We start from the raw sequence: 56933 nt of genomic DNA, 5'->3' as shown, positions 1-56933 counted from the left end.
CCGTGCTCAACGACGCGGAGCAGCGCCAGCAGTACGACGCGATCCGTGCCATGGGCTCCGGCGGCGCCCGCTTCGCCTCCGGTCCCGGCGGCGGGGCCGGCGGCTTCGAGGACGTCTTCTCGGCCATGTTCGGCGGCGCGCCGGGCGGCGGGAACGTCCGCTTCGGCGGCCCGGCCGGGCCCGCAGGCCCGGGGGGCGCCAACCCCTCCATGGAGGACATCCTGTCGATGTTCGGCGGGGGCGGCGGCTTCGCCGGCGCCGGCCCGTCGACCGCGCAGCGCACCCCGCCGGCCGGGGCCGATCTCAGCGCGAGGGCGAAGCTCAGCTTCCGCCAGGCCGCCGAGGGCACGGAGCTCACGGTCACCGTGGGCGGTCGAAACGTGACCGCGCGCATCCCCGCAGGGGTGCACGACGGGCAGAAGATCCGCCTGCGCGGCAAGGGACAGCCCAGCATCCACGGCGGGCCCGCCGGGGACCTGCTGCTCACCCTGGAGGTCGCCCCGCACCCGGTGTGGTCGGCCGACGGCGCCAACCTGCGCATTACCGTGCCCGTCTCCTTCGACGAGGCGGTGCTCGGCACCACCCTCGAGGTCCCGCTGTTCGACGGCGGGAGCGTGCGCATGAAGGTGCCCGCGGGGACCCCTTCGGGGCGGACCCTGCGCGCCAAGGGCAAGGGGCTGAAGACCTCCAAGGGGACCGGCGACCTGCTGGTCACTCTCGAGGTCGCGGTCCCGAGCCACGTCGAGGGCAAGGCCCGCGCAGCGGTCGAGGACCTGCGCGCCGCGCTCGCCGACGAGGATCCGCGTCGAGGCCTCACGGAGGCCGCGGCGCGCTGAGCCGGCGGCCCGGCCGCGCCCGCGGCCGGGCCGGACGCCACGCTGGACCAGGAGGTGGAGAGCAGTGGCCGCATCGCATCGGCTGGACGAGAACGCCCCCGTGTTCGTGATCTCCGTGGCCGCGGAGCTGTCGGGCATGCACCCGCAGACCCTGCGCCAGTACGACCGGATGGGGCTGGTCTCCCCGCGGCGCGCCGCCGGCCGCGGCCGGCGCTACAGCCCCCGCGACGTGGTGCGCCTGCGCGAGGTGCAGCGCCTCTCCCAGGAGGAGGGCATCAACCTCGCCGGGATCAAGCGGATCCTCGAGCTGCAGGACCAGGTGCGCGACCTCAGCGACCAGCTCTCCGCCGTCCACGCCGCGGTCGAGAAGCTGGCCGGCACGGACGGCCGGGTCTTCGCCGCCGACAGCAGCGGGCAGGTCAGCGCGCTGCGCCGGGGGCAGCGTCCGCGACGCCCCAGCTCCGGCGGGGCGCTGGTCCTGTGGGGCGACCGCCGCTGACCGTCGCGGCTCCCCCCGCGCGGCGGGGTCAGCCGGCGGCGACCCCGCGGTAGAACTCCCGCCACTGCCGGGCGACGCTCGCCCGGTCGTAGGCGGCGGCTCCGCGCCGGGCCGCATCCCGGGCCTGCTCGCGCACCGGCCCCGGCGCCAGGACGCCCTCGAGCGCCTCCACGAACGGCGCGATCTGCCCGGACTCCGCCTCCACGCGCCGCGCGTAGTCGGCGAGGACCCCCTCGTAGTAGACGAGCTCGCGCACCACCACCGGGGTGTGCGCCGCCATCGCCTCGAGGATCGTCATCGGGAACAGCTCCTCGAAGGACGGCAGGAAGAAGCAGTCGGCGAGGTTGACGTGCAGGTTCATCCGCTCCCGCGGGACCATCCCGAGCAGGCGCACGTTCGCCGGCAGGTCCTCGGCGGCCTCCCGGATGCGGGAGTGCCCGGCCGTGATCCGGCCGAAGGAGAACCCGCCGGCCCACAGGAACTGCACATCGGGCATCGCCCGGGCCACGTCGAGGAAGTCGAAGAAGCCCTTGCGCACCTGCAGCTGCCCGGCGCACAGCACCACCGGGCGCGACGGGTCCAGCCCCAGCTCCTCCCGCAGCGCCGCGACCTGCGCGGCGCCCTCGGGATCGGTCAGCGGGCGGAAGTCCTGCTCGGAGACGAAGTTGGGGATGAACGCGATGCGCTCGGCGTCGAAGCCGTAGTCCTCGGCGAGCTTGCGGATGAACCAGGGGTTCACCGTCACCAGCTGGTCCATCGAACGGTAGAACCGCAGCATGTACGCGTCGAAGACGGCCCGCGCCGGGCGGGGCAGCGTGATCGAGTCGTGGACGGTCTCGGGGATGAAGTGCACGTGGCCGACGGTGCGTCCGCGACGCCGGATCATCGGCACCCGCGCCAGGAACTCCGGGTTGATGGAGTGGAAGTGGTTCACGTCCCCGGCGCGACGGGCACGGTCGACGACGTCGAACTCGTCGCCGAGCTCCGCCGTGATCAGCGCGACCTGCTCGAGGTAGGCGGAGCCGACGCCCTGGCCCTGCACGGAATCGGCCTTGGAGAACGCGTGGATGCTCACGCGGCCGGTGGCGGCGGCCGGGCCGCGGCGGGGGCCGCCGGGGCGGGTCGCGGTCACCACGGCCAGAACCTCGTGAGCAGGGCGGAGACGCCGAGGCCGTAGGCCAGCAGCGTCCAGGGCTTGCCGGCGAAGATGATCAGGGCGTAGGTGCGCCAGCGCATCCGGGTGGTGCCGGCGAGGTAGCACAGCAGGTCATCGGGGGCGACGGGCAGCACGATCGCCACGGCGAAGGCGCGCGAGAAGTGGCCGCTGCGCGTCCACCCCAGGTACTTCTCGACCGTGCGGGGGGAGAACATCCGCTCGATGAGCCCCAGGCCCACCTGCCGGCCTATCGCGAAATTCAGCATGGACCCGGCGCAGATCGCGAGGTAGCTGTACAGGATCCCCTCGACGGGGCCGAACAGCAGCGGCGCCGCGATCACCAGCAGCCCGCCGGGGACGATGGGGAACACCGTCGCGGCGAGGGCGGCGCCGAAGAACACCAGCGGCCCCCACAGACCCAGGGAGTCGATGAAGCTCTGCAGGTGCTCCAGCGAGCGCAGCACCCCCGACTGCATGCCCCACGCCATCAGAGCGGCGCACACCGCCAGCCCGGCCAGCGGCGCGAGGCGGGCGATGATGCGCAGCGGGTCGCGGCGGGCCGAGGCGCTGTGCGCCGGGGCCGATGCGGTCGATGCCTCCGAGGGGGCCGATGCCTCCGACGGGGCCGGCGTCTGCGTGGAGCGCTGCGCGGCGCGCAGCGTGCTGACCCGGCGATCCACCGTCTCCAGGCCCTCGGCCAGGGTGCGGCGGGCGTCTGCGGCCATCGGCGCGACCGTGCTCATGCGCTGACCCCCAGGTCCTCGCCCATCAGGCATGCCGCGGTGAGGGCGGCGCCCATGTACCGGGCATCGGCCCGGCGGGCGACGACCCCGCTGTAGACGTCCAGGACGGAGCGGGCGAAGGCCTCCGCCCCGCAGGTGGTGCGGGCGTGCTCCAGCGCCGCGGCGGCCATCCGCTCGCGCTGCGCGGAGGAGTCGGCGATCGCGGACAGCCCGCGCTCGAAGCCGGCGGAGTCCTCGTAGCAGTACCCGGTCTCGCCCTCGAGGACGACGGCCTCCAGGGACTCGTCGCGGCGGCACAGCAGCGGCAGGCCGCAGGCGAGGGCCTCGATGAAGGTCAGCCCCTGGGTCTCCGAGAGCGACGCGCTGACGAACACGTCGCCGATCCGGTACCAGCGGGCCACCTCCTCGGGGTCGACGACACCGACGAAGCGGACCCGATCGGACACGCCCAGCCGGGCGGCGCGCTCCTCGAGCTCGGCGCGGTAGGGGCCGTCGCCCACCAGCACCAGCACGGCGTCGGGACGGTCGACCGCGGCGACGTGGTCGAGCACCTCGTCGAGGTTCTTCTCCTTGGCCAGGCGGCACACCGACAGCAGCACCGTGTCCTGGGGCGCGATGCCCAGGCTCTCGCGCAGGGAGGCGGCATCGGACCGCTCCGCCGCCGTGCGCGCCGGGCGGAAGCGCTCCAGGTCCAGCCCCGTGGGGACGACGTGCACGGGCCGCTCGACCCGGTAGCCCTCCAGCAGGCGGGCCACCTTCGCTGTCGGCGCGATCACCGCGTCCGTCGAGTGCAGCAGCTTGCGCGAGAAGGTCGCCACGGCCTTGCGGCCCATCGTGCGGCTGGGGGAGTAGTAGTGGGTGTAGTCCTCGTAGATCGTGTGGTACGTGTGCACTAGGGGGACGTCGAGGTCGCGGGCGATCCGCCGCGCCCACACATGGGTGGAGAACTCGCACTGCGAATGGACGACGTCCGGTCCCCAGTCGAGGATCTCCCGCAGCACCCCGCGGTTGGAGAGCATCCCGATGCGGGCCTGGTCGTAGACCAGCGCCGCGGAGACGGAACCGAGCTCGTACACGCCGTCACGTCGCCGCGAGCGCAGGCCGGGGGCGAGCGTCAGGACGCGGACCTCGCAGCCCAGGGACTCGAGCTCGCGGCGCAGCGTGGTCACCGAGGCGACCACGCCGTTGACGACCGGCTCCCACCAGTCGGTCGTCAGGAGGACCTTGAGGGTCGGGGAGGAGGGACGGTGCGTCTCGGACATGGTGCCAGGCTCCCATCGCTCGGGCGCCGAAGGATCCTCCCCAGGGAGGGACCGGGTCCTCCCGAGGGATGATCTCCGGCCCTGCCCCGGGGCTCCGTCGGTGCGGTGACCACAGGTTCGTGCGTGCATGGAACGACACTATGGCGGCAGCGGAACCCCCTGACAGGGGATGCGCCCGGAGCGTTGGTGAGTGTTTCCCCCTGGTGCCCCGGGGCGTCACCTGGTAGAGGGCTACTGGGCCTGATAGGTCGCGGTGAAGGAGGCGGAGGACAGCTGCTGGGTGAAGATCGCGAAGCGCGCCTGGACATGCGGCTGATCGGCGTCCACGCCGAGCTGGGCCACCGGCAGCGCATGCACGGTGAAGATGTACCGGTGCGGCGGGCCCGCCGGGGGCTGCGGGCCGTCGTAGCCGCGTCGGCCGAAGTCGTTGACCGCCTGCTGGAGGCTCGCATCGTCGCGGGCCAGGCCGAGCGGGAGGGAGGTGGCATCGCCCGGGATGTCCCAGGCGATCCAGTGCCAGAACCCCGACCCCGTCGGGGCATCGGGGTCGTAGCACGTCACGGCGAAGGACGCGGTGCCCTCCGGGGCCCCGGTCCAGGAGAGATCCGGAGAGAGGTCCTCCCCGCCCAGCTCCGTCACCAGCTGCTGCGGCGCCACGACCGAGCCCGAGGGCGTCGCGGTCGAGGAGAGGAGGAACCGGGTGTCGGTCGTCACGTCATCGGTGGTCATGGAGCAAGGGTAGGGAGAGTCGCATCCTCTGTCGAGGGTGCCGCACCTAGACTGCACGTCATGTCGAATGCCGCACCCGTGCCCGCCGCACCGCCCGTCCAGCCCGTGATCGTGGGCGGCGACATCGGCGCCTACTCCCTGGCGCGGGCGTTCCACGAGGCCTACGGTGTGCGCTCGATCGTCATCAGCCGGCTGCGCGGCTGGCACGTGGACCGCTCCGCGATCATCGAGAACGTCTCCTGCCCGGATCCCTTCGACCCCGCGCAGCTCGCCCCCGTCCTCGCGCAGGTGGCCGCCGCACACTCCGGCGCGCCGGTGATGCTGCTCGGCTCGGCCGATGCGACCGTCAAGGCGATCATCGCCGTGCGCGACACGATGGGCGCCCTGCCCGGGGGCTGGACCGCGCCGTACGTCGGGATGGACGCCTTCCGCGCCGGCACCGAGAAGCAGAACTTCACGGCCCTGTGCGAGCGCCTGGGCGTGGACCACCCCGCCACCCGCGTCGTCGATCTCGCCCAGGAGGTCGACCCCGACCTCGAGGTCCCCTTCACCTACCCGGTCATCGCCAAGCCGGCCGAGGTCTCGGAGTGGAAGAAGGCGGACTTCGCCGGCAAGTCGAAGGTCCACACCGTCGCCTCCCGCGCCGAGCTGCTGGACCTGCTGCGCCGCATCCGCGAGGCCGGGTACCGCGAGTCGATCATCGTCCAGGACCGCGTCCCCGGCGACGACCAGGCCATGCGGATCCTCACCTGCTACTGCGACGCCGACTCCCGGGTGCGCTTCGCCTCCTACGGGCGCACCCTGCTGGAGGAGCACAGCCCGGGCGCCATCGGCAACCCGGCCGCGATCATCACCGCCGTGGACCCGGACGTCGTCGACCAGGCCCAGCGGCTGGTCCGCGAGCTGGGCTGGACCGGCTACGCCAACTTCGACCTCAAGTACGACCACCGCGACGGGCGCACCAAGTTCTTCGAGCTGAACCCGCGTCTGGGCCGCTCGAACTACTACGTCACCGCCGGCGGGCACAACCCGGTGACCTGGTACGTGCGCGAGCACCTCGGCGAGGGCCTCGGAGCGGCCGGCGAGATCCTCCAGGAGCAGCAGGAGGCGCTGTACACCGTGGTCCCCGTCGCCCTGGTGCGCCGCTACACGACCCTGCCCGATGCCAAGGAGCAGCTGCGCCGCGTCGTCGCCGCCCGCCGCGTGCGCAACCCCCTGCTGTACCCGGGCGTGGAGAAGGACCCGCGCCGCTGGGCGACCATCGCCGCGGCCATGCTCAACTACGTGCGCAAGTTCCATCGCTACTACCGTCCCGAGGACTTCCGGTGAGCGCGGGCCCGGGCGGGCGGATCGCGCCGGAGGACTGGTCCGCGCAGGTCGTGGGCGTGCTCGGCGGGCTGGGCCCGGCGGCGACGAGCGTGTTCCTCGACATCCTCGTCCGGGCCACCGATGCCGCCAGCGACCAGGACCACCTGGATCTGCTCGTCTCCCAGCACTCGACCACCCCGGATCGGACCGCGCGGATCCTCGACCCCGCGGCCCCGGACCCCGGCATCGTCATCGCCCGCGACGCCCGCATGCTCGAGCGGGCCGGGGCCACGCTGCTGGTGATGCCCTGCAACACCGCCCATCACTTCGTGCGCCAGGCCGAGGAGGCCACCACCGCGCCGTTCCTCAGCATCGTGGAGCTCACCGCCGAGGTCGCCGCCCGCCGCGTCGGCGCCCCCGCCTCCGCCGGGGCCGGCGCCTCCGCCGGGGGCGGCGCCGTGGCCCCGGTGGCCGTGTTCGCCACCGAGGGCAACGTGCGCGCCGAGGTGTACCAGCAGGCGCTCGAGCAGGCCGGGGCGCGCGCCTGGATCCCCTCGCGCGACCTCCAGGACCGCGTCAACGCGATCATCTACGACCAGGTCAAGGCCGGGCGCCCGGTGGACATGGAGATGTTCGAGGGCTGCGTCGCCGAGGCGATCGACGGCGGCGCCGGCACCGTGGTGCTGGGCTGCACCGAGCTCAGCGTCGTCTACGACCAGCAGGGCCTGCGCGGCGACCCGCGCCTGACCGACTCCCTCACCGAGCTGGCCACCGCGACCATCCTCGCCGCCGGCAAGCAGGTCAGCCCCGCCTTCCGCCCCGCCTGACCCCGCCCGTGCCCGACCCGGCCTCTGCCTCGGCGCCTCCGCCGCAGGCTCGGCCCGCACCTCGGCGCCGTCCGCCGCACCGCGACATGTCGATCTGCGTCGCGTGAACAGGGGCTCATGCGACGCAGATCGACCTCTGGCGTCTCACGGGGCGTGGCGACCATGCCGAGGTCGCCATGGGGGCGGACCTCGCGCGGTCATGGCTGCCATCCCCGCTCGGCCAGCGCGCGCCGGACGCGGTCCACGGCCTCGCGTGCGCAGTCGTGCATGTGGTCGTTCATGAGGCGGATCTCGGTCCATCCGATGCGCCGGAGGCGTTCGGCACGGTCGATGTCGCGGCGCACCTGTGCCGCGGTGCGATGGTCCGCTCCCTCGTACTCCGCCGCGACCTGCCACTGCGGCCATTGGAGGTCCGGCTCGTGCATCGGCCTGCCGTGCGGACCGATCACCGGGACGTTGAGCAGCGGTTCGGGGATTCCGGCGGCGAGGAGCCTCAGGCGCAGCTCGGTCTCTCGCGGGGAATCGGCGCCCACGCGCACCTGGTCCAGGACACGTGCCGCCCGGACCGCTCCGGGCCGACCCCGGCTCGATGCGACGAGGTGCGCCAGACCCTCGAGAGTGGCCCACGGGCCCGTCCTCCTGTTCTCGGCCCACGGCCGCGGCGACCGCACGAGGTGGTCTCCGATCTGCGTCAGGGCGAGGTCGGAGAGGTGCGCATCGGCGCCGGCCAGATCACGCCACGTCTGGGCGCGCGTCGTGATCCGTACCGGCCCGACCGTCGTGATGCTCGTCGGAGGCAGAGGAGCGAAGCGCGCCCGGGTTCCGGCGCGCCGCAGCCTTCGCGATCCGGGAGGAAGCGTCAGATCCACCGGCGCGTCCTGCTTCTGCAGGACGGATCGCGGCAGCGGAAGCTCCCAGATGCGCGCGGCGCTGAGCCGGGAGACGACAGCATCGGGCCGGTCGTGCTGCAGGGCGGCCGCGATCGCGATCTCGCTCGGCATCGCACCTGCCGGAGCGTAGAGCCCTGGGCCGATGCGCCGGACGTCTTGGCGTCGCAGACGCTCGGGCTGCACGCCCAGGTCGCGCGCCTCGGCGAGGGAGAAGACCCGATCGGCGATCGGAGCGGGCAGAGGGAGAAGCGGATGAGGCATGGGCGCCACCGTGCCAGCGCAGCGCGAACCATCCGCGTCGTCCTCCACATCCCCTTGGTCGCAGTGCCGACGTGGTACTCCTCCCCAGAGTGCTCGGTCGACATGCCCGCGAGGACGGCGCGCGTGCAGGGACCGCCGTCGTGCCGTGGGGACGGCGCACCGCGCAGGGGCCGCCGTCGTGTCGCGAGGACGGCGCGGGTGACGGCGCGCGGAGCGTGCCTCGAGGACGGCGACGGAAGGCCGACGCTGCCGGTGAGCGCACGAGGATTCCGGCGGGATTCGGTGTGGCGGCCGACACGCGGTGCGGTGGGCGACAGGCGGTGCGGTGGCCGACAGGTGGGAGCGGCGAGAAGTCGTTTTCTGTCGCTTGAACAGGGCTTCAAGCGACAGAAAATGACTTCTCGCGGGCTGGAGGGGCTCGCGGGGAGGGCTCGCGGGGCGGGGCGTGCGGGCGCCGAGGCCCGTCGGGCGGGGCGTGCGGGCGCGCCGGGGCCCGGCGGGGTGCGCGGAGGGGAGGGGCGCGTCAGAAGCCGGTGGAGGTGGGGCGGGGGTAGTAGCGCAGGAACTTCTTCACGTGGTTCAGCGCCACCATCCAGGCGTAGCGCTTGGCCCAGGCGCCCTCGGCGGGGTAGGCCCACGGGTTCGCGGTGCCGCGGCGGGCGACGGTGCGCACCCAGCGGCGCTGGGCCGGGTCGGTGACGTAGCGCAGCAGCAGCGGCAGGGGCACCAGCGAGTACAGGATCTCGTCGTAGCGGGTGAGCGGCTCGATCTCGCGGTGCTCGATGCGGTCGGCGACGACCACCCGGGAGACGTTCGCCCCGGCGGCGGTGTTGTAGTGCAGGTTCCGGCCGATCCGCGGGTTGACCTCGAAGAACTTCAGGACCCCGTCGCGCGGGTCCTCCTTGACGTCGAAGTTCGCGAAGCCGCGCCAGCCGGTCGCCTCGAGCATGCGGCGGGCCTGCTCGAGGGCCTCCGGCAGCTCGGTCGTGATCATGGCGGCGGGGCGGCCCAGGGCGTCGGGGGTGTGCTCCTCGAGCAGCACCCTCGCCGAGGTCAGCAGGGTCACCCGCCCCTGCTGGTCGACGTAGGCGGTGATGGAGCACATGGCGGTGTCGTCCCCGGGGATCAGCTCCTGGACGACCAGGCGGCCGCGGTAGCCGGCGCGCGCGATGGTGCGCAGCAGCTCGTCGAGCTCCTCGGGGCTCTGGACGAACCACACCTTCTTCTTCGCGGCGAAGCGCACCGAGGCCATGTCGGCCGTCTTCGCCGCCTTCATGACCAGGGGGAAGGGGATGTCGAAGGTCGGCGGCTGCCAGGCCTCGGCGGCCTCGGCGTCCTCGATGCCGCGCATGTCGACGATCTCGGTGTGCGGGGCGTGCACGCCGTGCGCCTCGCACAGCAGAGCGAACTCCGCCTTGTCCGAGACGCGGTCCAGCGTCTCCGCGTCGAGGATCGGGATCTCGTAGTGGGGCTCGAGGGCCTCGCGGTGGTCGCTGAGCAGCTGCACGACGGAATCGGCGTTGCACAGCAGCAGCTGCGGGCGCACGCCGCCGCGGGAGACGGCGAGGTCCACCAGCGCACCGACCATGTCCGCGTCCCCGGCGGAGGAGCCGAGCTCGACGAGGTCGCAGGCCACCGAACGGCGCATGGGCTCCAGGCCCACCTTCGTCACGATGGTCGCCACGGTCCCGTACTGCTCGTGGAAGGCGCGGGCGAAGGCGTAGATCCCCAGTCCCGAGCCGACCAGGACGAGGTCGAAGTCGGGGGCGGGCGCGGCGGCGGGGGCGGTCTCGGGCATGGCTGGGATCCTATCGACTGCTCGGCGTCCTGCCTCCCAGACGTCCCGGGCCGGTGGGACGTCTGGGGTGCAGGACACAGGGGCTCAGGCCCGGCGCAGCCAGACGGCGGCGTCGGCGGGCACGACTCCCGGGGCGGAGGGGACCGAGGCGATGAGCACCTCGGCGTCCCCGTCCGCCGCCGCGCCCGCGCCGTCCCCGGCGCCGCGGCCGGCGACATCGGCCACCGGGATGTCGGCGCCGGTGGTGTTCACGACCACGCGGATGCCGGCGTGGTCGATCGCCAGCACGCCCTCGGGGACGTCCGCGGCGAAGGTCAGGCCCTCTCCGGGCAGGCCCAGTCGCAGCTCCTTGCGCAGGCGCAGGGCGGCCCGGTACATCTCCAGGGTCGAGGCGGGATCGCCGTCCTGGACATCGGCCGCGAGCTGTCCGAACTCGGCGGGCTGGGGGAGCCAGGACTTCCCGGTGGAGGAGAAGCCGTAGGCCGGGGCCTCGGCCGTCCAGGGCAGCGGCACCCGGCAGCCGTCGCGGCCGGGCACGCCGCCGCGCTTGTGGGCGGGGTCCTCGCGCAGGGCGTCGGGGATGTCGCGGACCTCGGGCAGGCCCAGCTCCTCGCCCTGGTACAGGTAGGCGGAACCGGGCAGGGACAGCATGAGCAGCGACGCGGCGCGGGCGCGGCGCAGCCCGAGCTCGGCATCGGGCACCTCGTCCCGGGCCAGGCCGGAGCCGAAGCGGTGGTCGGGGGCGAACCCGTAGCGGCTGGCGTGGCGGATCACGTCGTGGTTGGAGAGGACCCAGGTGGTGGGCGCGCCCACCGCATCGGCCAGGTCCAGCGGCTTCTCGATGGCGGCGCGCATCGTCTCGACGCCCCAGCGGGCCTGGAGGAACCCGAAGTTGAAGGACTGGTGCGCCTCCTCGGGGCCGATGTACAGCGGCAGGCGCTTCTCGGGGATCCAGGCCTCGAGCACCATCATGCGGTCGCCCTCGTAGGAGTCCAGGATCGGCCGCCACTCGCGGTAGATCTCCAGGACGCCGTCGTTGTCGAAGTAGACGGGGACCTCTCCCTCGGGGATGTCGAGCAGACCCTCGGCGGTGACCGTCGCGTCGGGCAGGCCGTCGGGCTTGACCATGCCGTGGGCGACGTCCACGCGGAAGCCGTCCACGCCGCGGTCCAGCCAGAACCGCAGCACGTCCGCGAACAGCTCGTGGACGGCGGGGTTGTCCCAGTTCCAGTCGGGCTGGGTGCTGTCGAAGATGTGCAGGTACCACTGGCCGGGGCTGCCGTCGGCCTCGGTGATCCGCGTCCAGGCGGGGCCGTGGAAGATCGAGGTCCAGTTGTTCGGGGGCAGCTCGCCGTGCTCGCCCCGGCCGTCGCGGAACATGTACATGTCCCGCTCGGGGGAGCCGGGCCCGGCGGCCAGGGCCCGCTGGAACAGGACGTGCTCGCTCGAGGAGTGGTTCGGGACGATGTCTGCGATCACCTTGATCCCCACCTCGTGGGCGCGGGCGATGAGCTCGTCGGCGTCGGCGAGGGTGCCGAAGCGGGGGTCGACGTCGGTGTAGTCGGCGACGTCGTAGCCGGCGTCGTGCTGTGGCGAGGTGTAGAAGGGCGAGAGCCAGATCGCGTCCACGCCGAGCTGCGCGAGGTAGGGCAGCCCCGCGGTGACGCCGGGCAGGTCGCCCATCCCGTCACCGTTCGAGTCCGCGAAGGAGCGGGGGTACACCTGGTAGACGACGGCGTCGCGCCACCACTGGTCGTGCTGCGGGGACATGCGGGGATGCTTCCTTCCGATGGGGTGCTGCTCGCCCGGCGGGCGAAGGACGGGGAGCCCGGGGGCTCGGACGCGGCGGGCGCGTCAGGTGGGGCGGGACCGACGGGGACGGCGGGGCGGTCGGGAGCGGCGGTCGCGCCGGGGATGCGGGACGGTCAGGATCGTCGGGCGCGCCAGAAGGCCGCGCCGGGGCCGGCGGCCCGGATCGTGAGGAGCGCACCGTCCGCGCTCCCCCCGACGTTCCCCTCGGCGTGGATCTCCTCGAGGCCGATGATCCCGGTCCAGCCTCGCAGATCGAGCTCCACCGGCCCGGGCCGGGAGGCACGGGCGAGGACGACGATCACATCGCCCTCGGGATGGGTGCGCGCGAGGACCAGCAGGTCCTCCTCGACGTGCAGGAGGCCGATGCCGCCCCGCCGCAGGGCGGGCTCGCGCCGGCGCAGGCCCAGCAGGGCCCGGGTCGCCCGCAGCACCTCGGCGTCCACGGGCGCGGAGCCCTCCGATGCCGGGCCGTCGCCGGGCGCGGAGCCGTCGGCGGGCGCGGAGCCGTCGGCGGGCGCGGCGTCGTCGACGGCCGCGATCGCCGCCCAGGGCATGGGCGTGCGGGAATGCTCGCCGGTGCTGCCCTCGGCGCCGATCTCGTCGCCCGCGAAGAGCGTCGGCACGCCCGGCAGGGCCGCGAGGGCCGCCACGGCGACGATCTGCCGCTCCCGGGTGCCGACGACGGTGCGGGTGCGGGGCGTGTCGTGGCTGGAGAGCTGGTTCTGCGAATGCAGCCGGGACGGCCACGGCATGTGCGCGTTGTAGTCCACCAGGGTGCGGGCGATCGCCGGGCCGGGCAGGCGCGGGACGGTGGTGGGCAGGCCCAGCCAGTTCAGGGTCGAGCCGGGCTCGGCCAGCCACGCCCACAGCGGCCGCGTGAAGCCGGTGTAGTTCATGGTGCCGTGCCAGCCGTCCCCGGCCAGGTCCCCGGTGGCGTCGTGGCCGTGCTCGGCCAGCAGCCAGGTCCCCTCGGGCATGGTCCCGCGCAGGGTGCGGGCCACCTCATGGGCGAGGTCGACGTCGTCGTGGCGGCCGGTCATGTTGGCCACGTCGATGCGCCAGCCGTCGGCCCAGACCGGCGGGGCGAGCCAGCGGCCCACCACGCTGTCGGGCCCCTCGAGCATGCGGGCCCGCAGCGCGGGGGAGCGGTGGTCGAGCTTGGGCAGGCTCGGCACCGCGTCCAGCCAGCTGCGGTAGGCGTGGGGGTGCTCGGTGAACAGGTAGAAGCCGGCCTCGACGGAGTCCGCATCGGCCTGGGCGGCGCGGAACCACTCGTGGGTGTCGCCGGTGTGGTTGGTGGTGAGGTCCAGCATCAGCCGCATGCCGCGCGCATGCAGCGCCTGCGACAGCCGCACCAGGGCCTCGTCCCCGCCCAGCAGCGGGTCCACCCGGTCGAAGGTCGCGGCGTCGTAGCGGTGCACGCTGCCGGCGGGGAACACGGGGGTGAGGTAGACGGTGTCCGCCCCGAGGGAGGCGATGTGGTCCAGGCGCTCGATGACGCCGTCCAGGTCGCCGCCGTACAGCTGCCGCCCGGTGATGTCGCCGCGCACGGCGGGCTCCTCGTCCCAGCGCATCGGCACCGCCCAGGCGGGCAGGTCCTGCGGGGCGGGGCGGCCCTCCGCGTCGACGGGGGCGCTCGCCGAGCGGGCGAAGCGATCGGGGAAGACCTGGTAGACGACCGCATCGGCGACCCACGCCGGAGCGGGCGGGTGCACCACCAGGCGGAAGTCCGTCGCATCGGCCACGTCCCAGGGGATCAGCCCGGCGGCGGTCAGCCACGCGTAGGCGGGGACGTCCCCGCCGCCGGGGCCGATGAGGCAGAAGCGGTAGGGGACCACCGGGTTCTCGGCGCGCAGGCGCACCTGCCACCAGGTGCCGGCCCCCGCCTCGGCGGGCGTCGGCTCTTCCGGCGCGGCATCGGCCGATGGCGCATCGGCGGCGGGCAGGGGCCGGGCCTCGCGGGTGCGGATCTCCCCGTCCACGACCGCGCGCAGCGCGACCGCGGTCACCGGGTAGGAGTCCGGGACCCAGACCCGCAGCACCGCCTCCTCGCCGAGGGCGTGCGCGGCCACGGGCACGCACAGCGGCCCGCTGTCGTGATGGGGCCGCCGGGGCAGGGGCGGCAGGGCGAGCTCGCTCATCCCTTCACCGCTCCCGCGGTGGAGCCGCCGACGATGTAGCGCTGCAGGAACTGGTACAGCACGATCACCGGGATCATGATCAGCACCGACCCGGCCGCGAACAGGCCCAGGTTGTTGGAGCGGTCCCCGGCGAGCATGCCGTACAGGCCCACCGCGAGCGTCTTGTTCTCGTCGCTGGTGAGGAAGATCGATCCGAGCAGGAAGTCGCTCATGACCCCGACCAGGCTCAGCAGCAGCGTGGTGGCGAGGATCGGCACCAGGGCCGGCAGCAGGATCCGGCGGAAGACCTGCCAGTGGCTCGCGCCGTCGATGGTGGCCGCCTCGTCCAGCTCCTTGGGCACGGTGTCGAAGAATCCCTTGATCAGCCAGACCTGCCCCAGGGAGCCGCCCAGCATGACGAGGATGTAGCCCGGCAGGGAGTCCAGGCCCAGCACGGGGATCGCCTGGCCGAGGTCCGAGATCATCGTGTAGATCGCGATCATCGACAGGATCGCCGGGAACATCATGATCAGCAGCAGGGCCAGCATGCCGCCGCGGCGGCCGCGGAAGCGCATGCGGCTGAACGCGTAGGAGGCCAGCACGGAGAGGAACACCTGCACGGAGGAGACCACGACGCACACGATGACCGTGTTGAGGTACCAGCGCACGAAGGGGCCGCGGGCTCCGGAGAGCAGGGTCTCGTAGTGCGTGAGGCTCACCTCGCGCGGCACCAGCCCGGAGGAGGACACGGTGCCCAGCGGGTTCAGCGAGGCCGAGACGACGAAGAGGATCGGGAAGACCGCGAAGGCGACGGCGAGGATGCCGACGACGTGGCGCCAGCCGATCTCGCCCATCCAGCGGCTGAACGGGAGGCGACGGGCCTCGGGGGCGGTGCGAGCAGTCTGCACAGACATGGCGGAGTCCTTCCGGGCCTTCAGTTGACGTCCTCGAGGACGTTCGCGAATCGGAACTGGATCGCGGCGAGGACGCCGGTGAGGATGAACAGGGCCACCGAGACCGCCGAGGCGAAGCCGAAGTCCGCTCCGGAGCCGCCGAAGGCGATGCGGTAGACCATCGAGATGAGGATGTCGGTCGCGCCGCGCGTGTACTCGTTGGCGGCGAAGGGGCCGCCGCCGGTGAGCAGCTCGATGGCGTTGAAGTTGTTGAAGTTGAAGGCGAAGGAGGCGACCAGCAGCGGCGAGACGGCCACCAGCAGCAGCGGTGCGATCACCCGGGAGGTGGTCTGCAGGCGGCTCGCGCCGTCGATCCGCGCGGCCTCGGTGAGCTCCTTCGGCACCGACTGCAGGGCGCCGGTGCACACGATGAACATGTACGGGAAGCCCATCCACAGGTTCGTCAGCAGCACGGCGGCCTTGGCGAGGGTGGGATCCCCGAACCAGTTCAGCGAGAGGCCGAGGGTCTGGTTGATCAGCCCGAAGTCGCGGTTGTAGAAGTTCGACCACACCAGCAGCGCGATGAACCCGGGCACCGCGTACGGCATCAGCAGCACGGAGCGGTACAGGCGGCGGCCGCGCAGGCGCTCGTCGTTGAGCACGAGGGCCAGGGCGAAGCCGACCAGGAAGGTCAGCAGCACGCTGCCGGCGGCGAACACGAGGGTCCACACGAAGGCGTCCGCGAACTGCCCGGCGAGCTTGCCGTCGGTGAACAGGCGCTCGTAGTTGGACAGGCCCACGCCCTGCAGCCAGGACTGCGGCATGCGCTCGCCGTCCTCGCTCACGAAGTACTCGGTGTCCCCGATCTTCTGCGGGGTGTAGACGGCGCCCGTCTGCGTGTTGGTGATGGCATCGGCGGCCTCGTCGTACTGGAGCACCTTGGTGCCCTCGAAGGCCTGGTCGATGCCCAGCAGGCGGATCGCGGTGGTCTCGTCGACCTCGACGGCGACCTCCTGCAGCGCGGCGTAGTTCGTGTTGATCTCGTCGGGGGTGAGGATCGCGGAGTCGTCGGCCGCGGTGACGAAGCCGTCGCGGACCGTGACGTCCGAGGCCGGGACCTGCTCGAGGGGGAGCTCCGGGCCGCCGCGGCGGATCTCCCCGCTGGCGGGATCCACCAGGTAGAAGACGTACGGACCCTCCTCGGCGGTGCCCTCGGTGGTGATGGTGAGGTTGTAGCGGGGGGAGTCCGGGGTCTGCTGCACGGAGTTGCCGGTGATCGCCGCGATCGCCTGCTCCTTGGTGCCCCGGCTGCCGTCGCCGAAGTTCGTGAAGGAGTAGCCGACGGTGAGGATGATCGGCGCGATGAGGAAGACGACCAGGAAGAACGTGCCGGGGAAGATGTACTTGCCGGGGATGAAGCGCCGGGTGGAGTAGAGCACGAAGATCGCGGCCGCCGCGGCCAGCACGACCGCCAGCCACAGCCAGGACTGCAGCCCCACGAGCACGGGCGCGATCCAGATCGTCACGGCGAGGACGGCGCCCAGGAACAGCGCCCGGGCGATCAGGGTGGTGGCGGACGTCCTGCGTGCCCGCTGCGCGGGCGCGGTCGTCGAGGTCATGGCGGGGTGCCTTTCGCGGGGGCAGCGGGGCTGCACGGCGGGAGGGCCGCAGGCCGGCCGGGGCGGCAGCGGCGGCGGGATCGGGCGGAGCGCGGGAGGGACGGACCCGCCCCGGGAGCGCAGGCGGGATGGGGACCGGGCGGGATGCGGAGTCCCGCCCGGTCCGTCCCTGCGGGGCGGTGGGCGCTCAGGCCCCGATCTCGCCGGCGATCTGCTCGCCGGCGCTGGTCATGACCTCGGCCGGGTCGGCGCCGCCGACGATGTTCGCCTGGGCCTGGCCCAGCGGCTTCCAGATCGCGGCCATCTCGGGGATGGAGGGCATCGGGTCGGCGCCCTCGGCGAGCTCGGCGATCTGGATCAGCTCCGGGCTGCCGGCGGCGAGCTCGGTCTGCAGCTCGAGGGAGACCGGCGGGAGCTCGTTGACGGCGAACATCTCGCGGGCCACATCGGGCGCGGAGGCGACGTCGGAGAGGAACTGCTGGGCGTAGGCGGGGTTCTTGGCCGCCGCGGCGACGTAGAAGGCGTTCACGCCGGCGAAGGGCTTGGCCGGCTGCATGCCCTCGAAGCCGGGCACCGCGCTCATGGTGAAGTCGATGCCGGCGGCCTTGATGTCCGCGAGCGCCCAGGGGCCGGAGACGAGGTAGGCGGCCTTGCCGTCGGTGAACAGGGAGATCGCGTTGTCGCCGGTGATGGAGGTCTTCAGCACGCCCTGCGCGCCGAGCTCCCCGATCTTGCCGCCCGCGGCGATCGAGCCCTCCTTGCCCACGCCCAGGTCGCTCGGGTCGAGGCCGCCCTCGGCGTCCGTGCCGAACAGGTAGCCGCCCCCGGAGGTGTACAGCGGCTCCATGTGGTAGGCGTCGCCCTCCTCGCCCACGGGCAGGGAGAGCACGTTCTCGGCCCCGCCGGCCTGCCCGGCGCTGACGAGCTCCTCGATCGACGCGGGGGAGGGGGCGTCGGTGAGGGCGTTGTTCGCGAACAGCACGAGCGTCTCGACGGCGTAGGGGACGCCGTAGGTCTGGCCGTCCAGCTGCACGGCGCTGAGGCCGATGGGGGCGATCTTGTCGGCAGCGTCCGCGGGCAGCTGCACCGGGGTGATGGAGGCGTTCTGGACCAGGTTGCCGATCCAGTCGTGCGCGCCGACGAGGACGTCGGGGCCGTTGCCGGCCTGGTTGGCGGTGACGAAGTTGGTCTGGAGGTCGTTGGCCACGGACTGCACGGCGACCGTGATCCCCTGGGCCTCGCCCCAGGCCGCGGCGGGCGCCTGGAGGGACTCGGCCTTCTTCTCATCGGCCCAGATGACGAGCTGGGCGTCGGCGCGCTGGGGGGCGCCCTCGGCGCCGCCCGCATCGGAGGCGCCGCCGGCATCGGAGGACCCGCCGGCGGCGGGATCCTCGCTCGTGCCGCCGCCGCAGGCGGACAGCATCGCGGAGGTGGCGCCGAGGGCGCCGAGGGCCAGGAAAGACTTGCGACGGATGAGCACCGTGATCTCCTTCGATTCGTGCGTGTGATGCGGGGAGCCGCTGTGCTCGCCCTGCAAGGACGACTGTAAGTGCTTGCGGCCCGGCGTGCAAGAATGAGAAAGTTCTTGCAACGGTACTGTGACATGGCGGCGATGGCGTCGCCGAGAGGTGGACCAGGTGAAAGCACGACTGATCGACATCGCCCGCGAGTCCGGGGTGAGCGAGGCCACGGTCTCGCGCGTCCTGAACGAGCGTCCCGGTGTCAACGAGGAGACCCGTCGTGCCGTCCTGGAGGCCGCCCGACGGCTGGGCCGGCCCGTCGCGCTCGAGCAGGAGGACCTGCCCCGGACCATCGGCCTGCTGGTGCCCGATGTGGAGAACCCGATCTTCGCGGCCTGGATCGAGCGCCTGGAGGCCGAGCTGTTCGAGCGCGGGGTCTCCTCGCTGGTCGGGGTCCGGGCCCGCACCGTGGAGCGCGAGCGCGAGTACCTGCAGCGCTTCCTGCGCGCCGGGGCCACCGGCATGATCATCGTCTCCGGGCACCATGCCCAGCAGGACAGCCCGGTGGACCACTACCGCGAGGTGGCCGAGGCGGGGGTGCCGCTGGTGATGGTCAACGGGGAGCGCCACGACCTCGACGCCGCCTTCATCTCCTCCGACGACGCCCACGCGATCGCGCTGTCGCTGACCCACCTCGAGGAGCTGGGACACCGCGAGATCGGGCTGGCCGTGGGCGACGAGCACACCTGGCCCGTGCGCACGAAGGTGCAGGCCTTCGAGGCCGCCCGCGGCGCCGCGGGCGTGGACGCCCCGCCGATCGCCTACACCGACTTCTCCTACGCCGGGGGCTACGAGGCGGCGCGCGAGCTCGCCGCCGGCGGCGTCACCGCGATCGTCTGCGGGAGCGACGTGATGGCCGCCGGCGCCCTCGAGGGGCTGCGCTCGATCGACGTGCGCGTGCCCGAGGACGTCTCGGTGATCGGCTACGACGACGTCTCCTGGGCGGGGCTGACCACTCCGCCGCTGACCACCGTGCGCCAGAGCGTCTCGCTGATGGCCCGCTCGGCCGTGCGCACCGTCCTCGCCGCGGGGGAGGGCAGCCGCCGCCCGACCCGCACCGAGCTCGCCATCCGCCCGCAGCTGATCGTCCGCGGCTCGACGGGCGCGGCGCCGGGACGCGATCGCGGGGGCATCGCCTAGCATGGACCGGTGACCGACACCGCCGATACCGCCATCCCCACCAGCAGCTACGACACCGCGCTCCAGCGCAGCGACGCGATCTGGGCGAAGATCCAGGACGACCCCGCCGGCCTGCGCATGCTCACGGGGGACCGCCCCACGGGCGCGCTGCACATCGGCCACTACTTCGGCAGCCTGCGCAACCGGGTGCGGCTGCAGGAGGCCGGCGTCGAGAGCTGGGTGCTCGTGGCCGACTACCAGGTCATCACGGACCGCGAGGTCCTCGGGGACATCCGCGGCTCGGTGCGCGAGCTGCTGACGGACTACCTCGCCGTGGGCATCGACCCCGAGCGGGCGACCATCTTCACCCACTCCGCGGTGCCGGCCCTGAACCAGCTCATGCTGCCGTTCCTCTCGCTGGTCACCCAGCCCGAGCTCGAGCGCAACCCCACCGTGAAGGCGGAGCTCGCCGCGGCCGGCAAGTCCGCCATGGGCGGCCTCCTGCTCACCTACCCCGTCCACCAGGCGGCGGACATCCTCTTCTGCCACGGCAACCTGGTGCCGGTGGGCAAGGACCAGCTGCCCCACATCGAGCAGACCCGCGTGATCGCGCGCCGCTTCAACGAGCGCTACGCGGGCGGCGAGCAGATCTTCGCCGAGCCCGACGCCCTGCTCTCCGAGGCGCCGACGATCCTGGGCCTGGACGGCGCCGCCAAGATGAGCAAGTCCCTGGGCAACACGGTCATGCTCCGCATGAGCGAGGACGAGACCGCCAAGAAGATCAAGAAGGCGAAGACGGACGCCGACCGGCAGATCACCTACGACCCGGAGGGCCGTCCGGAGGTCGCGAACCTGCTGACGATCGCCTCGCAGTGCACCGGCCGCAGCCCCGAGGACATCGCCGAGGAGATCGGCGACAAGGGCGCCGGGACCCTCAAGGTCATGACCGCGGAGGTCCTCAACGAGCACCTCGCCCCGATCCGCGCCCGGCGCGCCGAGCTCGAGAAGGACCCGGGCGCCCTGTTCGAGATCCTCCGGGCGGGCAACGCCCGCGCCAACGAGGTCGCCGAGCAGACCCTCGCGCGGGTGCGCGAGGTCATGGGCATGATCTACTGACCAGCCGCCGCGGCCCGGCGGCCGCGGCCCACGCCGCCGGACCCGTGCCGGCCGACGCATCGCTGCTGCGCAAGCGGAGCGTCGGTCGGCACGCGTCGTCCGCGGCCGCGGGGTCGCCGGGAACGACGCCCCCGTATGACCGCGGATGAACTCCGACGTCGGCGGACGGCGGAGACGCGGCCCACCCACGAGAAGGTCGGCTTATACTGGAGCAAAGGCGCGCTATGCGGTCTGAGGTGTGCGGCCCCGGGGCCGGCCACCTGCGGGCTGCGCCGCGACGGGTCACGGGCCCGGCCCGGTCGCGTGCCGACCGATACCCCCGATCGAGGAGCTTCGATGCCCGTCTACAACAACGTCTCCGAGCTGGTGGGCCGCACCCCCCTGGTCAAGCTCAACAAGCTGGGCGACGACGTCCAGGCCACGATCCTGGCCAAGCTCGAGTTCTACAACCCCGCCAACTCGGTCAAGGACCGCATCGGCGTGGCCATGATCGACGCCGCGGAGGCCTCCGGCGAGCTCCAGCCCGGCGGCACCATCGTCGAGGCGACCAGCGGCAACACGGGCATCGCCCTGGCCATGATCGGCACCTCCCGCGGCTACAAGGTCATCCTCACCATGCCGGAGTCCATGTCCAAGGAGCGCCGCGCCCTGCTGCGCGCCTTCGGGGCGGAGCTCGTGCTCACCGAGGCGCCCAAGGGCATGAAGGGCGCCGTCGAGAAGGCCGCGGAGATCGCCGCGGAGACCGGCGCCGTCCAGGTCAAGCAGTTCGACAACCAGGCCAACCGCGAGATCCACTACGCCACCACCGGCCCGGAGATCTGGGAGGACACCGAGGGCCACGTCGACGCCCTGGTCGCCGGCATCGGCACCGGCGGCACCATCTCCGGCGCGGGCGCCTACCTGCGGGAGAAGAACGCTGACGTGAAGGTCTTCGCGGTCGAGCCCGAGGAGTCCGCGATCCTCAACGGCGGCGCCCCCGGCCCGCACAAGATCCAGGGCATCGGCGCGAACTTCGTGCCCTCGATCCTGGACCGCGAGATCTACGACGAGGTCTTCGACATCAACGCGGAGACCGCCATGGAGCGCGCCCGCGAGGTCGCCCGCACCGAGGGCCTGCTGGTGGGCATCTCCTCCGGCGCGGCGATCGAGGCGGCCGTGCGCGTCGGCTCGCGCCCCGAGTTCGCCGGCAAGACCATCGTCGTGGTCGTCCCCTCCTTCGGCGAGCGCTACCTCTCCACCCCGCTCTACGCCGAGTACCTCGACTGAGCGCTGACCGGATGAGCATCCTCGCCCGTGCTCTCGACGCCGCCGCGACCGTCCGCGAGGACATCGCGGCGGCGCGCCGTCGGGACCCCGCGGCCACCGGCGACCTCCAGGTCGTGCTGACCTCCCCGGGGCTCCACGCGATCTGGGCGCACCGGGCCGCGCACGCCCTGTGGCAGCGGCCCGCGGCGCGCCTGCCCGCGCTCGTGCTCGCGCAGGGGGTCCGCTCGATCACCGGCGTGGAGATCCATCCTGCCGCCCGGATCGGCCGGCGCTTCTTCATCGACCACGGCATGGGCGTCGTGATCGGGGAGACGGCGGAGATCGGCGACGACGTCATGCTCTACCACGGGGTCACCCTGGGCGGACGGTCGATGCAGCGCGTCAAGCGGCACCCGACCGTCGGCGACGGCGTCACCATCGGCGCCGGGGCGAGGGTGCTGGGCCCGGTCCTCATCGGGGAGCGCGCCCAGATCGGCGCGAACGCGGTCGTCGTCGGGGACGTCCCCGCGCAGGCCACCGCCGTCGGCGTCCCCGCACGGATCCGCGGCCACGCCGCGCACCCCGAGGACAACGTGGACCCGGCGATCTACATCTGAGCCGGGCGGCCCCCGCCGAAGGGATCCAGGAACGGGTTCGCCGCGACATCGCGGCGGGCCCGTTCCCAGTCCGGCAGGACCTCGTGCGCGTCCCCGCGCAGGACATGGTCGAAGCTGCCGCCGCGGGAGGCCTCGCGCGGAGGATCGATGTCCACCAGGACGGTCGTCGCCCCGGCCGCCCGGGCCCGCGGCGCCAGCTGCGCGGCCGGCATCACCACCCCGCTGGAGCCGACCACGACGAACAGATCCGCCGCGCGCGTCAGCGCGAGGGCCCGATCGATCGCGGCCGCGGGCAGCTGCTCGTCGAAGAGGACGACGTCCGGCCGGGTCGGCGCCCCGCACACCGGGCAGGCCGAGGGGGCGCCGTGGTCCTCGGCTCGGTCCCCCTCGCCGGGCACCAGGGGAGCGGACCAGGGGCACCGCGGGTCCAGGCAGACGGCGCGCCGGGCGCTGCCGTGCAGCTCCGCGACGTCCTCGCTGCCGGCCGCCTGATGCAGACCGTCCACGTTCTGGGTGATCACCTGCGCGCCCATCCGGGCGATCGCGAAATGCCCGGGGGTGGGGCCGTGGGCGGCGGCGACCCGCGCCATGTCCCCCCAGACCCGCCACAGCGCCGGGATCGATCCGGGCAGGGCGGAGGCGTGCATCGCCTCCTCGAGCTGCGGGTCCAGGGACCACAGGCCGTCCGGCCCCCGGAAGGTGCCCAGGCCCGTGCGGGCGCTGAGCCCCGCCCCCGACAGCACCACGATCCGGCGATGCTGCGGACCGGGCCGGAAGCTCACCACTCCTCGTGGACGCGCGAGTCCCAGGCCGCGTCCTCGCCCAGATCCACGGAGGTCAGCAGGGCGCGGTCCGCATCGTCCAGGGCGATGCCGTCGAGCTCGGCGTTGGAGCGCTGGCGCTCGGGGGTCGAGGACTTCGGGATCACGACGATGCCCCGGTCGATCGCCCAGCGCAGCGAGATCTGGGCGGTGCTCGCGCCGTGCTTGGCGGCGACGCGCTGCAGGGCGAACTGCTCGGGCAGGCCCTCGCGGCCGCCCAGCGGCCCCCAGGCCTCCGTGACGATGCCGTGCTCGGCGTGGAAGGCGACGGCCTCCTGACGGGGCAGGGCGGGGGAGAGCTGGATCTGGTTGATCGCGGGCCACTGCCCGGTCGCGTCGTAGAGCTCCTGCAGCTGCTCGGGGCGGAAGTTCGAGACGCCCGCGTGGCCGATCAGGCCCTCCTCGCGCAGGTCCAGCAGGGTGCGCCAGGTGTCCAGGGCCAGGCCGCGCGAGGGGTTGGGCCAGTGGATGAGGACGATGTCCGCCCGCTCCACGCCCAGCCGCCGCAGGGATTCGCGGACCCCGGCGCGGGCCGCCTCGCGCCCCTGGTCGCCGCCGGCGACCTTGGTCGTCACCAGGACCTCCTCGCGGTCCACGCCGCTGCGCCGCAGCGCCTCGCCGACGCAGGCCTCGTTGCCGTACTGCGCGGCCGTGTCCAGGAGGCGGTATCCGCTGCGCAGCGCGGCGGTGATCGCCTCGGCGCCCTCGACGCCGCGCAGCCCGCCGGTGCCGAAGCCGATCAGCGGGATGGGGGTCCCGTCGGGCAGGGTCGTGGTGGGGATGGACAGGGGCGACATGCGGACCTCCTGCGGTCGGCGAGCTCGGGCACCCCTGTCCTATCACGGCGGGCCGGTCCGATCATGGCGGGCCGGCTTGTTCACGGCGGGCTGGCCGTTCACGGCGGGCCGACCGTTCACGGCAGGCCGGCCCGTTCACGGCGGGGTCGGCCGATCCTGCCGCGGAGGGGCCTATGCTCGCGGGCACGTGCCGCTGCGAGGAGGACCCCGATGCCCACGACCGATGCCGCCGCCGACACCGCCGCCCGGGACGCCGCCGGGGCCGATGCCGCCGGGGCCGATGCCGCTCCCGGGATCCCCGACGAGGTCTCGCCGCTGCGCCGGGTGATCCTGCATCGGCCCGGTCCCGAGCTCGAGCGCCTGACGCCCGACAACCGCGACCGCTTCCTGTTCGACGAGCTGCTGTGGCTGGAGCGCGCCCGGGCCGAGCACGACGCCTTCGCGGCGCTGCTGCGCGGCGAGGGCGCCGAGGTGCTGCTGGTCCACGAGCTGCTCGAGGACCTGCTGGAGGATCCTCCGGTGCGCGCCGAGCTGCTCGGGAGGACCCTGGACCCGGCCGCGCTCGGCGACATCGCCGCCCAGGACCTCGCCGACGCCCTCGGCGCCCTGCCCTCGGCGGAGCTGGTCCGCGTGCTGATGGCGGGCGTGACCCGGTCCGAGCTCGAGGCGCTCGGCGTGCGGCCCCGCTCCATCCGGGTGCGGCGCACCGCCGGCGACGCGCTGCTGCTGGACCCGCTGCCCAACCACCTGTTCACGCGCGACGCCTCGATGTGGATCGGCCCGCATGCGGTGGTGCCCGGGATGCGGCGCACCGCCCGCCGGCGCGAGTCGCTGCACATGGAGATGATCTACCGTCACCACCCGCGGTTCGGCGGCGCGGGCCCGCAGCCGGTGATCCCCCTGGGCGGGGCGCCCTCGCCGCAGGCCACGGTCGAGGGCGGGGACGTGCTCGTCCTCGGCGGGGGGACGGTGGCGGTGGGGCTGTCCGAGCGGACCAGCGACGCGGGCGTGGAGCGGCTGGCCGGAGCGCTGCTGGCGCAGGGGGCGGCCGAGCGCGTGATCGCCCTGGCGCTGCCCCACCGACGCTCGATGATGCACCTGGACACGGTGATGACGATGGTCGACCACGAGTCGATGCTCCGCTACGGCCCGCTCGGGGGCCTCGAGACCTACGAGATCTCGCGCCGGCGCGGACGGCTGGTCACCCGGGCGCATCGGCCGGCGGAGATGGACGAGGTCCTGGCCCGGGGCCTCGGCGTGCCCTCGCTGAGGGTGCTCACCCCGCCGCTGGACAGCTACGCCTCCGCCCGCGAGCAGTGGGACGACGGCTGCAACGTGCTGGCCCTCGCCCCCGGTCGCGTGGTCGCCTACGAGCGGGTGACCGCGACCAACGACTACCTGCGCGGCCAGGGCGTCGAGGTGCTCGAGATCTCCGGCGGCGAGCTGGGCCGGGGGCGCGGCGGGCCGCGGTGCATGTCCTGCCCGGTGCGGCGCGGGGAGGACGCGGCCTGAGGATCCCGCCCGCCCGGTCAGAGCCGGCGCGGCGGGGCGCTGCGCATGGCCAGGGCGACGTCCTCCCGGGAGGGCAGGGGGTCGCGCAGCGAGCGCTCCAGCAGCAGCTGCTGGGTGCCGAACTCCTCCAGGCCCCGGCGCACCGTGAAGCCGAGCTTGCGCAGCAGGTTCAGGCTGCGCTTGTTGCGGGTCTGGGTGACGGCGATGACGAGATCGTCCTCGAGCTCGCCCTGCGCCCAGCTCAGCAGGGCATGGCAGGCCTCGGCCGCGAACCCCTGGCCCGTGTGCTCGGGCAGCAGGGCGTAGGACAGCTCCAGCTCTCCGCGGTCGTAGTCCAGCGAGATCGAGCCGAGCATCGCGTCGTCGTCGCCGCGGCAGACGACCCATCGGCCCCAGGACAGGCCCAGCGGCGAGAGCTCGAGCGCCTGCCGGGAGGCGTAGTCGATCGCGCCGCCGAGATACTCCCGGGTCACCGGATCGGTGAGCAGGCGGATCATCGCCTCGCGGTCCGGATCCGCAGGCTCGCGGATCAGAACACGGTCCCCCCGGATCCTGATCGGCCACTGCGTCGTACCTTCCCGATTCACCCCTTCACTGTACGGGATCGGGGGCGGCGCGGCGGGCGGTACAGTGTCCGCGAGGGTGCGCCGATGCTCCCTCGCGGCAGCCCGCGGCGACCGCGCCGTGCCCGTCCGGGCCCGTGCCCCGCCGCTCGCACGACCCAGGAGAGACGATGCCCGACCAGCCCCTGAACGCCACCGCGCTGTCCGCGATCCACGAGGGGCTCGGAGCCGCGTTCACGGACTTCGCGGGGTGGCAGATGCCCGTCCGATACACCTCCGACCTGGCCGAGCACCACGCCGTGCGCCGCAGCGCCGGCATCTTCGACCTCAGCCACATGGGCGAGATCCGCCTGCAGGGCCCCGAGGCGGGGCAGGCCCTGGACCACGCCCTCGCCGGGAAGCTGTCGGGGCTGTCCGTGGGGCGGGCGAAGTACTCCCTCATGCTCACCGAGGACGGCGGCGTCGTCGACGACGTCATCGTCTACCGCCTCGCGGAGGATTCCTACCTGGTGGTCGCCAACGCCGGCAACGCCCCCGAGGTCGCGCGCGAGCTGACCGAGCGCTCCCGCGACCACGACGTGCAGGTGCGCGACGAGTCCGCCGAGATCGCGCTGATCGCCGTGCAGGGCCCCGCGAGCGAGGGCATCGTCGTGACCGCCCTGGCCGATGCCGCCGTCGCCGGGATCTCCGCGCAAGATGTGGCCGCCCTGCGCTACTACCGGGTCCTGCAGGGCACCTACCAGGGGGCGGAGCTGCTGCTGGCCCGCACCGGATACACCGGGGAGGACGGCTTCGAGCTGTACGTCCCCGCCGCGCAGGCCGTGGACCTGTGGGAGCTGCTGACCGCCGCCGGGGGAGAGGACCTCGTCCCCTGCGGCCTCGCCTCCCGCGACACCCTGCGCCTGGAGGCGGGCATGCCGCTGTACGGCCACGAGCTGGGACGCGACATCCTCCCCGCGCAGGCGGGCCTCGGCCGGGTGGTGGCGCTTGCCGCCAAGGGGGACTTCGTGGGCCGCGCGGCGATCGAGGCCGCGGACCTCGAGGGCGCCCGGGTGCTGGTGGGTTTGGCCGCGGAGGGCCGTCGCGCCGGCCGCGCCGGCTCCGCCGTGAAGGACGCCGCCGGCGCCGTGATCGGCGAGGTCACCTCCGGCGCGCTCTCCCCGACCCTCGGCCATCCCGTCGCGATGGCCTTCATCGACCCCGATCATGCTGAACCCGGCACCGATCTGGTCATCGACGTGCGCGGCAAGGACCTTCCCGCCCGCGTCGTGCCCCTGCCGTTCTACACGCGAGACTGAACCCCGCATCCCGCCCCTGAGGAAGGACTCCCCATGACCACCGAACTCCGTTTCAGCAAGGACCACGAGTGGGTGCGCGTCGAGAGCGACGGCGTCGCCGTCATCGGCGTCACCGACTTCGCCGCCGGCCAGCTCGGCGACGTCGTCTACGTCGACCTGCCCGAGGAGGGCGACACCATCACCGCCGGCACCGAGATGGGCGAGATCGAGTCCACCAAGTCCGTCTCGGACCTGTTCTCCCCGATCACCGGCACCGTCACCGAGGTCAACCAGGCGGTCGTCGACGCCCCCGAGCTCGTGAACGCCTCCCCCTTCGAGGACGGCTGGCTGATCCGTGCGAGCTTCGAGGAGCTCCCCGAGGATCTCCTGACCCGCGAGCAGTACACCGAGCTCGTCGGCGAGTGACCCGGGCCCGATGACCACCGCATCCCAGAACACCGACCTCGGCCCCTTCGTCTCCCGGCACGTCGGCACCGACGACGCCGCCCAGCGGCGCATGCTCGACGTCCTCGGGCTGGACTCCCTCGACGCCCTGCTCGAGGCCGCGGTCCCCGGGACGATCCTCCTGGACCGACGCACCGACGACGCCCTCGGCGAGGGGGCGAGCGAGGCGGAGGTCCTCGCCGAGCTGCGGGAGCTCGCCGCCCGCAACACGGTGCGCACCCCGCTGCTGGGGGAGGGGTACTACGGCACCCACACCCCGCCGGTCATCCAGCGCAACGTGCTGGAGAACCCGGCCTGGTACACCGCCTACACCCCGTACCAGCCGGAGATCTCCCAGGGCCGCCTCGAGGCGCTGCTGAACTACCAGACGATGGTCGCCGACCTCACCGGCCTGCCGATCGCCAACTCGTCCATGCTCGACGAGGCGACCTCCGCCGCAGAGGCCATGCTCCTGGCGCGCCGGAAGACCCGCGCGAAGTCCGCCCGCTTCCTCGTGGACCAGGACGTCTTCACCGCGACCCTCGCCGTGGTGCGCGGCCGCGCCGAGGCGGTGGGCATCGAGCTCGTCGTCGCGGACCTCTCGGACCCGGAGACGGCCGATGCGGCGCTGGCCGACGGCGCCTTCGGCGCCCTGGTCCAGTACCCCTCCGCCTCCGGCCGGATCTGGGATCCGCGCGCGCTGTTCGAGAAGGTGCACGGCGCCGGCGGCCTCGCGATCGCGGCCACCGACCTGCTGGCCCTGACGCTGCTGACCTCCCCCGGGGAGCTGGGCGCGGACGTGGCCGTCGGCTCCTCGCAGCGCTTCGGTGTGCCGCTGGGCTTCGGCGGCCCCCACGCCGGGTTCATGAGCGTGCACAGCGGCCTCGAACGCCAGCTCCCGGGCCGCCTGGTGGGCGTCTCCCGCGATGCCGCCGGGGCGCCCGCGTACCGGCTGGCCCTGCAGACCCGCGAGCAGCACATCCGCCGCGAGAAGGCCACCAGCAACATCTGCACCGCGCAGGTGCTGCTGGCGGTGATGGCCTCGATGTACGCCGTGTACCACGGTCCGGAGGGCGTCACCGCGATCGCCCGGCAGGTCGCCGCCCGCACCGCGGACCTCGCCGCGCACCTGCGCGCCGAGGGGTTCGCGCTCACGCACGAGGCCTTCTTCGACACCCTGGTGGTCTCCGTCCCCGGCGCGGCCCGCGCCCTCGAGGAGACCTTCCACGAGGCGGGGTACCTGCTGCGCGTCCTGGACGAGGACCACGTGCGGGTGAGCCTGGACGAGACGGTCGACGCCGCGGCGCTCGACGCGATCGCGGCCCTGTTCGAGCAGCACTCCCCGCGCGAGCGCGTGGACGTGCCCGACACCGCCGACGAGTCGCCCGCGGGCGGCGAGGTCGGCGGGGCGTGGCCGCAGGCGCTGCGCCGCACCAGCACCTTCCTCCAGGACCCGGTCTTCACCTCCTTCCACAGCGAGACGGCGATGATGCGCTACCTGCGCCGCCTCGCCGACAAGGACTACGCCCTGGACCGCGGCATGATCCCGCTGGGCTCGTGCACCATGAAGCTCAACGCCGCCGTCGAGATGAGCGCCGTCACCTGGCCGGAGTTCTCCGGCCCGCACCCCTTCGCCCCGGAGGAGGACGTCGAGGGCTATCTCGAGCTCATCGACCAGCTCGAGCGGTGGCTCGCCGCGGTCACCGGCTACGACACCGTCTCCCTGCAGCCCAACGCCGGCAGCCAGGGCGAGCTCGCGGGGCTGCTCGCGATCACCGCCTACCACCGCTCCCGCGGCGAGGCCGACCGGACCGTGTGCCTGGTGCCCAGCAGCGCCCACGGCACCAACGCGGCCTCGGCCGTGCTGGCGGGCATGCGCGTGGTCGTGGTGGCCTCCGATGCGGAGGGCAACGTCGACCTCGACGACCTCAAGCAGAAGATCAAGGACCACGCCGAGGACCTCGCGGCGATCATGATCACCTACCCGTCCACGCACGGCGTGTACGAGGAGGAGATCCGCACCGTGTGCCAGCTGGTGCACGACGCGGGCGGGCAGGTCTACGTCGACGGGGCGAACCTCAACGCCCTGCTCGAGGTCGCGCGGCCCGGCGAGTTCGGCGGCGACGTCTCCCACCTGAACCTGCACAAGACCTTCTGCATCCCGCACGGCGGCGGCGGCCCGGGCGTGGGCCCGGTGGCGGCCAAGGCGCACCTGGCGCCGTTCCTGCCGGGGCACCCGCTGGCCCAGCGGGCCGAGCACGCGGTGCTGGCCCACGCCCCGGTGGTCCACGGCGGGGCGACCGTCTCGCAGGCGCCCTACGGCTCCCCGTCGATCCTGCCGATCCCCTGGGCGTACATCCGCCTGATGGGCGCGCAGGGCCTGCGCCACGCGACGGCCTCCGCGGTGCTCGCGGCGAACTACATCGCGAAGCGGCTCGAGGGGACCTTCGAGACCCTCTACCGCGGGCGCAGCGGCTTCGTCGCCCACGAGTGCATCCTGGATCTGCGTCCCTTCACCGCCCGCACCGGGATCACCGTCGACGACGTCGCCAAGCGGCTGATCGACTACGGCTTCCACGCCCCGACCATGTCCTTCCCCGTCGCGGGGACGCTCATGGTCGAGCCCACGGAGTCGGAGGACCTCGCCGAGCTCGAGCGGTTCGTCTCCGCGATGCTGATGATCGCCCAGGAGGCCGAGGAGGTCGTCGCGGGCACCTGGCCGAAGGACGACAACCCCCTGGTCGGCGCCCCGCACACGGCCGAGGCCGTCGTCTCCGGCACCTGGGACCATCCGTACTCGCGGGAGGTCGCCGTCTATCCCGGCGTCCACGCCGCGCGGTCCCTGGACCTCGGCACGTACCACATGACCGAGCAGATGCGGATCCAGGCGAAGTACTGGCCGCCCGTGCGACGCATCGACCAGGCCTACGGCGACCGCAACCTCGTGTGCACCTGCCCGCCCCTGGACGCCTACGACCAGGGCTGACCGGCGGCCCCGCGGCCCAAGGCGCACCGCGGCTCCGCCCTGCCGGCTCCCGGCTCCCGGTGACGGGATCCGGGAGCCGGCAGGGCGGCGGCCGGCGGCGGCCGGAGGCCCGGCGGGGGTCGGACGAGGGCCGGACGGGTCGATGAACGGGGATGACGCCCGGAGTCCGCACCCCGGGCCTCGCGCCGTAACCTCGAGGTCATGACCGAGATCCGCACCACGACCGCCGGCTCCCTTCCTCGCACCCCGGAGCTTCTGGCCGCCAACGCCGCCCGCTCCTTCGCCGAGGACGGCCTCACGCCGGTCCCCTCCGCCGAGTTCGACACCGCGCTCGCCGCCGCCGTCGACTCCGTCGTCGCCCGCCAGAAGGAGATCGGCATCTCCGTCCCGGGCGACGGCGAGTACGGCAAGGCCATGACCACGACGTACAACTACGGCGCCTGGTGGAGCTACATCTTCCACCGCACCGCGGGCCTCGAGCTCGTCGCGGAGGACACCTTCGTCTCCCAGCCGCCCACCGCCCGCAATGCCGAGGGCCTGACCCTCAGCGCCTTCGGGGAGCGGCGCGACCGCCAGCGGTTCCCCGACGTCTACGCGCACGACCCGGAGGTGAACACGGCGACCCCGAAGGAAGGGGCGCTGCAGTTCCCGGTCGCCTCCGGGGAGCTGAGCTACACCGGCGGCGCGCTGATCGCCTCGGACGTGGAGAACTTCTCCCGCTCCCTCCGCGATCACGGCTACGAGCAGGGCTTCCTCACCTCCCTCTCCCCGGGCTCGGGCGCCCGCATCCAGGATCGCCACTACGGCTCGGAGGACGCCTTCCTCGAGGCGTGGGCGACGGCTCTGCGCGAGGAGTACCGGGCCATCACCGATGCCGGGCTCGTGGTCCAGGTCGACGATCCCTCCATCGCGGAGAACTTCGACCAGATCGTCCCCGAGCCGAGCGTCGAGGACTACCTGCGCTTCACCGCCAAGCGCGTCGAGGCCCTCAACCATGCGCTCGAGGGCCTGCCGAAGGAGCTGCTGCGCTTCCACCTGTGCTGGGGCTCCTGGCACGGGCCTCACACCACCGACATCGAGTTCCGCCACCTGGTCGAGCTCATGCTGGACATCGACGTCACCTACTACTCCTTCGAGGGCGCCAACGCCCGCCACGAGCACGAGTACGTGGTGTGGGACGACGTGACGCTGCCCGAAGACAAGGTGATCGTCCCCGGCGTCGTCACCCATTCGACCAACGTCGTCGAGCACCCCGAGCTCGTCGCGCAGCGGATCCGCCGGTACACCCGGCGCGTCGGCGCCGAGCGGGTGATCGCCTCGACCGACTGCGGGCTGGGCGGCCGCGTCCACCCGGACATCGCCTGGGCGAAGCTGGAGTCCCTCGTCGCCGGCGCCGAGATCGCCGCCCGCCGCTGACGCCCCGACGGGATCGGCGCGCGCGAGCGCGACGCGGCTCCCCGAGGAGGGAGCCGCGTCGCAGCGGTCGCGATCGGCGCCCCGAAGAGTTCACCGAGGCGTCACGGACACGTCACGGCTCCAGCGCACCGATCTCATCGGGCAGGAGCAGGATCGTGGGCGTGAGGATCATGTTCGTGTCCGAATCGTTCCTGCCCCATATGAACGGCGTGACCAACTCGGTGCTGAAGGTCGTGGACGAGTTCGCCGCCCGCGGCGACGACCTGGCGATCATCGCCCCCCAGCAGCCGCGCGCCGAGAAGTTCCTGCGCACCGCCTGCGGACGCAAGATCCGGGTCCGGCGCATCACCTCCGTGCCGATGTTCGGCTACGGCGACGTGCGCATCGCGACCACCAGCGCAGGATCCCTGCGCCGGCGCATCCAGGACTTCCAGCCCGACGTCATCCACCTCGCCTCCCCGACGATCCTCGGCGGCCGCGCCATGATCGCCGCGCAGCAGCTGGGCGTGCCGACCGTCGCCGTCTACCAGACCGACATCCCCGGCTACACCGCGAAGTACGGCCTGCCCTTCCTCGAGGCGGCCAGCTGGCAGCTGCTGCGCGACGTGCACAACCGGGCCTCGCTGACCCTGGCGCCGTCGACGTTCACCCGGGACCAGCTCATCGAGCACGGGATCGAGCGGGTGGGCCTGTGGCGCCGCGGGGTGGACGCCTCCCTGTTCTCCCCGTCGCTGCGCAGCGAGGAGCTGCGCCGCTCCCTGGCGCAGCCGGGGGAGAGGATCGTGGTGTACGTCGGCCGCCTGGCGCCGGAGAAGCAGGTGGGGGATCTGCGGATCATCCATGACATGCCCGGGGTGCGGCTGGTCGTCGTGGGGGACGGCCCGGACCGGGAGTCCCTGCAGCGCGCCATGCCGCGGGCCCGCTTCGTCGGCTTCCGCTCGGGCCGGGACCTCGCCCGTCATCTCGCCAGCGCCGACCTCTTCATCCACCCCGGCGAGCTCGAGACGTTCTGCCAGACCATCCAGGAGGCCATGGCCTCGGGCCTGCCGGCGATCGCGCCGCGCCGCGGGGGACCCGTCGACCTCATCGCCCCGAGCCGCACCGGCTGGCTGTACACCCCGGGGATGCTCGACGAGCTCCGCGACCACGCCGCGGACCTGCTGTTCGACGACGCCAAGCGGGCGGCCTTCGCCAGCGCCGCCCTCGAGGCGGTGCGCCGGCGCACCTGGCCCGTCCTTGCCGAGCAGCTGCGCGGCTGCTACGAGCAGGCGATCCGTCAGCCCGTGCGGACCTGATCGGCGAAGGCGTCCAGCAGCGCCGTCCAGGCGGCGCGCACCGGGTCGTCGGCCGCGGGCAGGCAGGCGGTGGAGCCGACGGCCGCGCGCACCAGCGCCTCATCGGCCTCCGGATGGAACTGCAGGCCCCACAGGACCTCCTCGGTGCGGAACGCCTGCACGCCGCCGCGGGCGTCGGTGGCCAGCAGCGTCGAGGCCGGCGGCAGGGATCGGACGCCGTCCCCGGCGATGTCCATCCCCACGGGGTGCTCGGCCAGCGCCGACAGCAGCGGGTCCGCCCGGCCGGCGTCGGTGAGCGTCAGCTCGGTCAGGCGCAGCAGCTTCCCGGCGTCCCGCGCCCGGGCCGGCCCGATCCTCCCCTCGAGGGCGAGCGCCAGCAGCTGGGCGCCGAGGCCGATGCCGAGGGTGGGCAGGTTCCGCCCGCGGGCCGTGCGCAGCAGCGCGCGCACCGCCCGCAGGTGCGGGACCCGCGAGTCGTCGTGCGCGTGCAGCGCCCCGCCGAGGACCACCAGGCCTTCCATCCGTCGCAGGTCGGTGGGCACCTGATCGCCGCGGTGCGGCTGGACGAGGTGCATCTGCAGCCCGGCGCGCTCGAGCGCCGGGACGAGCTGCCCGGGCCCGTAGGTCGGGTCGAGCTGGATGACGAGGGCATCGGAGGAATGTGCGCTCATGGGCACGTTCCTACCAGAGAGGCGGCCGGACCGCGTCATATTCGGCCACACAGGTCGACCCCGCGCGCCCCGGGCGCGTGCAATGGACCTCGTCGCACCTGCGGCGCGTCCCCGCCCGGGGGCGCAGGCTCCTCGCGGAAAGGAACGTCATGGCCCGGCTCAGCACCCGCCGCCCGCTCATCGGCATCACCGCAGGAACCACCCGCATGATGTCCGGCGCCTGGGCGGGCCACGACGCCGTCACCCTCACCGAGCACTACGTGCGGGCCCTGCGCGAGGCCGGTGCCCGCGTCGTGATCCTCTCCCCGCAGGACCTGTGGACCGAGGAGGAGCTCGCCGAGCTCGACGGCCTCGTCCTCTCCGGGGGCCGCGACCTGGACCCGTCGCTGTACGGGGCCGATCCCCGGGAGACGGACCTGGCGCCCGATCCGGAGCGCGACGCCTTCGAGGCGGGGCTGTACGCCCTCGCCCGCCGCGCCGGCGTGCCGGTGCTCGGCATCTGCCGCGGCCTGCAGATCATCGCCGCCGCGGAGGGCGGCACCCTGCACCAGCACCTCCCCGAGGACGTCGAGGCCTACCCGACCACCGGCCTGGAGCCCACCGAGGTCGACGTCGAGCTGAGCGCTGCCAGCGATCTGGCGCTCGCGCTGGGCACCCGGGCCCGCGTCACCGCCTACCACCACCAGGCCGTCCGCGAGGTGCCGCCGGCGCTGCGCGCGGTGGGCTCCCACGCCGGCTCCGGCGTGGTGCTGGCTCTCGAGGCCGTGGCGGGCAGCCCCGTCCTCGCGGTGCAGTGGCACCCGGAGCTGGGCGAGGCCGGGGCGGGACTGTTCGATCACTTCGTGGCCACGGCGCGGGCCGCGTCGGCCGCGGGCACCGTCCGCGCTGGCGTACGATAGGCACCATCTGCGCCGTCCCGGGAGGAAGCATGACCACTGAGCAGCACACCGCCACCGCGAGCACGCGGGAGTCGCACGTGACCAGCGAGGGCAACAGCCTCGTCAGCTCCGTCGCGCTCACCACGATCCTGTTCGTGCTGTTCGTCGCGGGCCTGTACGTGATGAGCCTCTACACCGTGGGCTGGTACCTGTTCCTGGTGGGCCTGGCGATGTGCCTGGTCTCGCTGTTCATCACCTTCACGGCGATCCCCAAGTACATGGTCTGAGCGGCCCCGCCGCTCCCGCACGAGGGCCCCGGATCCGCGGATCCGGGGCCCTCGTCGTGCCCGGGCCGGCGCCCCCGCCGGCTCTGCCGGCCCGGCCGGCCCTGCCCCGGCGGGCGCCGCCGCGTCAGCGGGAGCGGTTCTCGAGCCGCTCGATCGTGTCGAGGGCGAGCACGATCATGTCCTCGAAGGTCTCCTGGCGCTCCTGGGCGGAGGTCTCCTCCCCGGTGAGGAGGTGGTCCGAGACGGTGCACACCGCCAGCGCCCGGCGGGAGAACTGCGCGGCCAGCGTGTACAGCGCCGCCGCCTCCATCTCCACGCCCAGCACGCCGTACTGCGCGAGCGTCCCGGTGATGCTCGCATCGGGGTTGTAGAAGTGGTCGGAGGAGAACAGGCCCCCCGCCACCACGGGCAGCATCCCCTGGTCGGCGACCTCCGCGGCGATGCGGGCGAGCTCGAAGTCGGCGGCCGGGGCGTAGGTCACGTCCCCGAAGCGGGACCGGTTCATGGCGGAGTCGGTCGAGGCGGAGGTCCCCAGGATCACGTCGCGCACCGAGACGCGGTCGGAGATCGCCCCGCACGTCCCGACGCGGATGATCGCCTGCACGTCGTAGTCCTGGAACAGCTCGTGGGCGTAGATCCCCATCGAGGGCTGGCCCATGCCCGAGCCCTGCGCGGTGATCCGCACGCCGTGATAGGTGCCGGTGAATCCGAGCATCCCGCGGATGTCGGTGATCTGGACGGGATCCTCGAGGAAGGTCTCGGCGATCCAGCGGGCGCGATAGGGGTCTCCGGGCATGAGGACATAGGGAGCGATCTGGTCGGGCGCTGCACCGATGTGTGTCGACATGCGCCCAGAGTACGGGCCGGACGCGCTGGCGGCGGGAGGCCCGCGGTGAAAGGATTCCGTGGTGTCCCCGAGCCCGCGCGCCTCCGCGCTCCCCGTCGCCCTCGATGCCCGCCGCGCCCGCTGGGCCGTCTCGCTGCTGTTCCTGCTCAACGGCGCGTCCTTCAGCGCGATCCTGCCGCGGTACCCGGAGATCGTGCAGTCCATCGGCCTGAGCAACACGGCCTTCGGCCTCGCGGTCGGCATCGGTCCCGTCGGCGGGCTGATCGCCGGTCTGCTCGCGGCGCGGCTCATGGCGCGGTTCGGCTCGGCGCGGGTCGCGGTGGTCTTCCAGGTCGTCGCCAGCACCACCCATCTGCTGATCTACATCTCGGGCTCCTGGCTGTGGCTGGCCGGGGCGCTGCTGCTGGCCAGCGCGGCCGACGCCCTCACCGACATCTGCATGAACGCCCACGGCATGCGGGTCGAGCGGCGGTACCGGCGCTCGATCATCAACAGCTACCACGGCTGGTGGTCGCTCGGCGCGGTGGGCGGCGGTCTGCTGGGCGGCCTCGCCGCGCAGCTCGCCCTGCCGCTGTGGCTGCAGGGCCTGCTGGGCCTGGTGGTCTTCGGAGCCGCCGCGGCATGGGCGTACCGCGGGATGCTGACCGGTCCCGACGGCACCGAGCGGGAGGCGCCCGAGCGCGAGCACGCGGCCCGCGGCGAGGTCCACGGCGCTGGCCCGGCCCCCGCGGCCGCCGGGGAGGTCCCCGCGGTCCTCGCCCCGTCCACCGGGCGCAGCATCCGGGGGATCGCCCTGCGCCCCCTGGGGCTCGTCCTCGCCCTGGGCATGGTGCTCGTCTTCGCCGGCTCCACCGAGGATGCCGGCGGGACCTGGGGCGCCCTGTTCATGCAGTCGACCTTCGATGCGGTGCCCTTCGTCGCCGGTCTCGCGTTCGTCGCGCTGCAGGGCACCCAGACCGTGGGCCGCTTCCTCGGCGATGCGATCGTCGACCGGCTCGGCGACCGCACCACCGCCCGGCTCGGGGCCTTGATCGCCGCGGTCGGGATGAGCCTCGCGCTGATCCTGCCGCACCCGGTGACCGCGATCATCGGCTTCGCCGCCGCCGGCTGGGGCGTGGCGACGCTGTTCCCCGCCGCCTACCGCGGGGCCGACGACATGCCGGGACTGCCGCCCGGGGTCGGCATCACCGTGGTCGGGTGGCTGGCCCGGCTGGGCTTCTTCCTCACCCCGCCGCTGGTGGGTGCTCTGGCCGATGCCCTCACCCTGCGCTACGCCCTGTGGCTGGTGCCGATCTATGCGGTCGGCATCCTCGTCTTCTCCGGGGCCCTGGCCCCGCGCCGCACCCCCGGCGCCCCGCATCGGCCCGGGGAGGCGGCGCGGTCGTAAGGGTTCCGTAAGGACCCCGTCAGCGCTCGTTCCGCGTCCGATGGGGAGCATGGGGGCATGAACACCGCATCCCGCATCCGCACCCGTCCCACGACCCTCCTGCGCACCGGCGCCGCGCTCCTCGGCGCCGCCGCCGCCCTCGGCCTCGCCGCCTGCGGCTCCACCGGCGGCGCCGGGGAGCAGGACCCCTCCGAGGAGATGACCGAGGAGCAGATGACCGAGCAGCCGATGTCCTCCGACGGCGGCGGGGACATGATGGAGGAGCCGATGACCTCCGACGGCGGCGGGGACATGATGGAGGAGCCGATGACCTCCGACGGCGGAGGAGAGATGATGGAGGAGGACATGGGCTCCGAGGAGGGCATGTCCGGGGACTCCGGCACGGAGGACTCCATGACCGAGGGCTCCATGACCGAGGACGAGGACATGACCGGCACGGACGGCGGGGAGTGACCAGAGCATGAGCACGAGCTCGCAGGCCCGGGGCGCACGGGTGGCCGGAGCGCTGACGACGGCGGTCGCGGCGGGCCTGGGCCTGGGTCTCGCCGAGCTCGCCGCCGCCCTCGTCCAGCCCCGCACCTCCCCGGTGTCCCTGGTGGGGGCGGTGACCATCGACCTCACCCCGCCGCCGGTCAAGGACCTGGTGATCGGGCTGCTGGGGACGGCGGACAAGCCCTTCCTCATCGGCTGCGTGCTCGCGGGGACCCTCGCCATCACCGCCCTGATCGGCTCCGGCCTGGCCCGCACGGCCCGCTGGGCCACGATCTGGATCGCAGCGGTCGGCGCCATCGCGATCCTCGCCGCGCTGCTGCGTGTCGCCGTCGCGCCGTCATCGCTGGTGGCGGGGCTGGTCCTGGCCGCCGGCGGCATCGGCGCCCTCCGCCTGCTGCGCGCCCAGCTGCTGCGGGCCCAGGAGGAGCAGGCGGATCCCGCGGCCATCGGCGGCGCCTCGCGCCGGCGTCTGCTGGCCACCGGCGCGGGCCTCGGGGCGCTCGGCGCGCTCGCGCCGCTGCTGGGCCGTGCCCTGCGCCCCGCACCGCAGGTCACCCCGGAGCTGGTGGCCGTCCCGGAGCCGGAGGTGCAGGCCCCGGAGCTGCCGGAGGGCCTGGACGTCGAGGGCATCAGCCCGCTGCGCACCCCGGCCGATGAGCTCTACCGCATCGACACCGCGCTGGTGGTGCCCGGGTACGACCCCGAGACCTGGCGCCTGCGGATCGAGGGCATGGTCGAGAACCCCTACGAGATCACCCTGCCCGAGCTGATGGCGATGCCGATGGTCGAGCACGATGCGACCATGCTGTGCGTGTCCAACCCGGTGGGCGGCGACCTCATCGGCTCCGTGCGGTTCCAGGGCGTGCGCGTGCGGGACCTGCTCGCGCGCGCGGTCCCGCTCCGCGGCGCCGACCAGGTGCTGTCCACCTCCGTCGACGGGTTCACCGCCGGCACCCCGCTGGAGGCGCTGACGGACGACCGCGAGGCCCTCATCGCGGTGGCCATCAACGGCGAGCCGCTCAGCCCGGAGCACGGCGCCCCCGCCCGGCTGTTCACGCCGGGGCTGTACGGCTACGTGGGGGCCACCAAATGGCTCACGACGCTCAGTGTGGGGACCTACGCCGAGCAGGTCGCCTACTGGACCACCCGCGGCTGGTCCGCGAAGGGGCCGGTGAAGACCTCGGCGCGCATCGACACCCCGCGCGGCAACGGCCGCGCCGAGCCCGGGGCCGACGGCAGGGTCGCGGTGGCGGGCGTGGCGTGGGCTGTGCACCGGGGCGTCGGCGCCGTCCAGGTGCAGGTCGATGACGGCCCCTGGATCGACGCCGAGCTGTCCGAGGACGTCAATGCCGACTACTGGCGCCAGTGGGTGGTGCGCCTCGAGCTGGCCCCGGGAGAGCACGTGCTGGCGGCCCGGGCGGCCGATGCCTCCGGCGAGCTGCAGAGCGCAGAGGTCGCCCCGCCCGCCCCGAACGGGTCGCAGGGGTACCACCGCATCAGCGTGGACGTGCGAGGGTGAAGGACACCTCGCAGCCGTCCTGAGCGCTGCGGGCGGCGACCGAGCCGCCGTGCGCGCTCGCGACCGAGCGCACGATCGCCAGCCCCAGACCGGCGCCGGGCCGCTGCGGGCTGCGTGCCGCATCGCCCCGCCACAGCGGATCGAACATGCGCCGCCGCGTCTCCTCGTCGATGCCGCCGCAGGAGTCCTGCACGAGGACCCGCACCACGCGGCCCCGGGACTCCTCCCGCGCCGACACCAGCACCTCGCCGCCGGCCGGCGTGTGGCGCACCGCGTTCACCAGCAGATTCGTCACGGCGCGGAGCAGCTCGCGGGCATCGGCCGGGACCTGCAGGTGCGCGGGCACCTCTCCGCGGATCTCCACGCCCTCGGCGTCGGCCTCGGCGCGCAGCCCCGCGACCGCGTCGGAGACGAGATCGTGCAGGCGCACCTCCTCCCGGGGGCGCCGGGGCAGCGGGTAGGTGGACAGCGACAGCAGGTCGTCGGCCAGGGTGATCGCCTGGTCGATCTGCGCGAGCATGCGGCGCGGGTACGCCTCCCGCTCCGATCCGACGCCGTCCTCGAGCGCCTGGGACATGGCCCGGATCCCGGCCAGCGGGGTGCGCAGGTCATGGGAGAGGTGGCTGACCAGCTCCTGGCGCATGCGCTCGGCCTCCCGGGCGCGCTCGGCGCGGGCCACCTGCCAGGAGACCATCACGCCGACGGCCACGGCGACCGCCGCCGAGACCACGACGATCGAGGTGAGCTGGCGCGAGGGCTCGGGGCCGAACAGCATCAGCCGGGTGCCGGCGAGGACGCCGGCGGCCACCGCGGCGACCGCGGCCAGCGGCGCCGCCACGACCGCCCAGGCGAGGCGGCGCCGGGCGAGCACCACGGCGAGGACAGAACCGGCCGCCCCCGTGAGCACCGCCGCCGCGAGCGCGGTGAGCAGGGCGGCGCTCACCGCGCCGGATCCCATCGGTAGCCGCGCCCCCAGACAGTCACCAGCCGCCGCGGGCGGGCCGGGTCCTCCTCGACCTTCTCCCGCAGCCGGCGCACGTGCACCGTCACCGTGGAGGGGTCCCCGTACTCCCAGTGCCACACGCTGCGCAGGATCTCATCGCGCTCGAGCAGCTCCCCGGGCCGGCTCAGGAACCTCTCCAGCAGAGCGAACTCGCGCGGGGGCAGCGGCAGCGGCGCCCCGGCGCGGGTCGCGGTGCCTGCGCGCGGATCCAGCTCGAGGTCCCCGTCGCGCAGCACCGCCGGGGCCTCGGCGGCGCCGGAGGAGGCCGCGGCCGCGGCGGCGCTGCGGCGCAGCACCGAGCGGGCCCGCAGCACGACCTCGCGCGGGGAGCAGGGCTTGGCGACGTAGTCATCGGCCCCGATCTCCAGGCCGAGGATCCGTTCGGGCTGCTCCGCCCGGGCGGTCAGCATGATCACAGGGGTGCCGCAGCCGGCGGCCCGCAGGCGCCGGAACACCTCGAGGCCGTCCATCCCCGGCAGGGAGAGGTCCAGGATCACCAGGTCCGGGTCGAGGGTCCGGACGCCCTCGAGGGCCGCGGGCCCGTCCCCGACGGGCGTGGCCTCGAAGCCATCGGCCTCGAAGTAGTCCCGCAGCACCGAGCGCAGCACGGCGTCGTCGTCGACGACGAGCACCCGGGGCGCGGACGGCGGGGCGCTCACAGCAGGTGCGCGACGTCCCCGGCGCCCTCGCGGCGGACCTCGACCGTGCCGGAGGAGACGTCCACGACGCTGGTGGGGTCGATGCCGACCTCGCCCGAGTCGATGATCGCCTCGAGCTGGTGGTCCAGCAGGTCCTGCACCTGCCAGCCCTCGCTGGGCGGCTCCTCGTGCCCGGGCAGCAGCAGGGTCGAGGAGACGATCGGCTCGCCGAGCGCCTCGACCAGGGCATGGGCCACCCGATGCTCGGGGATGCGCACCCCGACCGTCTTCTTCTTCGGGTGCGACATCCTCCGGGGGACCTCCTTGGTCGCCGGGAGGATGAAGGTGTACGGGCCCGGGGTGGAGTTCTTGACCAGGCGGAACACCGGGTTGGAGATGATCACGAACTGGCCCAGCTGGGCGAAGTCCGCGCAGACGAGGGTGAAGTCGTGGTTCTGACCGACCTGGCGGATCCGCCGGATCCGCTCGAGGCCGTCTGCGTTGTCCAGGGTGCAGCCCAGCGCGTAGCAGGAGTCCGTGGGGTACGCGATCAGGCCGCCGTCGCGGAGGATCCGCACGGCCTGCTCGATGAGGCGCGGCTGCGGGTCGACGGGATGGATGTCGAGGTATCGGGCCATGCTCGATGGTACGTCCGCACCGCCTCGCGCGACCACGGCGCTAGGCGACGACGACGAACTCGCGGCCGAGCCACTTCGTGCGGCGCAGCCGCATCACGGCGCCGATGGGCAGGGGGCCGTGGATATGGGGATACGCCTGGCCGCTGGTGCCGATGGTGTCCTCCTCGAAGCTCACCATCACCCCGGCCTCCTCGACGCGGTGCACGTCGATCTCGAGGATCACCAGACCGTCCGGCCGGTCGGGGTAGACGCGCTTGGCGACCACGGAGATCTGCTCGGGCAGGGTGGCATGGATGAAGCCCGTCTCGCCGAGGTCTCGGCCGCGGGTGGACCGCTCGTAGACACCTCGGGGAACCGCGTCCTCCCAGGCGGCCAGTTCGGTGATGTGCCAGATCAGGGGCGCGGGCATGAGCGGCAGTGTACCGTGATGGACCATGGAGACGACGTCCGGCACCACCGATGGCGGCTCGGCCGCGGGCGACGACCGCCTGGTCCACGATCCCGACCGTGATCGCTACGAGCTGCTGCGCGGCGCGTCGGTCCTCGCCGTGCTCGCCTATGCGGACGAGCCGATCCCCGGCGGCGGCTTCGTCCGCGACCTGCGCTCGACGATCGTGGACCCGGACCACGGCGGCGAGGGGCTCGGCTCGCGCCTGGTCCGCTTCGCCCTGGACGACGTCCGCGCCCACGGCGGGAAGGTCGTCGCGACCTGCTGGTTCGCCGCCGGATGGATCGCACGTCATGAGGACTACGCCGATCTGCTCGCTCCCCAGGACCCGGCACGGTGAGCTACGTCGTCCTGACGGTGTGCACGGGGAACATCTGCCGCTCGCCCCTGGCGGAGCTCCTGCTGCGCGAGCGCTTCGCCGCGGAGGGCCTCGCCGACCAGGTGCGCGTCGCCTCCTGCGGGACCACCGGCTGGGAGGAGGGCGAGCCGATCGACCCGCGCGCCCGGGCCCTGCTGGACGCCCACGGGATCGCGTCCCACGAGCATCGCGCCCGCCGCATGACCCGGCGCGCCCTGCAGGACGCGGACCTCATCCTCGCCATGGACCACGACCACCTGCAGCCGATCCGGGACGAGGCGGGAGCGACGATCGCGGGGCGGCTGCACCTGATGCGCACCTTCGACCCCGAGGTCGGCGCCGACCCCGGGATCCGCGATCCCTGGTACGGCGACGAGCGCGACTTCGAGACCTGCTTCGCGCAGATCGAGGCCGCCGCCGACGGCGTCGTCCAGCACGTGCGCGAGCAGCTGGCCTCGCGCCGGCACTGACCACCGGGCCGCCGCCGCAGGGCGACTGACCACCGAGCAGGGGAGACGATGACCGAGACCCGGCACCTGAGCGCGCTCGACCTCGCCGCAGCGCTGCGCCGCGGCGAGGCCGACGCGCGCGAGCACACCGAGGCCGTGCTGCGGGCGTCGCGCGAGGAGGCCGCGCCGACCGGGGCCTTCGCGCATCTGCTCGCCGAGCGCTCCCGCGCACAGGCCGAGCGCGCGCAGACCCGCCTGGAGGCCGCCCGCACCGATCCGGCCGCCGCCGCGGAGCTCGCGCGCCGGTCGCCGCTGCTGGGCGTGCCCGTGCCCGTGAAGGACCTCAGCCGCATCGCCGGGGAGCCGTTCGAGGCCGGCAGCGCCGTGCTGCGCGGGACCATCGCCGAGGTCACCGACGGCGTCCCGGCCCTGCTCGAGGACGCCGGGACCGTCACCATCGGCAAGACCTCCACCCCCGAGTTCGGCATGCCCTGCTACACCGAGCCCGCCCACGCGGCGCCGGCCCGCACGCCGTGGGACCTGCGCCGCACCGCCGGCGGCTCCAGCGGCGGGGCGGCCGCCGCGGTCGCCGCCGGCATCGTGCCCCTCGCGCACGGCTCCGACGGCGGCGGTTCGGTCCGCATCCCCGCGGCGTGCTGCGGCGTGGTCGGGATGAAGCCCTCCCGCGGGGTCGTCTCCCCGGGCCCCTACGGCGCCGAGGGGCCGGGCCTGGTGAGCGACGGGATGATCGCCCGCACGGTCCGCGACGTCGCCGCCGGTCTCGACGCGATCGCCGGGTCCCGGCCGGGCGACGCCTACCCGGCGCCGCTGCCGCCGGGCGGCTTCCTCGCGGCGCTCCAGGGCCGCGAGCAGGCGCAGGGCCGCCGCGGGGCGCGCGCCGCCCACGGCAGCGGCGGGCTGCGCATCGGCGTGCTCACGCAGCCGCTGAACATCGACACCCCCGTCCACCCCGCCGCGCTGCGCGCCGTCGAGCGCGCGAGCGAGGCGCTGCGCGGAGCCGGGCACGAGCTGGTCGAGCTCTCGGCCCCCTTCACCCCCGAGCAGTGGCGCACCTTCATGCCGCTGTGGACCGTCGGCGCCGCCTCCATCCCGCTGCCGCCCGAGGCCGAGCAGCAGCTGATGCCGCTCACCCGGTGGCTGCGCGCGCAGGGCCGCGCATACGACGGCGTCGCCGTCTCCTCGGCGCTCGCGGGGATGCAGGCCCTCGCCCGCACGGTCGGGCAGGCCTTCGCCTCGGTGGATGCGGTGCTGACCCCGTCCCTCAGCGGCCCGCCCGCCTTCCCCGCCGATCTGCAGCTGGCCGATCCGGCCGCGGACTTCGACGCCCAGTGCGCCTTCACCCCCTGGACCAGCACCTGGAACATGACCGGCCGTGCCGCGATCTCCGTGCCCGTGCACCGGGAGGAGATCGACGGGACCGAGCTGCCCTTCGGCGCGCACATCGGCGCGGTCCGGGCCGGGGACGACGTGCTCGTGCTCTCCTTGGCCGAGCTGCTCGAGGCCGAGGACCCGTGGCCGCTGGTGCGGGAGGTCGCCGCATGAGCTCGGCCCCCGCCCCGCCTCCGTCACCCGGGTCCGATCCCGCGCCCGCCGTGCCCCTGCAGGTCCAGGGGTCGGTGCGGCTGGACGTGTGGCTGTGGAGCGCCCGCATCTTCCCGACCCGCTCGGCGGCGACCGCGGCGTGCCGCGGCGGGCACGTGCGCCGGGGCGGGGAGCCGGCCAAGGCCGCCCAGCAGGTCGTGGTGGGGGAGGAGCTGCGGGTGCGCTTCCCGGGCCGGGAGCGGATCCTCGTCATCCGCGGGATCCTGCGCAAGCGCGTCGGGGCGCCCGTGGCCCGGGCGAACTACGAGGACCTCACCCCGCCGCCGCCCCCGCAGCTGCTCGCGGCCCCGCCCCGCCGGGACCGCGGCAGCGGCCGCCCCACGAAGAAGGAGCGGCGCGAGATGGATCGGCTGCGCGGCCGCGACGAGCTCGACCGCTCCGGGGGAGAGACGGACTGAGGCCGCCGGCGGCCGCCCGGAGGCCCTAGTCGGCCGGACGGAGGCCCCGGGCGGCCGGACGGAGGCCCCGGGCGGGCCGGACCGGGCGGCTCAGGCGCCGCCGGATGCCGAGACCAGCGCCTGGCGGTTGGCGGTCAGGCGCGTGAGCAGCTGCTGCTCGTGCCGGACCACCTTGGGGTTGGCGCCGTCGGCCATGAGCCGCTGGCGCACCGAGGCGAGGTCCGCGGACTCGCGGATGAACCTCTTCATCGTCGGCAGGGCGCCGATCTGCCGCGCCCACTGCTTGCCCTCGCGCCGGCCCTTCCAGGTGGCCAGCATCGTGACCTCCTCATGGGTGAGCCAGCCGCGGTTGGCGTAGTCGCCCAGGCGCACCCGGGTCAGGCGGGACTCGTCCCAGACCAGCAGCCCGATCAGCCCCAGCCACACGGCGGACAGGCACATCTCGATGATCAGCATGAGGATCAGCCCCCACAGGCTGGGGAAGAGGAAGGAGCTGCCGTTCCACAGGGCATGCAGGGCGATGCCCGGCCAGGTGGCGACGAGGAAGACGAGCGCGCCGGGCAGGGTGCCCCACTTGCGCGCCACGAGGCCCATGATCACGCCGGTGAGGGACGTGTAGATCGCGTGGCCGAAGATCCCGATCACGCCGCGGATCACGCCGAGCACCGCCAGACCGCCGATGCCGCCGCCGTCCAGCGCCCGGCCGTAGTAGAGGATGTTCTCGGTGAAGGCGAAGCCGCCGCCGATGAGCGCGCCGTACAGCAGGCCGTCCAGCGGGCCGTTGAAGTAGCGCCGGGCGATGAGGAACAGCACGACCAGGCCGAGCCCCTTGGAGGTCTCCTCCGTCAGAGGGGCGCTGATCACGGCGCCGACGAAGCTCGAGACGACCTCGGAGCCGCTGACCGCATAGGCGATCTCGCCCACCAGGGTGTTGACCACGAAGCTGATCGCCACGGCGATCGCCGCGCCCCACAGCACCGCGCTGAGCAGCAGGGGGATGGGCTGGGGATCCCAGCGGTCGGCGAGGAAGATGACCCCGGCGATCACCACCAGGGAGAAGCCGGCGATGATGACGTACCCCAGCCACCACAGCGGGCTCGAGGTCGTCGAGATCGCGTAGAGGAAGAAGAAGAACGCCAGCACCACCAGCAGGGCCATGCCCAGCAGCGCCACCAGGATCCACGCCAGCACGCGCGAGACGGGGACGTACTGGTCGCCCTTGCCCTGGAGCTGCTGCACCCGGCGCGTCTGGGTGGCCCAGGCCGACTGCGGCTGGGCCTGCGGCGGCGCCTGCACGGGGGCGGGGGCGAAGCGCGCCGCGGTCAGCGGGCCGGCCGGGCGGACCGAGGTGTCGTAGAGCCGGGGCAGGCCGTAGTCGACGTACTGCGGGCTGGACTGGAACTGCGGGGCCCCGGAGGGGTGCTGCGCGGCTCCGGGCCGGGGTCGATGCTGCGGGGCGGACGGGGGAGGCTGCTGCGGGGGATGCGTCATGGAGGACCTCGCGACGGGGACGAACGGGGGCGCACGGCACGGATGCCGCCTCGCACCCTGCGATAGTAGCGGGGCGGGACGCCGTCGGTCCGGCGCTCGGGCGGCGCGCGCCGTCCGCCCCCTCCCCAGAGTTGAGCGGAATAGACTCAACCCGGGTGTCGTTGCACCTCGTGTACTGCTGATCGCACACCGGAAGGACGACCGTGGATTTCCGATTCACCACCCGCTCGCAGGATGCCGTGAGCGCCGCCGCCCAGCGGGCGGTCGAGCTCGGCAATCCGCAGATCCTCGCCATGCACCTGCTGTGGGCGCTGACCACGCAGGAGGACGGGATCGGCCGCGCCCTCCTCGCGGAGGTCGGCGTCGACCCCGCCGCCACGGCCGCCTCGGCCGACGCCGCCGTGCGGGCTCTGCCCTCGGTCAGCGGCAGCGGAGCCCCGGAGCATCCGACCTTCGTCGGCTCCGGCTACGACGCCCTGGAGGCCGCCCGCCGGGAGGCCGACGCCCAGGGACGCACCTACCTGTCCACCGAGCAGCTGCTGATCGGCATCGCGCTCGGCTCGGACGACGCCGCGCGACTGCTCGCCTCCGCGGGAGCGACGCCGGAGGCCCTTCGTTCCGCCGCGGAATCGCTCACCGAGAAAGGAGCGCACATGGACACCCAGAACCCCGAGGGAACCTTCCAGAGCCTCGAGAAGTTCGGCATCGACCTGACCGAGCAGGCCCGGGAGGGCCGGCTGGACCCCGTCATCGGCCGTGACAGCGAGATCCGCCGGGTGGTGCAGGTGCTCTCGCGCCGCACCAAGAACAACCCGGTGCTCATCGGCGAGCCCGGCGTCGGCAAGACCGCCGTGGTCGAGGGCCTCGCCCAGCGCATCGTCGAGGGGGACGTGCCCGAGTCCCTGCGCGGCAAGCGCCTGATCTCCCTGGACCTCTCCTCGATGGTCGCGGGCTCGAAGTACCGCGGCGAGTTCGAGGAGCGGATGAAGGCCGTGCTCGACGAGATCCGCACCAGCAACGGGCAGATCATCACCTTCATCGACGAGCTGCACACCGTCGTCGGGGCGGGCGGCGGCTCCGAGGGCGCCCTGGACGCCGGCAACATGCTCAAGCCCATGCTCGCCCGCGGCGAGCTGCGCATGGTCGGCGCCACCACGCTCGACGAGTACCGCGAGAACATCGAGAAGGACCCGGCGCTCGAGCGCCGCTTCCAGCAGGTCTTCGTCGGCGAGCCGAGCGTCGAGGACACCATCACCATCCTGCGCGGCCTGAAGGACAAGTACGAGGCCCACCACAAGGTCTCGATCACCGACTCCGCGCTGGTGGCCGCGGCGACCCTGTCCGACCGCTACATCACCGGACGCCAGCTGCCGGACAAGGCCATCGACCTGGTCGACGAGGCCGCCTCGCGCCAGCGCATGGAGCTGGACTCCTCGCCGGTGGAGCTGGACATCCTGCGCCGTCAGGTCGACCGGCTCAAGATGGAGGAGCTGGCCCTGCAGGGATCCGACGACCCCGGCAGCCGGGCGCAGCTGGAGTCCGTGCGCGCCCAGCTCGCCGACCGCACCGAGCGGATGACGGCCCTCGCGGCCCGCTGGGAGCGGGAGAAGGCCGGGCTGAACCTCGTCGGCGACCTGAAGGCGCAGCTCGAGCAGCTGCGCATGCAGGCCGATCGCGCCCAGCGCGAGGGCGACCTCACCGCCGCCTCGAAGATCCTCTACGGCGACATCCCGCAGCTGAAGCAGGAGCTGCAGGACGCCGAGGAGCGCGAGGCCGGCGGCGTCCTCGAGGACGAGCGGCCGCTCGTGTCCGAGCGCGTCGGCCCGGACGACATCGCGGAGGTCGTCGGCTCCTGGACCGGGATCCCCGCCGGCCGGCTGCTGCAGTCCGAGACCCAGAAGCTCCTGGAGATGGAGGACCTCATCGGGCGGCGGCTGATCGGCCAGCGGCGCGCGGTCACGGAGGTCGCCGACGCGGTGCGCCGTGCCCGCGCCGGGATCTCCGATCCGAACCGGCCCACCGGCTCCTTCCTGTTCCTGGGGCCGACGGGCGTGGGCAAGACGGAGCTCGCGAAGTCGCTGGCCGAGTTCCTCTTCGACGACGAGCGCGCGATGGTCCGCATCGACATGTCCGAGTACGGCGAGAAGCACACCGTCTCGCGCCTGGTCGGGGCCCCGCCCGGGTACGTCGGCTACGACGAGGGCGGTCAGCTCACCGAGGCCGTGCGGCGCCGCCCCTACTCGGTGGTCCTGCTCGACGAGATCGAGAAGGCCCACCCGGACGTCTTCGACATCCTGCTGCAGGTGCTGGACGACGGCCGCCTGACCGACGGCCAGGGGCGCACCGTCGACTTCCGCAGCACGATCCTCATCCTCACCTCGAACCTGGGCTCGCAGTTCCTCCTGGACGAGGGCCTGGACGAGGCCGCCCGGGAGCGGGCCGTGATGGACGTGGTGCGGGCGTCCTTCAAGCCCGAGTTCCTCAACCGCCTCGACGACGTCGTGATGTTCGACCGCCTGGACCGGGAGGAGCTCGCCCGGATCGTGCGCCTGCAGGTGCGCTCGGTCGCGGACCGTCTGGCCGACCGCCGGATCGGCCTCGAGGTCACCGATGCGGCGATCGACTGGCTCGCGGCGGAGGGCTGGGACCCGGCCTACGGCGCGCGTCCGCTGAAGCGCCTCGTGCAGAAGGAGATCGGCGACGCCCTGGCGCGCATGCTCCTGCGCGGCGAGGTCGCGGACGGCCAGGAGGTCCTGGTGGATCGGGCCGAGGGCGGGTCCGGCGAGGGGCCCGGACTGGCGCTGTCGGTGGCGGCCGAGGCCGACGCCGAGCCCGCCGCCTGAGCCTCCGCGGACCGGCGGAGGGCGACCGCGCCGGTCCGCGGGCTCATCGGGGCCCCGTCCTCACCCCTGGGCGGGGGCGGGGTCCCAGGGCAGGGGAAGGTGCTCGCGGCGGCGGCGCAGCAGCTCCTGCGGGTCCGTGAGCAGCCCGCGCGCCTCCTCCATCTGGTCCTTGAAGCCGCCGACCCCGTCGGCCATCGCGTGGATCTGCTCGGAGACCGGGGCCGGGGCGATCGGCTCGCTGGCGTCCGCCATGTCGTGCAGCAGCTCCTCACCCGCACCGAGGACCGCCTGCGTGGGGTCCGGCACCAGGAGCAGGGAGGCGTTCTCGATGTCGCGCAGCATCCCGTACTCCAGCTCGCGGGCCGCGCCGCCGAGGTCGCCCTCCAGCAGCTCCGAGCCCACGGCGCCGGTGGTCTGCACCCGGTTGGCGAGGGTCTGGTCGATCCCGCGCAGCGACTGCCCCAGCACCGACTCGTCCCCTACCAGCGACCCGCCCACGGTGACCGGCATGCTCGCCAGGTCCAGGGCGGGCACCCATTCCTCGTGCCCGTGGGCGATCAGCCAGGACTCGGCGTCCTCGAGGGCGGTCTCGATCTTCCCGTGACCGATGTTCGCCCCCTGCAGCAGGCCGAGCCCCGGCACCTTGCGCAGGGCGAGGGTCCGGAACCCTTCGGCGCCGGCGAGGATGTCCTCGTCGTAGCGGAGCCCGCCCTCCTCGGCGGGGACCCCGGGACGCGGGGTGCGCAGATCCTCGAGGGCCGCCGTCCCGGCCTCGCGCAGGCGCTCGAGCTCCTGGGGCGTGGCGGCGAGCGGCTGCCCGATGCCGCCGCGATCGCGCAGCGTCTCCTGCCAGGTCCCGGTGCCGGAGGCCGGCGGGGGACCGCCGGCGGGGCCGCCGGGAGAGGTCGGGCCCATGAGGATCTCGGGCAGGGCGGACCCGCGAGGGCCCGGACCCTCGGCCCCCGGGACGGCGCCGCGGTCCGGGGCGCTGGCGGCGTCCTGCGCCTCGGCCTGGGCGGCCAGCTCCTGCCCGCGGCGCAGCAGCATCGCGGCGGTCGCCCCGCCCCGGGCGATCACCGCCCCGGTCCGGTCACGGAAGGCCTCGGCATCGGGCCCGGTCCAGCCGACCGCGCCGGAGAGGACCCCCAGGTCCTCGAGGAGGTCGCGGATCTGCTCCGTCCGCTCGAGGATCAGGTCGTTCAGCTCGCGCATCTGCTCGGGGATGCAGCCCAGGAAAGAGGTCATGCCGCGACGCTAGGCGCGTCGCGGCACGACATCATCCCCGGCTCCGGGAATGTGGATAACCGTCGTCGGGGGAGGACCAGCGGTCCGCCCCCTCGAGGATCACACGACGATGTTCACCAGCTTCGGCGCGCGCACGATCACCTTGCGCACGCTCCGGCCCTCCAGCAGCTCCTGCACGCGCGGCTCGGCCAGGACCAGCTGCTCCAGCTCCGCCTCGCCGATCTCCGCGTCGACCTCCAGGCGGTGACGCACCTTGCCCTTGATCTGCACCACGCAGGTGACCTCATCGGCCTTCACCAGGGCAGGATCGGCGACCGGGTAGGCGGCCCGGGCCAGGGAGTCCCCATGGCCCAGGCGCTGCCACAGCTCCTCGGCCAGGTGCGGGGCGAAGGGCGAGACCATCAGCACCAGCGGCTCGACCGCCTCCCGGGGCGAGACCCCGGACTTGGTCAGGTGGTTCACCAGCTCGATGAGCTTCGCGATCACCGTGTTGAACTGCATCTGGTCCATGTCGCGGCGCACGCCGTCGATGGTGCGGTGCACGGCCTGCCGGGTGGGGACATCGGCCGGGTCGTCGGTCACGACGACCTCTCCGGTCTCCTCGTCCACCACCAGGCGCCACAGGCGCTGCAGGAAGCGCTGGGAGCCGACGACCGCGCGGGTCTCCCAGGGGCGGGACAGGTCCAGCGGGCCCATCGACATCTCGTACACGCGCAGGGTGTCCGCGCCGTACTCGGCGTACATCTCGTCGGGCGAGACGCTGTTCTTCAGCGACTTGCCCATCTTCCCGTACTCCTGGGTCACCGGCTTCCCGGCGTGGGTGAAGGTCCCGTCGGGCCCCTCGACGACCTCCGCCGCGGGCACGTAGAAGCCGCGCTCGTCGGTGTAGGCGAAGGCCTGGATGTAGCCCTGGTTGAACAGCTTGTGGAACGGCTCCTGGCTGGAGACGATGCCGCGATCGAACAGGACCTTATGCCAGAAGCGGGCGTACAGCAGGTGCAGCACCGCGTGCTCGACGCCGCCCACGTACAGGTCCACACCGCCGGTGCCGCCCTCGGAGCGCGGCCCCATCCAGTACTCCTCGTTGGCCGGCTCGACCAGGGCGGACTCGTCCGTCGGGTCGATGTAGCGCAGCGCGTACCAGGAGGAGCCCGCCCAGTTGGGCATCGTGTTCGTCTCGCGGCGGTAGCGCTTGGGGCCGTCGCCCAGGTCCAGGGTGACGTGCACCCAGTCCTCGTTGCGCGAGAGCGGGGTCTGCGGCTCGGTGTCCGCGTCCTCCGGGTCGAAGGTGCGCGGGGAGAAGTCCTCCAGCTCGGGCAGCGGGACCGGCAGCTGGTCCAGCGGCAGGGCGATCGCGCGGTCGGGATCGTCCTCGGCATACACGATCGGGAACGGCTCGCCCCAGTAGCGCTGGCGCGAGAACAGCCAGTCGCGCAGGCGGTACGTGGTCCGGGCGCTGCCGAAGCCCTTCTCCAGCGCGAAGTCGATGGCCCGCGCCTTGGCGGTGTCCACGTCCAGGCCGTTCAGATCCAGGTCCCCGTGGGCGGAGTTGATCTTCTCGCCCGGGCCCGTGTACGCCTGCCCCTCGACGAAGTCCTCCGGCACCTGCACGGTGCGGATGATCGGCAGCTCGAACCGGGTCGCGAAGTCGTGGTCGCGCTGGTCCTCCGCGGGGACGGCCATGATGGCGCCCGTGCCGTAGCCGGTCAGCACGTAGTCCGCGGTGAACACCGGCACGCGGCGCTCGTCCATCGGGTTCACGGCGAACAGGCCGGTGAACACGCCGGTCTTCTCGCGGTCCTCGGCGGTGCGGTCCTCGGCCGATGCCGCGGCCGCGCGCGCCTGGTAGGCGGCCACGGCCTCGCGCGGGCTCGCGGCGCCGCCGGTCCAGGCCTCCCGCGTGCCCTCCGGCCACGCCGCGGGCAGGGTGGAGGGATCGGCCAGCAGCTCGTGCTCGGGGGAGAGCACCGTGAACGTCGCGCCGAACAGCGTGTCGGGGCGGGTGGTGAACACGTCGAAGCTCCGCGGGGGCGCGTCGGAGGCCTCCTCGACCTCGAAGGTGATCTCCGCGCCGCGCGAGCGGCCGATCCAGTTGCGCTGCATGGCGCGCACCGACTCGGGCCAGTCCACCCGGTCCAGGTCGTCGACCAGTCGATCGGCGTAGGCGGTGATCCGCATGTTCCACTGCCGCAGGCGCCGCCGGAAGACGGGGAAGTTCCCGCGCTCGGAGCGGCCGTCGGGGGTGACCTCCTCGTTGGCCAGCACCGTGCCCAGCCCCGGGCACCAGTTCACGGGCGTCTCGGAGATGTAGGCCAGGCGGAAGCAGTCCACCAGCTCCTGCATGTGCTCGGGCTCGTACTGGACCAGGAAGTCGAAGGGGATCCGCTTGGGGGAGTCCCAGTGCTCGGCCGAGGGCTTGCGTCCGCGCCAGTACTCGGGCAGCTCGATGCCCTGGCGCTCGGCCAGCTCCCACGGGTCGACCTCGCGGTCCTGGATGGCGCCCTTCAGCTCCGCGATCGGGCGGGCGCGGCCGACGATGCCGTCGACGTTCTCGGCGTCCGGGTCGTACCAGGAGTCGAACAGCTGCAGGAAGATCCACTGGGTCCAGCGCACGAACTCGTCGTCCGTGGTGGCCAGCTCGCGGCGGCGGTCATGGGACAGGCCCATGCGCGCCAGCTGGCGGCGCATGGTGGCGATGTTCGCCTCGGTCGTCACGCGCGGATGCGTCCCCGTCTGGATCGCGTACTGCTCGGCCGGCAGGCCGAAGGCGTCGTATCCCATCGTGTACAGCACGTTGCGGCCCAGCATCCGCTGATGGCGGGCGACGACGTCGGTCGCGATGTACCCCAGCGGGTGGCCCACGTGCAGCCCCGACCCGGAGGGGTAGGGGAACATGTCCATGATGAAGGCCTTCTCGGCGGGCAGCTCGGCGCCGTCCTGGGCGAGCGGCCCGACGGGGTTGGCCGCATGGAAGGTGCCCTGCTCCTCCCAGCGGTCCTGCCAGCGATGCTCGATCTCGTCGGCCATCTGTGCCGTGTAGCGGTACGGCGCCTCGGTCATGGGTGCTCCTCGCTCCTGCGTGTGGGTGGGGATGTCGTCGTCCTCGCGGGCTGCGTCCGCGCTGCTCGGGCCGACGGGGGCCCGACATGAAAAAACCCTCGTGCGCACGAGGGGAGCCGCGTCGATGCCGCCGGCCGGACGCTCCGCGCGGGAGCGACGGCGAGCAGGCCTGGTACGACGCGGCTACGGAAGCAGAAGTCGACGAGCCACGCTCCGATCCTACGCCGCCGGACGCCGGCGACCAACCCGGCTCACACCCCGAGCACGGCGGAGAGCAGCAGGAGGACCGCCACGGTGCCCACGGTGGTGGTCAGGACCGTGTCCCGGGCGAGCTCCTCCGCGGCCTCGTAGCGGGAGGCCGCCACGAACACGTTCTGGGCGGTGGGCAGCGCCGCCATCACCACGACCGCGTAGAGGTCATGGCCGCGCAGGCCCAGCAGGGCGCCGAGACCGAGCGCGATTATCGGCATCACCAGCAGCTTCGCGCCCGATGACACGGCGATCAGCCCGCGGTACCCGGCGTCCTTGGCATACGGCGCCGAACCGATCAGCGAGATCCCGTAGGCGAGCAGCATGCCCGGGATCGCCATGTCCGCGAGGGCCTCGAAGGGCTCGAGGACGACCTCGGGCAGCTGCACGCCGGCGGCGACCAGCACCATGCCGAGCGCCGAGGCGATGATCACGGGGTTCGCGCCGAGGCTGCGCAGCACCCCGCCCAGGCCGGGGCTCGACTCCGAGGTCACCCGGTGCAGCACGAACAGGTACAGCGGCGTGTACACGGCCTGCTGGAAGAGGATCACCGGCAGGGCATGGGAGATGTCGCCCAGCACGTAGGCGGCGATCGGGAAGCCCATGTTGGCTCCGTTGACGACGGAGCCGGAGATCGCGGCGACCACCAGGTCGGCGCCGCGGCGCCGGGTGAGCAGGCGCAGCCCCACCAGCAGCAGCGCCCCGGTGAGGAGACCGGACAGGCCCGCGACGAGCATGGGGGTCGACAGCACCTCGCGCAGATCGCTCGTGAGCAGCGCCGTGAGCACCAGCGACGGGGAGGCGAGGAAGAAGGTCACCCGGTTCAGCACGAACCGCGCCTGGTCGCCGAGCACGCCGGTGCGGCCCACGGCCCAGCCGATCGCGATCAGGCTCCAGACGATCAGGAAACCGGACAGAACGCCCGTCATGCGGCGCGGCCCCCTCGGTGCCGATGCGACCGGCGGGGGGCGCGCGCGAGGATCATCGGACGCCGGCGCTCTCGCGGCCGGAGATCTGGGAGGCGTCGCCCGGCACGGGCTCGGCGGCGTCCTCGCCGAGGGCCAGGATCCGGTTCCCGCGGTCCACGTGCACGACCCGGGGGCGGTGCGCGCGGGCCTCGGCGTCCTCGTACAGGCCGTAGGCCATGATGATCACGAGGTGGCCGGGGGCGACGAGGTGAGCTGCGGCACCGTTGATGCCGATCACACCGCTGCCGCGCTCGCCGGCGATGGCATACGTCACCAGGCGGGCGCCGTTGTCGATGTCGGCGATCGTGACCTGCTCGTTCTCCAGGATTCCGGCAGCATCGAGCAGATCGGCGTCGATGGTGATCGAGCCGACGTAGTGCAGATCGGCCTGAGTGACCGTCGCACGGTGGATCTTCGAGGTCATGAGTGTGCGCATCATCGTGCGCCCAGTCTTCCATGCGCGATGATGGACGTGTCAGAACCGTCAGGAGGATCACCATGCCCAAGGCCCGTCGCCGATCTCCCCACCGCAGCGATCGGTTCGACCAGATGGCCCTGCCCGAGGAGCTCCTGGAGGTCCTCGCCGATCAGGGGCTCGAGCGCGCCTTCGAGATCCAGGAGGCGATCCTGCCCGATGCCCTCGCGGGCCGGGACGTGCTCGGCCGCGCCGAGACCGGCAGCGGCAAGACGCTCGCCTTCACGCTCGCGATGACCGCCCGCTTCCGGGGGCGCAAGGTCCACAAGCGGCGCCCCCTGGGCGTCGTCCTCGTCCCCACCCGCGAGCTCGCGGTGCAGGTCGTGGACACCTTCCACCCCTTCGCCCGCGCCATGCGGATCCGTGCGCAGCTGGTCGCCGGCGGCATGAACATCGACAAGCAGGCCGAGGCCCTCGCGCGGGGCGTCGAGATCGTGGTGGCGACCCCGGGCCGGCTGATCGACCTCGCCGCCCGCGAGGCGCTGTTCCTGGACCGCGTGGAGACCACGGTGATCGACGAGGCCGACCACATGGCCGACCTCGGCTTCCTCGACGAGGTCACCCAGATCCTCGAGCACACGGAGATGGGCACGCAGAAGATGCTGTTCTCCGCGACCCTGGACGGCCAGGTCGAGCAGATCATCGACCGCTTCCTGGTCGATCCGGTCGCCCACGAGACCACGCCCGTCGCCGCGGCCGTCAAGACCATGCGCCATCGTCTGCTGGCGATCAACCCCAAGCAGAAGCGCCAGATCACCGCGCAGCTCGGGGCCCGCCGCGGCCGCACCCTGATGTTCACCCGCACCCAGCTGGGGGCCGAGCGCGTCGCCCAGGAGCTCATCGAGGTCGGGATCCCGGCCGCGGCGCTGCACGGCAACAAGCAGCAGGGCCTGCGCACCAACGTCCTGGCCGGCTTCCGCGAGGGCGCGTTCCCCGTGCTGGTGGCGACCGACGTCGCCGCCCGCGGTCTGCACATCGACGACGTCACCATGGTCGTCCACGTCGACCCGGCGACGGACGTGAAGGAGTACGTGCACCGCTCCGGGCGCACCGCCCGCGCCGGCGCCGAGGGCACCGTCGTCACCCTCGCCCTGCCGCACCAGCTGGGCCCCGTCCGCGAGGTGATCAGCGGCGCCGAGGTCGAGCCCGTCGAGTCCGAGGTCCGCGACGCCTCCGCCCAGGCCCTCATCGACCTCGGCGGCCGCACCCCCTCCGGGGAGCCCGCCGAGGATCCCTCGCGCATCAAGCACAAGGGCGCTCCCCGCAAGCTCGACTTCGGGCGCAAGGGCGGCGCCAACCGCAAGCTCGCCGAGGACCGGCGCGCCAACGAGGAGCTGCGCGCCTCCTGGGACGAGGAGCAGCAGGGCGCGGCACCCGCGGGGGCCCGCGGCGGGCGCCGTCCCGCCGGCGGAGGACGCGGCGGAGCCGGGGGCCGGTCCGGCGGCCGCGGCGCCGGGGCGGCAGGCCGCGGCGCAGCCTCCACAG

Annotated in this window: 50 protein-coding genes (1 of these 50 running past the window's edge); 25 read left to right on the top strand and 25 right to left on the bottom strand. The window is 73.4% G+C overall.

What is annotated here, in order from left to right; translation table 11 throughout:
• Together BF93_RS16490 and BF93_RS16485 are read left to right on the top strand one after the other, a co-directional pair.
• Window positions 1–836, top strand: the 3' portion of a protein-coding gene (locus tag BF93_RS16490) for a DnaJ C-terminal domain-containing protein (protein WP_038374154.1). 178 nt of this gene lie to the left of the window's left edge; only the last 836 of its 1014 coding nucleotides appear in the window; its start codon lies off the left edge, out of view; the stop codon is at window positions 834–836.
• Between the two features lie 64 nt (window positions 837–900).
• Window positions 901–1335, top strand: coding sequence for a heat shock protein transcriptional repressor HspR (locus BF93_RS16485; RefSeq protein WP_038374152.1), 435 nt, complete (start codon window positions 901–903; stop codon window positions 1333–1335).
• Between the two features lie 28 nt (window positions 1336–1363).
• On the opposite strand, the gene BF93_RS16480 is transcribed toward BF93_RS16485, so the two are convergent.
• The 4 genes from BF93_RS16480 to BF93_RS16465 all read right to left on the bottom strand — a co-directional run bounded on the left by BF93_RS16480 (window position 1364) and on the right by BF93_RS16465 (window position 5225).
• Complete coding sequence (locus BF93_RS16480; protein ID WP_051487113.1) at window positions 1364–2470, bottom strand: glycosyltransferase family 4 protein; 1107 nt, start codon at window positions 2468–2470, stop codon at window positions 1364–1366.
• Entirely contained in the window at window positions 2464–3234 is a 771-nt protein-coding gene (locus BF93_RS16475) for a TVP38/TMEM64 family protein (protein WP_232226475.1), read from the bottom strand. Before BF93_RS16475 ends, BF93_RS16480 begins: the two co-directional genes overlap by 7 nt.
• Window positions 3231–4496 carry a glycosyltransferase family 4 protein gene (locus tag BF93_RS16470; protein WP_051487112.1) on the bottom strand — a complete coding sequence of 422 codons (1266 nt, stop codon included), beginning with the start codon at window positions 4494–4496 and terminating at the stop codon, window positions 3231–3233. The genes BF93_RS16475 and BF93_RS16470 overlap by 4 nt, the downstream gene beginning before the upstream one ends.
• A gap of 231 nt (window positions 4497–4727) precedes the next feature.
• Window positions 4728–5225 (bottom strand): YbhB/YbcL family Raf kinase inhibitor-like protein, encoded by a 498-nt coding sequence (locus BF93_RS16465; RefSeq protein WP_051487111.1) that lies wholly within the window; start codon window positions 5223–5225, stop codon window positions 4728–4730.
• A 60-nt stretch (window positions 5226–5285) separates the two neighbouring features.
• Between BF93_RS16465 and BF93_RS16460 the strand changes: the two genes are divergently transcribed.
• Both BF93_RS16460 and BF93_RS16455 read left to right on the top strand, forming a co-directional pair.
• Window positions 5286–6554, top strand: a complete 1269-nt coding sequence (locus BF93_RS16460; RefSeq protein ID WP_038374151.1) for a carboxylate--amine ligase — start codon at window positions 5286–5288, stop codon at window positions 6552–6554.
• Complete coding sequence (locus tag BF93_RS16455; RefSeq protein WP_051487110.1) at window positions 6551–7360, top strand: aspartate/glutamate racemase family protein; 810 nt, start codon at window positions 6551–6553, stop codon at window positions 7358–7360. The genes BF93_RS16460 and BF93_RS16455 overlap by 4 nt, the downstream gene beginning before the upstream one ends.
• Window positions 7361–7557: 197 nt before the next feature.
• On the opposite strand, the gene BF93_RS16450 is transcribed toward BF93_RS16455, so the two are convergent.
• The 7 genes from BF93_RS16450 to BF93_RS16420 form a co-directional block, all read right to left on the bottom strand.
• Window positions 7558–8559, bottom strand: coding sequence for a hypothetical protein (locus BF93_RS16450; RefSeq protein WP_156954184.1), 1002 nt, complete (start codon window positions 8557–8559; stop codon window positions 7558–7560).
• A 475-nt stretch (window positions 8560–9034) separates the two neighbouring features.
• On the bottom strand, window positions 9035–10309 hold the full coding sequence (locus BF93_RS16445) for a carboxylate--amine ligase (protein WP_038374147.1): 1275 nt from the start codon (window positions 10307–10309) through the stop codon (window positions 9035–9037).
• Window positions 10310–10393: 84 nt separating this feature from the next.
• Entirely contained in the window at window positions 10394–12079 is a 1686-nt protein-coding gene (locus tag BF93_RS16440; protein ID WP_038374146.1) for a glycoside hydrolase family 13 protein, read from the bottom strand.
• 155 nt (window positions 12080–12234) lie between these two features.
• Complete coding sequence (locus BF93_RS16435) at window positions 12235–14262, bottom strand: glycoside hydrolase family 13 protein (RefSeq protein WP_038374145.1); 2028 nt, start codon at window positions 14260–14262, stop codon at window positions 12235–12237.
• A complete protein-coding gene (locus BF93_RS16430) occupies window positions 14259–15155 on the bottom strand; it encodes a sugar ABC transporter permease (RefSeq protein WP_038374143.1) in 897 nt (298 codons plus the stop codon). Before BF93_RS16430 ends, BF93_RS16435 begins: the two co-directional genes overlap by 4 nt.
• 20 nt (window positions 15156–15175) lie before the next feature.
• Window positions 15176–16753 (bottom strand): ABC transporter permease subunit, encoded by a 1578-nt coding sequence (locus BF93_RS16425; RefSeq protein ID WP_038374142.1) that lies wholly within the window; start codon window positions 16751–16753, stop codon window positions 15176–15178.
• 187 nt (window positions 16754–16940) lie between these two features.
• Window positions 16941–18233, bottom strand: coding sequence for a sugar ABC transporter substrate-binding protein (locus BF93_RS16420; protein ID WP_038374141.1), 1293 nt, complete (start codon window positions 18231–18233; stop codon window positions 16941–16943).
• A gap of 157 nt (window positions 18234–18390) precedes the next feature.
• Between BF93_RS16420 and BF93_RS16415 the strand changes: the two genes are divergently transcribed.
• The 4 genes from BF93_RS16415 (at window position 18391) to epsC (ending at window position 22370) form a co-directional block, all read left to right on the top strand.
• On the top strand, window positions 18391–19413 hold the full coding sequence (locus BF93_RS16415; RefSeq protein WP_051487108.1) for a LacI family DNA-binding transcriptional regulator: 1023 nt from the start codon (window positions 18391–18393) through the stop codon (window positions 19411–19413).
• A gap of 9 nt (window positions 19414–19422) precedes the next feature.
• Complete coding sequence (gene trpS, locus BF93_RS16410) at window positions 19423–20508, top strand: tryptophan--tRNA ligase (RefSeq protein ID WP_038374138.1); 1086 nt, start codon at window positions 19423–19425, stop codon at window positions 20506–20508.
• Between the two features lie 336 nt (window positions 20509–20844).
• Window positions 20845–21774: a cysteine synthase A gene (gene cysK, locus BF93_RS16405; RefSeq protein ID WP_038374137.1), complete on the top strand. Its 930-nt coding sequence runs from the start codon at window positions 20845–20847 to the stop codon at window positions 21772–21774.
• 11 nt (window positions 21775–21785) lie between these two features.
• On the top strand, window positions 21786–22370 hold the full coding sequence (gene epsC / locus BF93_RS16400) for a serine O-acetyltransferase EpsC (protein ID WP_051487107.1): 585 nt from the start codon (window positions 21786–21788) through the stop codon (window positions 22368–22370).
• On the opposite strand, the gene BF93_RS16395 is transcribed toward epsC, so the two are convergent.
• Complete coding sequence (locus tag BF93_RS16395; RefSeq protein WP_232226474.1) at window positions 22361–23152, bottom strand: SIR2 family NAD-dependent protein deacylase; 792 nt, start codon at window positions 23150–23152, stop codon at window positions 22361–22363. The two genes, epsC and BF93_RS16395, sit on opposite strands and share 10 nt — an antisense overlap.
• The gene (locus BF93_RS16390) at window positions 23149–23988 is read right to left on the bottom strand and encodes an aldo/keto reductase (RefSeq protein ID WP_038374134.1); all 840 of its coding nucleotides are present in this window, start codon (window positions 23986–23988) and stop codon (window positions 23149–23151) included. The genes BF93_RS16395 and BF93_RS16390 overlap by 4 nt, the downstream gene beginning before the upstream one ends.
• 210 nt (window positions 23989–24198) lie before the next feature.
• Between BF93_RS16390 and BF93_RS16385 the strand changes: the two genes are divergently transcribed.
• A complete protein-coding gene (locus BF93_RS16385) occupies window positions 24199–25500 on the top strand; it encodes an arginine deiminase (protein ID WP_084148647.1) in 1302 nt (433 codons plus the stop codon).
• Between the two features lie 17 nt (window positions 25501–25517).
• On the opposite strand, the gene BF93_RS16380 is transcribed toward BF93_RS16385, so the two are convergent.
• A complete protein-coding gene (locus BF93_RS16380; RefSeq protein ID WP_084148646.1) occupies window positions 25518–26087 on the bottom strand; it encodes a GNAT family N-acetyltransferase in 570 nt (189 codons plus the stop codon).
• Between the two features lie 146 nt (window positions 26088–26233).
• On the opposite strand from BF93_RS16380, the gene gcvT reads away from it, so the two are divergent.
• From gcvT to BF93_RS16355, 5 genes are all read left to right on the top strand, one after another.
• Window positions 26234–27361 (top strand): glycine cleavage system aminomethyltransferase GcvT, encoded by a 1128-nt coding sequence (gene gcvT / locus BF93_RS16375; RefSeq protein WP_038374133.1) that lies wholly within the window; start codon window positions 26234–26236, stop codon window positions 27359–27361.
• Between the two features lie 33 nt (window positions 27362–27394).
• Entirely contained in the window at window positions 27395–27766 is a 372-nt protein-coding gene (gene gcvH, locus BF93_RS16370) for a glycine cleavage system protein GcvH (protein WP_038374131.1), read from the top strand.
• 10 nt (window positions 27767–27776) lie between these two features.
• A complete protein-coding gene (gene gcvP / locus BF93_RS16365; RefSeq protein ID WP_038374130.1) occupies window positions 27777–30770 on the top strand; it encodes an aminomethyl-transferring glycine dehydrogenase in 2994 nt (997 codons plus the stop codon).
• A 201-nt stretch (window positions 30771–30971) separates the two neighbouring features.
• The gene (locus BF93_RS16360) at window positions 30972–32186 is read left to right on the top strand and encodes a cobalamin-independent methionine synthase II family protein (RefSeq protein WP_038374129.1); all 1215 of its coding nucleotides are present in this window, start codon (window positions 30972–30974) and stop codon (window positions 32184–32186) included.
• A 170-nt stretch (window positions 32187–32356) separates the two neighbouring features.
• Window positions 32357–33481: a glycosyltransferase family 4 protein gene (locus tag BF93_RS16355; RefSeq protein ID WP_332248923.1), complete on the top strand. Its 1125-nt coding sequence runs from the start codon at window positions 32357–32359 to the stop codon at window positions 33479–33481.
• Here BF93_RS16355 and BF93_RS16350 read toward each other — a convergent pair.
• Window positions 33463–34152, bottom strand: coding sequence for a type 1 glutamine amidotransferase (locus BF93_RS16350; RefSeq protein WP_051487106.1), 690 nt, complete (start codon window positions 34150–34152; stop codon window positions 33463–33465). The two genes, BF93_RS16355 and BF93_RS16350, sit on opposite strands and share 19 nt — an antisense overlap.
• A gap of 149 nt (window positions 34153–34301) precedes the next feature.
• Between BF93_RS16350 and BF93_RS16345 the strand changes: the two genes are divergently transcribed.
• A complete protein-coding gene (locus tag BF93_RS16345) occupies window positions 34302–35051 on the top strand; it encodes a gamma-glutamyl-gamma-aminobutyrate hydrolase family protein (protein ID WP_084148644.1) in 750 nt (249 codons plus the stop codon).
• A 29-nt stretch (window positions 35052–35080) separates the two neighbouring features.
• Complete coding sequence (locus BF93_RS16340) at window positions 35081–35317, top strand: hypothetical protein (RefSeq protein ID WP_038374127.1); 237 nt, start codon at window positions 35081–35083, stop codon at window positions 35315–35317.
• 124 nt (window positions 35318–35441) lie between these two features.
• Here the strand turns inward: BF93_RS16340 and deoD are convergent, their stop codons facing one another.
• Window positions 35442–36164 carry a purine-nucleoside phosphorylase gene (gene deoD / locus BF93_RS16335; protein ID WP_038374126.1) on the bottom strand — a complete coding sequence of 241 codons (723 nt, stop codon included), beginning with the start codon at window positions 36162–36164 and terminating at the stop codon, window positions 35442–35444.
• A gap of 61 nt (window positions 36165–36225) precedes the next feature.
• Between deoD and BF93_RS16330 the strand changes: the two genes are divergently transcribed.
• From BF93_RS16330 to BF93_RS16320, 3 genes are read left to right on the top strand one after another with little or no spacing between them, the layout of a single operon-like run.
• Window positions 36226–37551, top strand: a complete 1326-nt coding sequence (locus BF93_RS16330; RefSeq protein ID WP_232226473.1) for an MFS transporter — start codon at window positions 36226–36228, stop codon at window positions 37549–37551.
• Between the two features lie 57 nt (window positions 37552–37608).
• Window positions 37609–38004, top strand: coding sequence for a hypothetical protein (locus BF93_RS16325; RefSeq protein ID WP_038374123.1), 396 nt, complete (start codon window positions 37609–37611; stop codon window positions 38002–38004).
• A gap of 7 nt (window positions 38005–38011) precedes the next feature.
• Entirely contained in the window at window positions 38012–39562 is a 1551-nt protein-coding gene (locus BF93_RS16320) for a molybdopterin-dependent oxidoreductase (protein WP_038374122.1), read from the top strand.
• On the opposite strand, the gene BF93_RS16315 is transcribed toward BF93_RS16320, so the two are convergent.
• Genes BF93_RS16315 through BF93_RS16300 form a run of 4 tightly spaced genes read right to left on the bottom strand, consistent with a single transcriptional unit; the run spans window position 39540 to window position 42250 of the window.
• Window positions 39540–40505, bottom strand: a complete 966-nt coding sequence (locus tag BF93_RS16315) for a sensor histidine kinase (protein ID WP_156954183.1) — start codon at window positions 40503–40505, stop codon at window positions 39540–39542. The two genes, BF93_RS16320 and BF93_RS16315, sit on opposite strands and share 23 nt — an antisense overlap.
• Window positions 40502–41224 carry a response regulator transcription factor gene (locus tag BF93_RS16310; protein ID WP_038374119.1) on the bottom strand — a complete coding sequence of 241 codons (723 nt, stop codon included), beginning with the start codon at window positions 41222–41224 and terminating at the stop codon, window positions 40502–40504. The genes BF93_RS16315 and BF93_RS16310 overlap by 4 nt, the downstream gene beginning before the upstream one ends.
• A complete protein-coding gene (locus BF93_RS16305) occupies window positions 41221–41841 on the bottom strand; it encodes an L-threonylcarbamoyladenylate synthase (protein WP_038374117.1) in 621 nt (206 codons plus the stop codon). The genes BF93_RS16310 and BF93_RS16305 overlap by 4 nt, the downstream gene beginning before the upstream one ends.
• Window positions 41842–41881: 40 nt before the next feature.
• Window positions 41882–42250 carry a DUF952 domain-containing protein gene (locus tag BF93_RS16300; RefSeq protein WP_038374116.1) on the bottom strand — a complete coding sequence of 123 codons (369 nt, stop codon included), beginning with the start codon at window positions 42248–42250 and terminating at the stop codon, window positions 41882–41884.
• A 25-nt stretch (window positions 42251–42275) separates the two neighbouring features.
• Here BF93_RS16300 and BF93_RS16295 point away from each other — a divergent pair, with 25 nt between their 5' ends.
• Genes BF93_RS16295 through BF93_RS16280 form a run of 4 tightly spaced genes read left to right on the top strand, consistent with a single transcriptional unit; the run spans window position 42276 to window position 45117 of the window.
• Window positions 42276–42629 (top strand): GNAT family N-acetyltransferase, encoded by a 354-nt coding sequence (locus BF93_RS16295; protein ID WP_051487105.1) that lies wholly within the window; start codon window positions 42276–42278, stop codon window positions 42627–42629.
• Window positions 42626–43117, top strand: coding sequence for a low molecular weight protein-tyrosine-phosphatase (locus BF93_RS16290; RefSeq protein WP_038374115.1), 492 nt, complete (start codon window positions 42626–42628; stop codon window positions 43115–43117). Before BF93_RS16295 ends, BF93_RS16290 begins: the two co-directional genes overlap by 4 nt.
• A gap of 48 nt (window positions 43118–43165) precedes the next feature.
• A complete protein-coding gene (locus tag BF93_RS16285) occupies window positions 43166–44659 on the top strand; it encodes an amidase (RefSeq protein ID WP_038374113.1) in 1494 nt (497 codons plus the stop codon).
• Window positions 44656–45117: an RNA-binding S4 domain-containing protein gene (locus tag BF93_RS16280; protein ID WP_084148643.1), complete on the top strand. Its 462-nt coding sequence runs from the start codon at window positions 44656–44658 to the stop codon at window positions 45115–45117. The genes BF93_RS16285 and BF93_RS16280 overlap by 4 nt, the downstream gene beginning before the upstream one ends.
• A gap of 90 nt (window positions 45118–45207) precedes the next feature.
• Here the strand turns inward: BF93_RS16280 and BF93_RS16275 are convergent, their stop codons facing one another.
• Window positions 45208–46608, bottom strand: a complete 1401-nt coding sequence (locus BF93_RS16275; RefSeq protein ID WP_038374112.1) for a PrsW family intramembrane metalloprotease — start codon at window positions 46606–46608, stop codon at window positions 45208–45210.
• Between the two features lie 203 nt (window positions 46609–46811).
• On the opposite strand from BF93_RS16275, the gene clpB reads away from it, so the two are divergent.
• Window positions 46812–49451 carry an ATP-dependent chaperone ClpB gene (gene clpB / locus BF93_RS16270; protein ID WP_038374110.1) on the top strand — a complete coding sequence of 880 codons (2640 nt, stop codon included), beginning with the start codon at window positions 46812–46814 and terminating at the stop codon, window positions 49449–49451.
• Between the two features lie 60 nt (window positions 49452–49511).
• Here the strand turns inward: clpB and BF93_RS16265 are convergent, their stop codons facing one another.
• The 4 genes from BF93_RS16265 to panD form a co-directional block, all read right to left on the bottom strand.
• Entirely contained in the window at window positions 49512–50696 is a 1185-nt protein-coding gene (locus BF93_RS16265) for a hypothetical protein (RefSeq protein WP_038374109.1), read from the bottom strand.
• A gap of 99 nt (window positions 50697–50795) precedes the next feature.
• Complete coding sequence (leuS, locus tag BF93_RS16260; RefSeq protein ID WP_038374107.1) at window positions 50796–53756, bottom strand: leucine--tRNA ligase; 2961 nt, start codon at window positions 53754–53756, stop codon at window positions 50796–50798.
• A 251-nt stretch (window positions 53757–54007) separates the two neighbouring features.
• Complete coding sequence (locus tag BF93_RS16255) at window positions 54008–54934, bottom strand: AEC family transporter (protein ID WP_038374105.1); 927 nt, start codon at window positions 54932–54934, stop codon at window positions 54008–54010.
• A gap of 52 nt (window positions 54935–54986) precedes the next feature.
• Window positions 54987–55412, bottom strand: coding sequence for an aspartate 1-decarboxylase (panD, locus tag BF93_RS16250; RefSeq protein ID WP_038374104.1), 426 nt, complete (start codon window positions 55410–55412; stop codon window positions 54987–54989).
• Between the two features lie 59 nt (window positions 55413–55471).
• Between panD and BF93_RS16245 the strand changes: the two genes are divergently transcribed.
• Window positions 55472–56933 (top strand): DEAD/DEAH box helicase (locus tag BF93_RS16245; RefSeq protein WP_038374103.1); only part of this gene is annotated, 1462 nt, incomplete at its 3' end.

The sequence above is a fragment of the Brachybacterium phenoliresistens genome (assembly GCF_000576425.1).
Classification (GTDB): domain Bacteria; phylum Actinomycetota; class Actinomycetes; order Actinomycetales; family Dermabacteraceae; genus Brachybacterium; species Brachybacterium phenoliresistens.
The sequence above is the reverse complement of the archived record's forward strand: the minus strand, read 5'-3'. Positions and strand labels throughout refer to the sequence as shown.

Bases quoted from the DNA above. Each gene is read 5' to 3' on its own strand.
- cysK (WP_038374137.1), top strand. From the start codon at position 20,845: ATGCCCGTCTACAACAACGTCTCCGAGCTGGTGGGCCGCACCCCCCTG.
- gcvT (WP_038374133.1), top strand. From the start codon at position 26,234: ATGCCCGACCAGCCCCTGAACGCCACCGCGCTGTCCGCGATCCACGAG.
- panD (WP_038374104.1), bottom strand. From the start codon at position 55,412: ATGATGCGCACACTCATGACCTCGAAGATCCACCGTGCGACGGTCACT.
- BF93_RS16285 (WP_038374113.1), top strand. From the start codon at position 43,166: ATGACCGAGACCCGGCACCTGAGCGCGCTCGACCTCGCCGCAGCGCTG.
- BF93_RS16325 (WP_038374123.1), top strand. From the start codon at position 37,609: ATGAACACCGCATCCCGCATCCGCACCCGTCCCACGACCCTCCTGCGC.
- BF93_RS16300 (WP_038374116.1), bottom strand. From the start codon at position 42,250: ATGCCCGCGCCCCTGATCTGGCACATCACCGAACTGGCCGCCTGGGAG.
- BF93_RS16445 (WP_038374147.1), bottom strand. From the start codon at position 10,309: ATGCCCGAGACCGCCCCCGCCGCCGCGCCCGCCCCCGACTTCGACCTC.
- gcvH (WP_038374131.1), top strand. From the start codon at position 27,395: ATGACCACCGAACTCCGTTTCAGCAAGGACCACGAGTGGGTGCGCGTC.
- BF93_RS16390 (WP_038374134.1), bottom strand. From the start codon at position 23,988: ATGTCGCCCCTGTCCATCCCCACCACGACCCTGCCCGACGGGACCCCC.
- epsC (WP_051487107.1), top strand. From the start codon at position 21,786: ATGAGCATCCTCGCCCGTGCTCTCGACGCCGCCGCGACCGTCCGCGAG.
- deoD (WP_038374126.1), bottom strand. From the start codon at position 36,164: ATGTCGACACACATCGGTGCAGCGCCCGACCAGATCGCTCCCTATGTC.
- BF93_RS16340 (WP_038374127.1), top strand. From the start codon at position 35,081: ATGACCACTGAGCAGCACACCGCCACCGCGAGCACGCGGGAGTCGCAC.
- BF93_RS16345 (WP_084148644.1), top strand. From the start codon at position 34,302: ATGGCCCGGCTCAGCACCCGCCGCCCGCTCATCGGCATCACCGCAGGA.
- BF93_RS16280 (WP_084148643.1), top strand. From the start codon at position 44,656: ATGAGCTCGGCCCCCGCCCCGCCTCCGTCACCCGGGTCCGATCCCGCG.
- BF93_RS16460 (WP_038374151.1), top strand. From the start codon at position 5,286: ATGTCGAATGCCGCACCCGTGCCCGCCGCACCGCCCGTCCAGCCCGTG.
- BF93_RS16255 (WP_038374105.1), bottom strand. From the start codon at position 54,934: ATGACGGGCGTTCTGTCCGGTTTCCTGATCGTCTGGAGCCTGATCGCG.
- BF93_RS16355 (WP_332248923.1), top strand. From the start codon at position 32,357: ATGTTCGTGTCCGAATCGTTCCTGCCCCATATGAACGGCGTGACCAAC.
- BF93_RS16295 (WP_051487105.1), top strand. From the start codon at position 42,276: ATGGAGACGACGTCCGGCACCACCGATGGCGGCTCGGCCGCGGGCGAC.
- BF93_RS16435 (WP_038374145.1), bottom strand. From the start codon at position 14,262: ATGAGCGAGCTCGCCCTGCCGCCCCTGCCCCGGCGGCCCCATCACGAC.
- BF93_RS16470 (WP_051487112.1), bottom strand. From the start codon at position 4,496: ATGTCCGAGACGCACCGTCCCTCCTCCCCGACCCTCAAGGTCCTCCTG.
- BF93_RS16275 (WP_038374112.1), bottom strand. From the start codon at position 46,608: ATGACGCATCCCCCGCAGCAGCCTCCCCCGTCCGCCCCGCAGCATCGA.
- BF93_RS16350 (WP_051487106.1), bottom strand. From the start codon at position 34,152: ATGAGCGCACATTCCTCCGATGCCCTCGTCATCCAGCTCGACCCGACC.
- BF93_RS16475 (WP_232226475.1), bottom strand. From the start codon at position 3,234: ATGAGCACGGTCGCGCCGATGGCCGCAGACGCCCGCCGCACCCTGGCC.
- BF93_RS16360 (WP_038374129.1), top strand. From the start codon at position 30,972: ATGACCGAGATCCGCACCACGACCGCCGGCTCCCTTCCTCGCACCCCG.
- BF93_RS16305 (WP_038374117.1), bottom strand. From the start codon at position 41,841: ATGGCCCGATACCTCGACATCCATCCCGTCGACCCGCAGCCGCGCCTC.
- gcvP (WP_038374130.1), top strand. From the start codon at position 27,777: ATGACCACCGCATCCCAGAACACCGACCTCGGCCCCTTCGTCTCCCGG.
- BF93_RS16385 (WP_084148647.1), top strand. From the start codon at position 24,199: ATGCCCACGACCGATGCCGCCGCCGACACCGCCGCCCGGGACGCCGCC.
- BF93_RS16465 (WP_051487111.1), bottom strand. From the start codon at position 5,225: ATGACCACCGATGACGTGACGACCGACACCCGGTTCCTCCTCTCCTCG.
- BF93_RS16430 (WP_038374143.1), bottom strand. From the start codon at position 15,155: ATGTCTGTGCAGACTGCTCGCACCGCCCCCGAGGCCCGTCGCCTCCCG.
- BF93_RS16440 (WP_038374146.1), bottom strand. From the start codon at position 12,079: ATGTCCCCGCAGCACGACCAGTGGTGGCGCGACGCCGTCGTCTACCAG.
- BF93_RS16265 (WP_038374109.1), bottom strand. From the start codon at position 50,696: ATGACCTCTTTCCTGGGCTGCATCCCCGAGCAGATGCGCGAGCTGAAC.
- leuS (WP_038374107.1), bottom strand. From the start codon at position 53,756: ATGACCGAGGCGCCGTACCGCTACACGGCACAGATGGCCGACGAGATC.
- BF93_RS16425 (WP_038374142.1), bottom strand. From the start codon at position 16,753: ATGACCTCGACGACCGCGCCCGCGCAGCGGGCACGCAGGACGTCCGCC.
- BF93_RS16320 (WP_038374122.1), top strand. From the start codon at position 38,012: ATGAGCACGAGCTCGCAGGCCCGGGGCGCACGGGTGGCCGGAGCGCTG.